Raw genomic sequence first — 57,671 nt, forward strand, 5'->3', positions numbered from 1 at the left:
CTCTGCCGTCTTCTTCCAGAACGGCACGTCACGCTTGAGCTGGAACTCACGGGCCTTCAGATAGTCACAGGGATCAAACTCATAGGAGATAGCCAACGGGACAATATGCAGATCGACGAGACGGTCAATGATCGTGCCTTCACCTCCCATGACCATCATCTTCAGAATGGCCGGCTGTGTGAGGTCATTGCTGTCCTTAGCACGGCCCTGACGCTGGGCAATCCAAATATTCTCCTTCTTCTGCTTGACGGCGAAGTGCATATACTCCGACATACGCTTGCTCGCCCGCAGCATCTCACTGCTGTGGAGGGCACGCTCAACGGTGAAACTCTTGTTGATGCGCACGAGGTCTTTCACCCATGGAATCGTGAGCAGATTATCACCGATGGCAATCTCACACGTCGTGGAGAAGCCGACATCGAGCAACAGCTTGTCGAGGAAAGCTGAGTCGAGAACGATGTCACGGTGGTTGCTGACAAAGGTATAACGATGGGTGATGCTGATGGCAGAGGCATCCATGTCACACCCCAGTGTAGCACGCTGGACAAGGCGCTGCAGGAAAGGATAACAGAATGCCTTCTGGAACTCCAGATTCGTCTTGCAAGCCTTCATCTTGGTGGCAATATCTTCCAACTTCTCTCCGGGATAGAGGTAAGCAAGGGCTTTCTGAAACTGTGGATCAGCAAGCAGCCGGTCATAGACTGTTGCCAACTCCTCCGGCTCGAAAGGCCGGATAGGATCAAACTCTGAGGGAATATTCATTGTCGTTAAGAATTTTAGTCGCTATTTCTTTTTTTATTAATGATCGCTATAGACTTCTATAAGGAGCAATAGATCTCTTATATATAAATAGGTGTAAGCTTTAAATAACCCCCGTCGGCAGGCCTTGATTTTGGGCAATGATCAGTTCAATGCCCATCTCTTCAATACGGGTATGGTCATTATCCTTGATATGGCTGTCGGTGATGATCATGTCTACATCCTCCATATTGCAGATCTTCGCGAACCCTCTGCGATGGAATTTAGAACTGTCGGCAAGAACAATGATCTTCTGCGACACCGACATCATCTTTTGATTCAGATGAGCCTCACGGAGATCCGTCGTTGTCAGACCGAAATCAAGATCTATACCGTCAACACCCATGAAACATTTCGTGAAGGCACAATGGTCAAGGAAGGCTTCGGCGGAAGGACCGACGACACTATGACTGCTGTGGCGGAGCGTACCGCCGAGCTGGACAATATCGATATTCTCCTGATTGGCAAGTACCATACTGGCTTGCAGAGAGGCCGTGATCACCGTAAGGTGATGATCCGTACGGATACAGTGGGCAAAAGCATGGATTGTCGTACCCGATGCCAGACAGATGGAGTCATCGGGGCCTATAAACTTTGCTGCCTCCATGCCGATGGCATATTTCTCCTCGGGATTTAATTTTTCCTTCACATTCACCGAACGGTTGGCTGCAAAAGGATTGATGGCAATGGCCTTGCCATGGCTGCGGTAGAGCAACCCCGCACGCTCCATCTCTGTGAGATCCTTGCGGATCGTCACGAGGGACACGTCGAGTTGTTCAGCCAGTTCCGTCACAGAGACGGACTCCGCCTTCAGCAACTGCTCCTGTATGGCCTGATGTCTTTCTTCTTTCGTCATAGTCCTCTTTATCTAAGGCAAATATACGCTTTTTTCTTCAAACGAGGAGCGCCTATAAGAATATTTTACTTAAAATTAACGAAACATATTTCGTTTCGAAACTGCCATCATTATTATTAGCAAGGAATATCTTTACAAAATCAAAAATACAAGTAGACGAACTTGGTAAACACACGGAAATAGGGGGATTTTTAGTTAACAGAACTTTCAAACGCCAGATATTTATATAATTTACGTTAACAAACAAATAAATACGGCTCATAATTTTGTTTCGAAAGAGATTTTGCCTATCTTTGTTGCGAAAAGAAAATTACTACAATTCAAAACTTCAAACAATATGGACCAGATATTTCAACAGGAATACGATGTGATCATCATCGGCGGCGGTATCACAGGAGCCGGCACAGCCCGCGACTGCGCCCTGAGAGGATTAAAAGTGTTGCTCGTAGAGAAACGGGACTTCACCAATGGAGCTACCGGCCGTAACCACGGTCTTCTCCATAGTGGTGCGCGCTATGCTGTCACCGATCAGGAAAGCGCACGCGAGTGTATCCGTGAGAATCAGATCCTGCGCCATATCGCCAGCCATTGCGTAGACCCCACCGACGGCCTCTTCATCACACTCCCCGAAGACAGTCTCGACTATCAGAAGACCTTCGTAGAGGCTTGTGGCAACGCCGGTATCCGTGCGCAGGTGCTCTCTCCCGAGGAAGCGCGCCATATTGAGCCGGCTGTCAACCCCGATCTCATTGGTGCCGTCCGTGTCCCCGACGCCTCCATTGATCCTTTCCGGCTCACGACAGCCAACATCATCGATGCCAAGCGGCACGGCGCAAAGGTCCTCACCTATGAGGAAGTGATAGGTTTCATCACGGAGAATGGCACCGTCAAGGGTGTCCGTCTGCGCAACAACCACAATGGTGAGGAGCACGAGGTTCACAGCCGTCTCGTCATCAATGCCGCCGGTATCTGGGGACATCTTGTAGCCCAGCTCGCCGGTGTACAGATAAATATGTTCCCGGCCAAAGGCACATTGCTTATCTTCGGTCACCGTGTGAACCACATGGTCATCAACCGTTGCCGTAAACCAGCTAATGGCGATATCCTCGTTCCCGACGATGCCGTCTGTGTCATCGGTACAACAAGTGACCGCGTTCCCTTCGACCAGATTGACAACATGTACGCCACGCCTGAGGAAGTAGATCTGCTCATCCGTGAGGGCATGCACCTCGCGCCTAGCCTCGCTACGACACGTATCATCCGTGCTTACGCAGGTGTCCGTCCCCTCGTTGCCTCCGATAATGACCCGTCGGGCCGCAGCATCAGCCGTGGCATCGTTGTCCTCGACCACGAGAAACGAGATGGTCTGAAAGGTTTCATCACCATTACAGGTGGAAAGATGATGACTTACCGACTGATGGCAGAAAAAGTGACCGACCTCGCTTGTGAGAAACTCGGCGTGAAGAAAGCCTGCACAACTGCCGTCACGCCACTGCCGGGCTCTGAGGAGAGTCAGGATGTCGTGAAACGACAGGTAGAGAGTGAGCATGATCCACTGACAACACTCACGAGCCGCCTCGCCGAGACCGGCCGTCACGGTACCTTCGTCAAGGATATTCCTCATGACAGCATTGAAGACCGCGCCCTCGTCTGCGAATGTGAGGAGGTGAGTGTCGGTGAGGTGAAGTTTGCCATTGACAAACTACACGTACATACCATTAATAATCTCCGGCGCCGCACGCGCATCGGAATGGGTACGTGCCAAGGTGAGCTCTGTGCCTGTCGTGCTGCCGGTGTCCTCTGTCAGCTTGGACATACGAAGCCGCAGGCCGGTCTTGCTGATCTCCGCAGTTTCATGCAGGAGCGCTGGAAAGGCATGCAGCCTGTCGCCTGGGGTGACACGCTGAAAGAGAACCAGCTGACGCAGAAGATCTATCAGGAACTCTGTGGACTGAATGAACAATAACCTTTGACAAAACGCAACTCTTATGAAATACGATACTATTATAATAGGTGGCGGCCTCAGTGGTCTGACCTGTGGCATCAACCTTCAGCAGAAAGGCAAGAAGGTGATGGTCATCAGTGGTGGACAGAGCAGTCTGCATTTCAACAGCGGTTCCTTCGACCTCCTGGGCTATCAGGATGGTGCTGTAGTTGCCAATCCTTTCGATGCCATCAAACGGTTGCCAGAGACGCATCCTTACCACCACGTGAAAGATATGGAGGCTGCCGCAGAAGCAGCAAGGAAACTGCTGACAGAGGCGGGCATCGAGACCGTCGATGCCGACGGCAAGACCTCCGGTGTCTGCACGCGCAACCACTTCCGTCTCTCCCCCATCGGCAAGCTCATTCCCGCCTGGCTGACCCAGAAAGGAATGTTCACCGTCAACGACCCCAAGGAACTCGAAGGCAAGAAGATCTGCGTGATGAATATCACGGGATTCCTTGACCTTCCCGTTGCTTTCGTCGCCGAGAACCTGAAGAGCTATGGTGCTGACATCACCGTCAAGACGTTCACCACGCCGCTCCTCGAGAAAGCACGCCGCAGTCCCTCGGAGATGCGTGCCACGAATATCGCGAAATATCTCTCTGATGATCATCATATTGAGGAAGTAGGGGCAGCGATCAAGGAAGCAGTGCCACAGGCGTGTGACCTGATGCTGCTCCCTGCTGTCCTCGGCATGGGAAATGATCATACGAGCAACCAACTCATACAACAATTGTCTGTACCCACATCCTTTATCGCTACCCTGCCGCCCTCTGTGCCCGGCACGAGGGTACAGACGCTGTTGAGACAGAGGTTCCAGCACCTCGGCGGTGTCCTTCTGCCCAATAACACCGTCAACGAGGCCTCCTGGAATCAGAACCATCTGGAAAGTGTTCGTACGGAAGAGTTGGAAGAGACAACACTGGCAGCTGACGAGTTTATCCTCGCTACAGGTTCCTTCCTCGGCGGTGGACTTCACTCTGACTACGAAGGCGTGTCAGAATCTATTTTCCATCTCGACGTCGATGCTTCCCAGGAGCGCAAGGACTGGACTGCCGGCCAGCTCTTTGACCGGCAGCCCTATCAGTCCTTCGGTGTCCGCACAACGCCGGACCTGAAGGTGCTGAAAGAGAGCAAGCCTATCGACAATGTCCGTGCCATCGGATCCATCCTCAGCGGCAACGACCCACGCCAGCAAGACGCCACGGGTATCGACCTGCTCACGGCCCTGACCCTATAAATCCGCTGTTAGGACGGCCACAAGGGCCGCCCCTACCCATAAAGAAAGTCTATCGCGAGTTATAGAAATCTATTGCGAGCTATCAAAATAAAAAGAAGAAAACTATGCTTGACCATATCCAACTCAAAAATATCAGTGCCCACGCCTACGAGCAGTGCTTGAAGTGCAGCATCTGCACCGTCTACTGCCCCGTGTCGGCTGTAGAGCCCAACTACCCCGGTCCGAAACATGCCGGTCCGGATCTGCTGCGCTATCGTCTGAAGGATCCCGACTATTTCAATGAGACCCTGAAACTCTGTCTGAACTGTAAGCGTTGCGAAGTCGCTTGTCCCCACGGCGTAAAGGTCGGCGATATCATTCAGGAGGCACGCATCCAGTACAGCCACCACAGTCCCAGTCTGCGTGACCGCATGCTCGCCAACACTGATTTCGTCGGTTCCATGGCGACGATGGTAGCCCCACTGACAAACTTCTTCCTCGGTCTGAAGCCTGCGAAATATGTTCTCGACCGTATCATGAAGATCGATGAGCACCGCCAGTTCCCTGCCTACAGCGGACAGAAATTTGAGACCTGGTTCCACCGTCATGCCGAGAATGACCAGCGCAACTTCCATCGCTTCGTCGGTTATTTCCATGGCTGCTATGTCAACTACAACTTCCCGAAACTCGGTCAGGACTTTGTGAAGATCATGAACGCCTGTGGCTATGGTGTTCATCTCCTGGAGAAAGAGAAATGCTGTGGCGTGGCACTCATCGCCAATGGTCTCTCTTCCCAGGCAAAGCGACAAGGAGAGGTCAACATGGCATCCATGCGCAAGTCCATTGATGAAGGCAACGAGGCCGTCCTCACCACGAGTTCCACTTGTACCTTTACGATGCGTGATGAATATAAGGACCTGCTGAAGATCAATAATGACGGTGTGCGCAGCCATCTCATGCTCGCCACGCGTTTCCTCTGTCAGCTCATCGACGAAGGAAAGATCAAACTCGCTTTCCGAAAGGACTTCCATAAGAAAGTGGCCTATCATACCGCCTGCCACATGGAGCGCATGGGCTGGGCCGTCTATTCTATCCGCTTGCTGCAGATGATTCCGGGTCTAGACCTCACTGTCTTAGAGAGTCAGTGCTGCGGCATCGCCGGCACCTATGGATTCAAGAAAGAGAACTACGAGCGGTCACAGAAGATCGGTGCTCCCCTCTTCAAGCAGATCAAGGACGTTAACCCACAGTGTGTCGCCACTGACTGCGAGACCTGTAAATGGCAGATTGAGATGTCCACGGGCTATCCAGTTGAGAACCCTATCTCTCTCATCGCCGATGCCCTTGATGTCGAAAAGACCAAAGAACTCAATAAATAGGGAATCTCTCCCACCCCTCCCCAACAGGGGAGGGCTAACAAAGGGAAATGATCTATCATAAATCGATATACGATCAAAATAAATTAAACAACCAACAACTAAACAAACTTAAACAATGAAAAAGTACATCCTTGCACTCGACCAGGGAACAACGAGTTCCCGCGCCATCGTCTTTGACCACAATGGTCAGATCTGTAGCGTCGCACAGAAAGAGTTCACCCAGTATTTCCCGAAGCCGGGATGGGTAGAGCATAACCCCAATGAGATCTGGTCCTCCGAGGCTTCCGTCATCGCCGAGGCCATCTCCGCCATCGATATCAACGGTCTCGACATCGCTGCCATCGGTATTACCAACCAGCGTGAGACCACTATCGTATGGGATGTTGATACCGAAGAGCCGATCTATAACGCCATCGTCTGGCAGGACCGCCGTACAGCAGAGTTCTGTGACAAGCTGAAAGCTCAGGGCCTCGTCGATAAGATCCGCGAGAAAACGGGTCTAATCATCGATGCCTACTTCAGTGGTACGAAGATCAAATGGATCCTCGACAATGTTCCCGGTGCCCGTGAGCGTGCTGAGAAAGGCAAGCTGCGCTTCGGTAATGTCGACTCCTGGCTCGTCTGGCGTCTGACCCGTGGTGAGGTTCACTGCACCGATGTCACCAATGCCAGCCGTACGATGCTCTTCAACATCCATACCCTGCAGTGGGATGATGATCTGTTGAATCTCCTCGGCATCCCCCGCAGCATGATGCCGGAAGTCAAGTCTTGCTCTGAGGTATACGGTCACACGAAGACCACGATCTTCGCTCACGAAGTACCTATCGCCGGTATTGCCGGTGACCAGCAGAGTGCCCTCTTCGGACAGATGTGCCTCACGCCGGGATCCATCAAGAATACTTACGGCACCGGTTGCTTCGTCATGCTGAATATCGGTGACAAGCCGATTCTCTCCAAGAACAACCTGCTCACCACCGTCGCGTGGAAGATTGGCGATAAGGTGAAATACGCCCTCGAAGGTTCCATCTATGTCGGCGGTAGTGTCGTACAGTGGCTCCGTGACGGCCTCGGCTTCATCAAGAGCAGCAGTGAGGTGGAAGAACTCGCTTCCTCCGTTCCCGACAGTGGCGGTGTATACTTCGTTCCTGCCCTCACCGGTCTTGCCGCTCCTTACTGGGATCAGTATGCCCGCGGCACCATCGTAGGTATCACCCGTGGTACGACACGTGCACATATCGCCCGTGCAGCCCTCGACGGTATTGCTTTCCAGACCTATGATATCGCTCAAGCCATGTCAAAGGATATGGGTGCTCCGCTGACAGAGCTGAAGGTTGACGGCGGTGCTTCCCGCAACAACCTCCTCATGCAGTTCCAGGCTAACATCCTCGGCATCCCCGTTGTCCGTCCGAAGATCACAGAGACGACAGCCCTCGGTGCTGCTTACCTCGCTGGTCTCGCCGTCGGTTTCTGGAAGGATATCGATGAGATCAAGAGTCAGTGGCAGGTAGAGCGTACCTTCGAGCCAGTTCCCGAGAATGAGGAGATCAAGCAGGCCAAGGCCGGCTGGGCTGATGCTATCCAGAGAACGCTGACGCATAAATAAAAAGCCTCACCCCCAACTGTAGGGACATGATCCCGATTAGGGCACCCACAAGGGGTGCCCCTACGGAGGGAGAAATCAAAAGAAACAAGATTATCAACTAAAAACAACTATTATTATGGATCCCGCTTTATTGCATAATTGTGCCCTCGAGTTCATTGGCACACTCGTAATGATTCTTTTAGGTGACGGTGTATGCGCCGGCATGGGTTTGAACAAGTGTAAAGGAAAAGGTGGCGGTTGGATTGTCATCACCATCGCATGGGGTCTCGCTGTCATGGCGGGCGTCTTCATCGCTCACGACTCCGGAGCTCATCTGAACCCCGCAGTATCCTTCGGTCTGGCATGCGCAGGCATGTTCCCCTGGGCTAATGTCATTCCTTACGTTATCGCTCAGATGCTCGGTGCCTTCCTCGGTGCTGTCCTCGTATGGGTCGTTTATAAGGATCACTTCGATGCTACCGATGATCCCGATGGTAAGCTGACGATCTTCTGCACGATGCCAGCTATTGAGAACAAGCCGCTGAACTTCCTCCAGGAGGCTATCTGCGCTTTCGTCCTCGTCCTGCTCATCATCTGCATCGGCACTTATACAGGTGCTGCCAACGTCGGTGGTAACGGCGCATGGCCGATCACCATGGTCATCGTCTCCATCGGTATGTCTCTCGGTGGTGTCACGGGATACGCCATGAACCCTGCCCGTGACCTCGGTCCGCGCATCGCTCACGCTATCCTTCCCATCAAGGGTAAGAGAGACAGTGGCTGGGGCTACAGTTGGGTACCTATCTTTGGCCCGCTCGCCGGTGCTGCCCTTGCTGCCGCCATCGGCTTCGCCTTCGCTTTCTGCTAATTTACGTGGGGACATGATTAATCATGTCCCTACAAATAAGAATCGAGACATGATCAATCATGTCCCTACAAAACCTAAACGATTATGAAAATGATGAAATTATTCGTCCTCGCGGCCCTGGCATTGTTGCCGATGGGCATGCAGGCACAGAAACTGCACGAGAGTGCCAGTCTCGAGACCTCTCACCTCTGGCGTGGTCTGGAGGTTGGTAATGGACTGATCCTCAATAATGATGTATCGGTCAGTGACAACAACAATCACTTCAAGATCGGACTCTGGGGTGGTATGGCCACCGATGGTGATTACAAGGAGGCTGATGTCTATATGAACTATAACAACAGTGGCTTCAACCTCGCCGTATGGGATCTGTGGAACTTCTCCGAGGGTATCCCCGGCAACGGAAAATACTTTACGTGGGCTGCCGACCGCACCTCGCACCTCCTTGACGCCGCCATCAGCTACGACTTCGGCGTAAAATGCAACTTCCCACTGACGCTCTCTTGGGCTACACTCCTCGTGGGTCGTGACCGTGGCGTTACCAATGAGCAGAATGTCTACTCTACATTCGTACAGGCCAGTTATCGTATCTACGACAGTGAGGACTGGGCCGTAGACGCCTCCGTGGGTGGTGCCTTCGCCCTGAACCCGTACGACAAGGACAAATATCCCGGTGAACAGAACAACCTCTATGGCAAGTCAGCCGGTGTCGTCGACTGCCGCCTCGGCGCTACCTATAAGTTGAAGATCGGTAAGTGGAACCTGCCTGTCACGGGCCAGATGATGTGGAACCCCGAAGCCAGCAAGGCTTACTTCAGAGCTTCTGTCAATCTGTTGGATCTCTAGGGACATGATTTATCATGTTCCGCCATAACACGATAAAAACAACGCGCCCTCCCTTCCGATTTGGAAGAGAGGGCACATTTTTTATATAACATGCGGAACATGATAAATCATGTCCCCACTTTAGAACTGATTCTCCACGATATCCGTCAGGACATCCTTCATGTCGAGCTTGGCGGCACGGGCCTGCTGAGGAATGAAACTCGTCTTCGTCATTCCCGGCGTGGTGTTGATCTCGAGCATGTTGATCTCGTCGTTGCCGTCCTTGTCCTTGGAGATGATATAATCGATGCGGATGATACCGTTGGCATGGAGGATATCATAGATCTTGCTTGTCTCCTCAGCCACACGCTTGGCCGTCTCGTCAGAGAGGCGGGCCGGCGTGATCTCCTTCACCTGACCGTTGTATTTGGCGTCATAGTCGTAGAACTCATTCTCAGAGACCACCTCTGTAGCGGGGAAGATAACGGTCTTCTCACGCGTCTTATAGATACCTTGGGAGATCTCCATACCATCGAGGAAGCCCTCTACCATCACCTCATTGCCTTCCATGAAAGCCACACGGAGAGCCGGAGCAAGCTGGTCAGCATTCTTCACCTTGCTCACGCCGAAGCTCGAGCCGTCACTGGCAGGCTTCACGAAGCACGGCATACCGAGGCGCTTGGCAATGGCATCAGCATCATACTTATCCCCACGGCGCAGGAGGATGGAGTCAGCGACACGCACGCCATAGCCACGAAGATAATTGTTGAGGACGAACTTATCGAAGGTCATGGCCTCCACGAGGACACCACTGGTGGAGTACGGCATATGGATGAGGTCGAAATAACCCTGCATCACACCATTCTCTCCCGGCTGGCCATGGATGGTGATATAACAATAGTCGAAATAGACGGGCTTGCCGGCCTCATCCTTGAAGGAGAAGTCGTTCTTGTCAATCTCAGCGATATTCCCATCACCGAGGTCCACATGCCAGTCCGTTCCTTTGACGTCGACGATATACACGTTATACCGTTCCTTGTCGAAGAAAGAATACAGTCCCTGAGCAGAACGCAGGGACACGTCATGTTCAGAAGAATCACCACCACAGACGATGGCGATATTTCTTTTTGTCGTTTCCATTTCTATATAATAGTCTTTAATCAATATTCCCAATTAGGACAGGCCTCCCCTTCCTTCGCCGTACCCTCAATCCTCTGCAGGGGCCGTCCCTTGTGGCGGCCCGATGCCGGTACGGCATTCCGAACTGCATGATGGATCATTCGGCGTTCCGCCGACGGGCCGCCACAAGGGACGGCCCCTGCAAAGGGATCCATTATTCAAACGTGTCGCGCGTGGTGCCTTGGATGAAATGGCGCCAACGGTCGATGAGCTGCCGGAAGTCCTCAGGCCACTCACTCGTAAAGTCCATCTGCTCGCCCGTACGGGGATGCTTGAAACCGAGCGTGCGGGCATGGAGGGCCTGGCGGGGACAGGTCTTGAAGCAGTTCTCCACGAAGGCCTTGTAACTGCAGCTGCGCTGTCCGCGGAGGATCTCACAACCGCCATACGTCTCGTCGCCGAAGAGGGGATGGCCGATACTTTTCATGTGGGCACGGATCTGATGCGTACGACCGGTCTCGAGGACACACTCCACGAGGGTTGTATAACCGAAGCGCTCGAGCACGCGCCAGTGGGTCACGGCCTCCTTGCCAATGCCACTCGACGGCGCAAAGACCTTCATGCGCAGCCGGTCCTTCGGATCCCGTGCGATATTGCCCTCTATGCGTCCCTCGTCCTCCGTGAAGTTGCCCCATACGAGGGCGTTATATTTCCGGTGCGTGGTATGATAGAAGAACTGCTTGCCGAGGGCCGTCTTCGCGTCCGCCGTCTTGGCGATGACGAGGAGACCACTCGTATCCTTGTCAATACGGTGTACGAGGCCCACGTCGGGATCATTGGGATCGAACGTCTTCAGGTCCCGGAGGTAATAGGCCAAGGCGTTGAGGAGTGTCCCCGTGAAATTCCCCGCGCCGGGATGCACGACCATTCCCGCCGGCTTGTTGACAACCATTAGGTCATCATCCTCATAGACGATATCAAGAGGGATATTCTCCGCCACGATACTCGTGTCATGCTTCGGACGGTCGAGCATCAGTTTGATGACATCACCGGGACGAACCTTATAATTACTCTTCACGGGCACGTCATTGACGAAGATACAGCCATTGTCCGCAGCCGTCTGGATACGGTTACGACTCTGGTAGGGATTCTTCTCCGCCAGGAACTTGTCGATTCTCACCGGAGCCTGTCCGGCATCAACGGTGATGCGCCAGTGCTCGTATTTCTCGTTATCTTCTTCCATCATCATTCTATTCCCCCATATCATCACCGCCCGTACCGGGGACAACCTCAAAATTATCCTCGTCATCCGATGATGACGTACCGGGATCGGGGGCACTGTTCTCATCTTCGTCCGCATCCGATGTAGCCGGGTCAATATAATCCACGCTATCAGATGCCGACCGCTGTCCGTTACCGACCTGGATGACCAGTACAGCATCAACACTGACCTTATCACCGGCAACGACATGATGACCGTTGACGAGGATGCCATAAACCCAGTCCTGTTCACCAGGGATATACTGTGGTTGTCCGAGCTTAAAGCCCATGGCTGTCAACTTCGCCATCGCCTCACGCAGCGACGAGTTGTCGATGACATCAGGGATGGTGAGTTTCGGCGTACTCTCCGCATTGATCGTAACATAAATGATATGTCCCGACTTCACGCGCTCGCCGGGCCCCGGCGTCTGCTCGAGGATACAGTCGGGCGGCAGGTTCTTCACATAGCCGGTATCGGCGACGACCATCTGCAGACCGGCATCATCGAGGATATGCTCGGCATCGGCGAAAGACTTATGCACAATATTCGGAACGGCAATCGCCTCGCCATGATGGGTATAGAGGGCGATGCCGAACTTCACGCCGAGACATGCCAAGACCACGACGAGGGCCATGGCGGCCAGGTTTCCCCAGAGGTAACGGCTCGCAAACTTATGTATAAATTCTTTCGCTGTCATACAGTTTCTTTATTTCGTGCAAAAGTAAGGAAAAAAAACGAAACCACAAAATAAAAGTAAAGAAGTAAAAAAGTAAAAAAGTAAAAAACGCAAAAAGCACAACCCTCAGTGAAGGATTGTGCTTTTATGCCGTTGTGGAAACCAATCCCTTTGGGGACTGATTACTTACCGTGATTCTCAGAAGAAACGGTTAACTTCTTACGTCCATGGGCACGACGACTGGCCAGGACACGGCGGCCGTTCTTCGTTGCCATACGAGCACGGAAACCATGCTTGTTGACGCGACGGCGATTGTGGGGCTGAAATGTTCTTTTCATTGCAATGTTTATTTATTATTTTTATTATTGTTCTAACCTATAGGGGCTTTCGAGGGTGCAAAATTACGCATTATTTTTGAAATAACAAAAGGAAAGGAGATTTTTCGCACCTTCTTTTATGATTTTTTGCTATTTTTACTTTGTTATGTCCCGTTTTTGCCGTAACTTTGCAGCGCATTTGGAAAGAGGTAAAAGAAAAGACTCTTCCATACGAGAATTTAAATTCTTTCAAAAATATGATTAATTCACAGGACATTAAAATCGGAACTTGCATCCGTATGGATGGCAAGATTTGGACTTGTATCGACTTCCAGCATCGTAAGCCGGGCAAGGGTAACACCGTTATGAACACGAAGCTGAAGAACGTCGCCGACGGCCGCGTGCTGGAGCGTACCTTCCAGATCGGCTTCAAGCTCGAGGACGTCCGCGTTGAGCGCCGTCCCTACCAGTACCTCTATGAGGACTCCACGGGCATGATCTTCATGAACCAGGAGACCTACGAGCAGATCCCTATCGCCCGTCACCAGATCACCGGTGTCGACTATATGAAAGAGGGTGACGTCGTAGAGGTTGTCACCGATACTTCCGACGGTACGATTCTGCTGGCCGAGATGCCCGTGAAGACAACGCTGAAGGTCACTGAGAGTGAGCCGGGCGTAAAGGGCAACACGGCTACCAACGCCACGAAGCCTGCTAAGCTCGAGACCGGTGCTGAGGTCCGCGTGCCCCTCTTCGTCAACGAGGGTGACACCATTCAGATCGACACCCGTGACGGCAGCTACCTCGGCCGCGTAAACACGGAGAACAAGTAATACAAACGAAGCGATGAAAGAACTGGAAACTTCCCCAAGTAGCGCAAAGAATAACCAGCGCCCCTTCCCTTTGGGGGAGAGGACGGGGGATAGCCTTTCCTATTCTTTCATCGTTCCCGTTTATAACCGTCCCGATGAAGTTCGGGAACTATTGGAATCTCTGACGACGCAGACACTTCAACATTTTGAAGTGATCATCGTCGAGGACGGTTCCTCCATCCCTTGCAAGACGGTCTGCGACGAATACCAGTACCGACTTGACATCCATTATTATAATAAGGAAAACTCAGGCCCCGGACAGACACGCAACTATGGCGCTGAAAGGGCAAAGGGTGACTATCTCCTGATCCTCGACTCCGATGTCGTACTGCCGGAAGGCTATCTCAAGGCTGTCGACGATGAACTGCGCCGTGAGCCTGCTGACGCTTTCGGTGGTCCCGACCGTGCCCACAGCTCGTTCACCGACACGCAGAAAGCCATCTCCTACTCCATGACGTCCTTCTTCACCACGGGAGGTATCCGTGGCGGCAAGAAGAAGCTCGACAAGTTCTATCCCCGTTCGTTCAACATGGGCATCCGCCGGGATGTCTATCAGAAACTCGGTGGCTTCTCGCGCATGCGCTTCGGTGAGGATATCGACTTCTCCATCCGCATCTTCAAAGCCGGCTATCGCTGCCGCCTCTTCCCCGAGGCATGGGTATGGCACAAGCGACGTACGGACTTCCGGAAGTTCTACCGTCAGGTATACAACAGTGGCATCGCCCGCATCAATCTCTACAAGAAATATCCCGAGAGTCTGAAAATCGTACACCTTCTTCCCATGGTCTTCACCGTCGGTGTATTCTTCCTCCTGTTCCTCTTCCTCGCTGGCATCGCTCATACCTGCTATTACAGTGACCCGATCCAGAAGAGCATCGGTGAGGCCATCAGCCTCTTCAGTCTTCTGCCCCTCGTCCTCTACAGTGGCATCATCTGCATCGACGCTGCCATGCAGAACCACAGTCTGAAGATCGGAGTCCTCGCCATCCGCGCCGCCTTCACCCAGCTCATGGGTTACGGTCTCGGTTTCATCAATGCCTGGTGGAGACGTTGCGTCCGTGGTCAGGATGAGTTCTCTGCCTTCCAGAAGAACTTCTATAAATAATGAAAGCATAAAAGGCTGCGGATTTGCCTTACCATGCAAAAGCACACATCGGCGCGTTATTCGGCATTTCGCGGATTACGCCCATTAAAGGGGGAAAAAGTCCTACGAAAGCCTCAATAGGGCAAGAAAAAAAATTACAAAATTACAAATTACAAATTACAAATTACCACATTGTATGGTTATATACCATCCGAGCGTATATTTTCCCAAAAATCTGTAAGGACTTCATCTATATGTTATATTATTATATATTATATTATAATATATAATAATATAACATATACCCATAGGTGACGGTGGCTGATGGGTCAAATTGTAATTTGTAATTTTGTAATTTTTTGGCGGACGGATCATGAAAAATCATGTCCCTACATGACGTAGATAATTTTCTAAACACGAGAGATAGAAAATTATCTCCGAAAGATATGATCCATTCTCCGTTCTCCATTGTCCATTATTTATAGTCTTCCTTTCTCCCGATAGCTGTAATACTGTCCGTCGGTGATGATGATATGGTCGAGGAAATAGATGCGCATGATGTCGCAGGCCTTCTTCACACGATCCGTCAGACGGTCATCCTCACGGCTTGGGGAGGCATGGTTACTCGGATGATTATGACAGAGGGCAAGGATCGTGGCATTACAGAGCAGAGCCTCTTTCAGGATCACACGAACATCGACGGCCGTCTCGGAGATACCGCCATGACTGATCTTCATCGATTTGATGAGTTTGAAATTCTGATTCATCAACAGGATCCACGCCTCCTCCACATCGAGGTCCTGCATGCGCGGATGCATGTAGTTATAAATTGCCGTGGCACTGCCGAGGTCCTGCCGTTCCTCCGCCTTCTCCATGGCACGTCGCTTCCCGAGCTCGCAGGCGGCAAGGATGGTGATGGCTTTCGCCGGTCCGATGCCCTCATAGCGCTCCAGGTCCGTGACAGACAGTTTACCGAGCGTATTCAGATTATTATGACAGTCGTTGAGTACGGTCTTCATCAGGTCCACGGCACTCTGCTTTCTCGTGCCCGATCCGATGAGGATAGCCAACAGTTCAGCATTGGAAAGCGCCGAAGCCCCTAATGCCTCCAGCCGCTCCCGTGGACGGTCTTCTGCCGCCCAGTCAGTAATAGATAGTTTCTCCATAGGTCATTCAATTTGTTAGTTACGAGGATCACTGCTGCAAAGATACCAAAAAATTTGTCATATTCAAAATATATTGTTAACTTTGCAGAAACCAAAGAAGGCTAAACGATGACACAAGAAGAAAAGACCAAGATTGAAGAGCGGATCGTGGACGTACTGAAGACTGTTTACGACCCTGAGATTCCCGTGGATATCTGGAACCTCGGCATGATCTATAAGATTGACGTGAAGGACGACGGGACGGTGGATGTCGACATGACGTTCACGGCTCCCTCCTGCCCTGCCGCCGACTTCATCCTCGAGGACGTACGTACGAAGATCGAGGGCGTGGAGGGCGTGAAGAGTGCCAATGTCAACCTCGTTTTCGAGCCGGCATGGGACCAGAGCATGATGTCCGACGAGGCACGTGTGGAGTTGGGCTTTGAATAGCGCTCCCGGCGGCCTCAAAAAGAAAGGGCTGTAAAATGAACAAGAATATCTATTTTCTCTCCGATGCCCATCTCGGCTCCCTCGCCATCCCACATCCCCGGATGCAGGAGCGCCGTCTCGTGCGCTTCCTCGATTCCATCAAGGATAAGGCAGCTGCCGTTTATCTCCTCGGGGATATTTTCGATTTCTGGAACGAGTACAAGTATGTCGTCCCCAAGGGATTCACGCGTCTGCTGGGGAAAATCTCAGAGTTGACGGACAATGGCGTGGAGGTGCATTTCTTCACAGGTAACCATGATCTGTGGACCTATGGCTACTTGGAGGAAGAATGCGGGATGATCGTACACCACCAGCCGCTGACGACGGAGCTCTATGGAAAAGTGTTTTTCCTGGCCCATGGTGATGGTCTCGGTGACCCCGATGTGAAATACCGCATCCTCCGCCGGATCTTCCATAACAAGGGCTGTCAGCGCCTCCTCAACGCCATCCATCCGCGCTGGGGCATGGCCCTGGGACTCAACTGGGCGAAGCACAGCCGCCTGAAGCGCGCCGACGGCAAGGAAGAGCCGTATATGGGTGAGGATAAGGAATGGCTCGTACAGTTCACGAAACACTATATGAGTACGCATCCGAACATCGATTACTTCCTCTACGGTCACCGACATATCGAACTCGACCTGACGCTGAGCGACGAGACGCACAAAGCGCGCATGCTCATCCTCGGTGACTGGATCTGGCAGTTCTCCTATGCCGTCTGGGATGGTGAACATCTCAACATGGAGGAATACGTGGAGGGAGAGAGTGAGTTTTAAACGCTTCGCGTTTAAAACTAATGGAGAATGGCGGTAGGGACATGATCAGTCATGTCCCTACATCAACGTTGTATCCGTCCGCCGGTGGCATGGATATTGGCGATGATCTCGTCCTCCGTCACGAGATTCTGGTCGCCGGAAACCGTATTTTTGATTGCGCTGGCGGAAAGGGAGAAATCGAGACAGTGCTGATTGTCATCGGGCCATTTCTGCCAGGCATGGATAAGGGCAGCACAGAAGGCATCACCGACACCCATGGGGTCAATAATCGGCATGATATCGTAGATGCGTGTCGTATAGAGGCAGTGCTCCTCAGTGTCATAGAGGACACCCGTGAGCGTGTGATGACTGCTGGCGATCTGGTTGCGCACGGCCATCACCATCTTCTTACATTTCGGGAAATAATGATGCATCTGCTCGAAATAATGCTGATAAGCATCACGATCCAACTCATAACTGCTGTCCTGAGCCTCAAAGGGGATGTGGGGGACGCCACTGGCCACCTCCCACTCGTTCTGATCACCGAAGAGGACATCGGCATGCTGCATCATACGGAAGAGAACATCGTGAGGCTCCAGTCCGAAGCCCCAGAGGTTCTTGCGGAAGTTGATATCGCAGGAGATGAGCAGGCCTTGTCGCTCCGCCTCCTCAAGGGCATCGAAGGTCGTATCCATAGCGTCTCGGCTGATGGCACAGGTGATGCCCGAGCAATGGAAAAGGGAGGCATGGCCGAAAATACGATCCCAGTGAATCATACCACGCTTTAAGGAATAGAAACAACTGTTCTTCCGGTCGTAGACCACGGCGGAGTTGCGCATGGCAGCCGCTGACTCGAAATAATACGTGCCGAGACGGTCACCCCCACGGATCACAGCCGACGTATCAACACCATACTCACGAAGATGCATCAACGCGGCATCACCGATGGCACCGACGGCCACACGACTGACAAAGGAGACGGGATTGCCCAGACAGGCCAGTGATACAGCGACATTGGCCTCACTGCCTCCATAGTTACCACAGAACGTACGGCCCTGCGAGAGTCGTTGCATGCCGGGTTTCGACAGCCGCAGCATAATTTCGCCGAATGTAATGATTTGTTTCATAGTTAGTTTTTTTAGGTAGAAACATGATTGATCATGTTCCGGTATTCGTAGAGACATGATTTATCATGTTCCGCCACCATTGCGTTATGTAGGTGACGGAACATAATAAATTATATCCCTACTTCTTCTCTACCAATGCCTTGGTATCACGGGCGATGACGATCTCCTCATCGGTAGGAACGACGACGACCTTCACCTTAGAATCCGGCGTAGAGATGATGGCCTCCTCACCATGGATCTTGGCATTCTTCTCCTTGTCGATCTTCACGCCGAGGAACTCCAGGCCCTCACAAGCCTGCTCACGCGTAGACGTCTGGTTCTCACCGACTCCGGCCGTCCATACGATGATGTCGACGCCACCCATAGCAGCAGCATAGGAACCGATATATTTTTTGATACGATAGTCGTACATCTTCAAGGCGAGGATGGCACGCTCGTTGCCTTCCTGGGCTGCATTCTCGACATCACGCATATCACTGCTGACACCACTGATACCGAGGACACCACTCTCCTTATTGAGGAAGTCGGCCATTTCCTGCGGTTTCTTGCCGAGTTTCTCCATGAGATAGGTGACGGCAGAAGGATCGATATCACCACTGCGGGAGCCCATCATCAGGCCGGCCAGCGGTGTCAGACCCATAGAGGTATCAATGACCTTACCACCCTTGATGGCAGCGACACTGGCACCATTACCGATATGGCAGGTGATGATCTTCTGGTCCTTGATATCTACGCCGAGCATCTCACAGACCCGGTGGGAGACATAGCGGTGAGATGTTCCGTGGAAGCCGTAACGGCGTACGTGATATTTCTTATACAGTTCGTAAGGAACGGCATAGAGATAAGCATAGTCGGGCATCGTGCTGTGGAACGCATTGTCGAAGACCGTTACCTGCGGCGTCGTCGGCATCAGCTCATCAACGGCACGGATACCTTTCAGGTGACCGGCATTGTGTACCGGTGCGAGGTCACAGAGGCTCTCGATACCTTTCTCCACCTCGGGCGTGACGATACAGCTCTTCTCGAAGAGGTCACCACCCTGCACGATACGGTGGCCGACAGCGTCGATCTCGTCGAGGCTCTTGATGGCACCGATCTCCTTGTCTAGGAGACATTTGAACACAAGGGCGACACCCTCCTTATGCGTAGGCAGGTCAGCGAAGATCTGCTTCTTCTCGCCATTGGGGAGTTTCACTTTGATAAAGGCTTTGTCGAGGCCGATGCGCTCCACGCCTCCCTGAGCCAATACGGACTCGTCGTCCATATTATACAACTTATATTTGATGCTTGAACTTCCGCAGTTCAATACAAGAATCTTCATCGGATTTTACTTTTTTAATTCTTTACTTTTTTACCTTTTTATGCCTTCTTGGCGTCCTGAGCCTGACAAGAGGTGATGGCGACCATATAGTAGATATCATCCACGGAGCAGCCACGGCTGAGGTCGTTGACCGGACGGGCGATACCCTGGAGGATAGGACCAATGGCGATGGCACCACCGAGGCGCTGAACGAGCTTATAACCGATATTACCGACTTCAAGGTTCGGAACGACGAGGACATTGGCCTTACCGGCGATATCAGAACCCGGAGCCTTCTTAGCGGCAACCGTAGGAACGAGGGCAGCATCAGCCTGCAGCTCACCGTCGAGCTTCAGCTCGGGATAGTTCTCGTGAGCGATCTTCACGGCATCCTTAACCTTGTCGATGATATAGACGCTCTTGCCCGTAGCCTTATTGATGGCATCCTTGGCAGAGCCCTTCGTAGAGAAGCTCAGCATAGCCACACGGGGCTCAGCGAAACCGGCGACGCTATGTGCCGTCTGTGCCGTAGTATAGGCGATCTGAGCCAACTGGTCAGCAGAAGGATTCGGTGTCACGGCGACATCACCCATGACGACGATACCATTCTCACCATATTCCTTCTGATTCGTGATGAGCAGCATAGCACCGGAGACACAGGTGATACCGGGAGCACACTTGATGATCTGCAGGGCAGGACGCAGCGTGTCACCCGTCGTGCTCAGGGCTCCTGAGATCTGACCGTCAGCGCCCTCGGTCTTGATGATCATACAGCCGAGATAGAGGTTGTTCTTCATCACGAGTTCACGGGCCTGTTCAATGGTCATGCCCTTCTTCTTACGGAGCTCTGCGAGTTTCTCTGCATACTCCTCAGCCTTCGGATTGTTGAGAGGATCGACGATGGTGGCCTTGTCAATATTCTTCAAGCCCCACTCACCGGCAAGTTTCTTGATGTTGGCAGGATTACCAATCAGAATCAGATCAGCGATATCATCTGCGAGTACTTTATCGGCAGCTCTCAGTGTACGCTCCTCTTCTGCCTCGGGGAGCACGATGCGTTGCTTGTCAGCCTTCGCACGTTCAACAATTTTCTCTAATAAACTCATTGTTCTGTAGTTATATTGTTATATTCTTAGTTTGCTATTTCCACTTTGCAAAAGTACAAAATTATTTTCGGAGTAATCAAGATAATAGATAAAATTTTTGTAAAAATAGCGTTATCGTTTACATTCTCCATTGTCCATTATCCATTCTCCATTCTCCATTGTCCATTCTTAGAAGGGTCACATTTCTTTGGTCAGGATGCTCTCCAGTTCCTCAGCCGACAGTCTCAGACGGAACTCACCATGCATGGCCACGGAGATACGCCCCGTCTCCTCACTGACGACGATGGCGATGGCATCACTGTTCTGTGAGATCCCCATGGCGGCACGATGACGCAGGCCGAGTTCCTTAGGGATATTCAGATTATGGCTCACGGGGAGGATACAACCGGCGGCAACAATACGCTTATTCTCAATGATCATGGCACCATCATGAAGCGGCGAATTCTTGAAGAAGATATTCTCGATGAGCCGCTGACTGATACGGGCATCGATGACCTCACCGGTATCGATGATATCCTTCAACGGCACAGCCCGCTCGATGACGATGAGCGCACCGACATATTTCTTCGACATACTCATGCAGGCAAGGACGATAGGCATGATGGTCTCCTTGTCGACTTCTTTCTTGTCGTCCTTCCGTGCCGGCTTGATCCAGCGCACGAGGCGCCGGAAGCCTTTCTGACCACCGAGCTCATAGAGGAACTTCCGGATATCCTCCTGGAAGATGACGATGAGGGCGATGACACCCACACTCACCAGTTTGTCGAGAATAGCGCCGAGGAGGCGCATCTCGAAGACTTGTGAGACGAAGAGCCACACGATGATAAAGATCATGATGCCCACAAAGACATTCAGTGACCGGCTCTGCTTCATCAACCGGTAGATATAGTAGAGCATCAGCGCTACCGAGAAGATATCAATGATATCCTTAATTCCTATTGTAAACGGCACGGCAGTTTTACTTTTTTACTCTTTTAATTTTTTAATGATCTTCACAGCTTGTACGGCGGGAAGGACATCATGGACACGGAGGATATTGGCGCCACGCATCAGAGCGATGGTGTTGAGAACCGTCGTACCATTGAGACTCTCATCGACAGTGATACCGAGGAGCTGGTGAATCATACGCTTACGGGATATACCGACGAGGAGAGGAAGTTCAAATACTTCGAGCTTATCCATCTCGTCCATCAGCCGGTAGTTGCCCTCGAGGGTCTTGCCGAAGCCGAAGCCGGGATCGAGAATGATATCTTTCGCTCCGAGGTCACGCAACTGCTGGATCTCCCGGGCGAAGTTCAGCATCATCGTCTTCAGGTCTGCCTGTACGGACATGAGGATATACGGCACCTTCAACTCGCCGACGAGACGGAACATCTCGGGAACGGTGTCCCCGCTCTGCTGTTCCAACGGCGTATCAACGATTCCTGTGATCCCTCCCTCGGAGACATCATTAATGATATCGACGCCCCACTCCTCGATACAACGACGGGCGACTTCGGGACGATAGGTATCAACAGAGACCGGCACATCGGGCTGCTCACGGCGAACGATACCCAACGCAAATTTAAGACGGCGCGCCTCCTCCTCGGCACTCACCTCCTGAGCACCGGGACGCGTGGAGAAACCACCCACATCGATGATCGTACCGCCTTCGCGAACGATCTGGTTGGCACGGTCGGCAATCTCTGCCTCCGTCTGTTTCCGGCTCCCGGCAAAGAAACTGTCGGGCGTGACATTGAGAATGCCCATCACCTGTGGCTCTGAGAGGTCCACGAGGTGCCCACGGACATTGATGGTATAGGATATTCGCTTCATATTCTGCAAAATTAAGAATATAAATTGAAAAATCCCACGCTTTTTGTTTTTTTTGCGTTACCTTTGCAATAAATTTCATCAGTTATGGATATTTTTGAGTTATACCAGCGGCATCCACAGATCACTACCGACAGCCGCAACTGTCCGAAGGACAGCATCTTCATTGCTCTCAAAGGAGCAACATTCGATGGAAATAAGTTTGCCAGCTCTGCCTTAGAGAAAGGCTGCAGCTACGCTATCATCGACAACCCCGACTATGCCAAGGCCGGTGACGACCGGTACATCGTCGTCGACGATACGCTGACGGCTTTCAAGGAGCTCGCCCGGGAACACCGCCGCCAGTTCCACATCCCCGTCATCGGTATCACGGGCACAAACGGTAAGACGACGACGAAGGAGCTCATCTCCACCGTCCTTGCCAAGCGTTACCGCGTGATGCATACGGAAGGTAACTTCAACAACGATGTTGGCGTGCCGAAGACGCTGATGCGCCTCACGGCAGACGATGACATTGCTGTCGTAGAGATGGGAGCCAGCCATCCCGACGATATCAAGCGCCTTGTGGAGTATGTCGAGCCGACCTGCGGTCTCATCACGAATGTCGGACACGCCCATATCCTCGGTTTCGGCTCCTTCGACGGCGTAAAGAAGACGAAGGGGGAACTCTATGACTTCCTCGCCGACCATGACGGTCTTCTCTTCCTCAACTCCAGCAATGAGGACCTGATGGATATGGCCGAGAAGCGTAATTTCAACCGCATCATCACCTATGGCGAGGATGAAGGTGCACAGATCAAAGGTCGTGTGCTCAGTTGCGCGCCCTTCCTCCGCTTCGAGTGGACGGATACCCATGATGCCCTCCACGACACCTATGAGGTACAGACGAAACTTATCGGCTCCTATAACCTCGACAACCTCCTCGCCGCCATCACCGTCGGCCGCCATTTCGGCGTCATCCCCGGTGAGATCAACGCCGCTCTGGAGGAGTATACACCAAGCAACAACCGCAGTCAGTTGGAGACTACGAAATATAACCACCTCGTCGTCGATGCCTATAATGCCAACCCGTCGAGCATGAAAGCGGCCCTGGACAACTTCAAGCTCATGGAGGTAGACAACAAGATGCTTATCCTTGGTGATATGCGCGAGCTCGGCAACACCTCTGCCGAGGAACACCAGAAGATCGTAGACCATCTGCAGGCTGATGGTATGAAACCCGAACAGGTATGGCTCGTCGGTGAAGAATTCGGTAAGACCGACTGTGACTTCCGAAAGTTCCCCGATGTCGAGGCCGTAAAGGCGGAGATCAAGCGCCAGCGCCCCGAAGGCCATTATATCCTCATCAAGGGCAGCAACGGCATTAAGCTCTTCGAGCTGCCGGAACTGCTGTAAGGACATGATTCATCATGTTCCGCCCGCCTCAATGTTGGGTTCCATCGGAATGACGGATCATGGCGGGACATGATAAATCATGCCCCTACGAAAATATTTTTTCCTCTTTTTCTTTGGTCATTCCAAAAAAAAGATGTAACTTTGCACCCGCAAATCGGGATGTAGCGCAGTTGGTAGCGCACTACGTTCGGGACGTAGGGGTCGCCAGTTCGAGTCCGGTCATCCCGACTAAGCCATAGCCGAGGGAGAACAGCAATGTTTTCCCTCGGCTTTTTTCGTAGTCGTTCCTCATCCCTCTCCTCCAAAAGAATGGGACTAAGGGGAGCTTTACTCATAATCCAGATACGGTGCCAGCCGACGAAGTTCCTCCGGCGGGAAATCGGGATCATGAGCAAGGACACGAATATCATGAAGAGGACCATGAAGCCGACGGTAGTCGAAAATTGTACGCGCCTGATAAAAGTTGATATACGGATGTCGGCGAAGTTGGTTGACCGTAAGATGGTTGATTTTGATTTTCTTTACTTCCCCTGCATTCACAAAGAGATAGGGCACGGCCGTCTCGGGAACACCTCCGATATCAAGAATCTGCTGGGGAGAATAGAATCCACCGAGCCGGTTTCGGTAGTTGATGATGGCATGGGCATATCCTATACCAATACCAGGCACACGCATGAGTGCCGCCGTATCGGCATCATTGAGTGACAGTCGCTGACCCTCATGAAGCTTCGTAGAATGGGGAGCGCCCACCAGCGCCGTATTTTTCTCCTCGTACGATCGGGAAGGATACCTCCCTTGATTATACGCTGTAGACGGATAGAGAGTTGATGCCGGCGCATAATCCGAAGAGATACGGATATAGGGTTGCAGCATGCGGTATTGTTTCACCGTCAGGCCATAGAGGTGTGAGAAATCCTCCGGACGACGATAGACACCACCTTTCGCCCGATAATGATAAATGGCTTTTACCTGCCATGGCGCAAGACCGAGACCAAGAAGGGTCGTGCTGTCGGCAGTATTCGGATCAAAAGGAACGAGCGTGATCTTTCTCTCCGTTCCATCAGCATAGATATAGCCTCCTCTTACCGCGGAAGATGCCAGTGCCTGCTGCCGCGTACTGTCCTTCGTGAGTTTATCAGTATGATTGAAATAGCTGCCGCCGAAGAAAATAATAAACATCGCCAGTATGATCGTTGCCAGCACGCCCAATAGTGCCATCCGGTCATTCTTTTGCAGATACAAAAGTTCACGCCATCGCATAAGCTATAGATTTTTGAATTCAACGATTCAGGTTGATGATACGAAGATACAGAAAATAATGACGCGCAGCAAGAGTATCAGAAGTTATTTATAAAAGATTAATCCTTAGAAAAGGTAATTTATCTTTGTACAGACCAACGGGTGGTGGACTTTGAAAGCCCCTCCCTTTAGGGAGTGATTGGGGCGAGGCTTCAAATCACCCCAAGCTGATGCAGGAACACGATGGCAATACAGACGGGGCAGACAAAGCGGACCATGAAGAGGAAGAGGCCATAGGCGGTATGGCGCAGGGTGCCCCAGTTTGTGATCTCGTCTTTAACGATCTGCTTCGGGATAAACCAGCCTAGGAAGATACACGTCAGGAAACTACCCAACGGCAGGAGGATATTTGCCGTGAGCATGTCACAGAAGTTCATCACCGACATGCCGAAAAGTTTCAATGCCGGGACGGCGCCACAGGAGAGGGAGCAGAAGATGCCAATGATCACGCACACCGTTGTCTCTATCCATGCACCTTTCTTCCGTGAGATATGCAGTTCCTCATAAAAGAAGGCCGTACCGATCTCATGCATGGAGATCGTAGAGGTCAGTGCCGCCAGGGCCAGCAGGGCGTAGAAGGCGATACTGATGACATATCCGATGAGTGGCGCGGATCCGAAGGCCTGCTGGAACACGTTCGGCAGCGTGATAAAGATCAGTGACGGACCACTGTCGGGATTCACCCCCACGGCAAAGGCGGCGGGGAAGATCATCAGTCCGGCAAGAATAGCGATGAGGGTATCGATAGACGCGATCTGCAAAGCCGATCCCACAAGATTCGTCTGCCTGCTGAAATAAGAGGCATAGGTACACAGACATGCCGTGCCGAGACTCAGAGAGAAGAACCCTTGTCCAAGAGCCTCGTAGAACACCTTTTGGTTCACTTTACTGAAATCGGGATGAAAAAGGAACTCCACCCCCTTCATAGCCCCCGGCAACGAACAAGAAGCGACGACGACGATGAGCAGAAGGATAAAGAGCATAGGCATGAGGATCTTGCTCGCCTTCTCAATCCCCTTACGCACGCCCTTGACGACGACGGCATGGGTGACAAGGATGAACACGACCGTCCAAATCAACGGTCGGAACGGATCCGACGAGAAAGTCGTGAAATAGTTCTTCACGAACGTGGCATCGCCATGGATCTGCCCCACGAGGGAAGCAAAGAGATACTGCAGGCACCAACCGGCGACAACGGCATAGAAACCGAGGATGATCATCGACGTGAACACGCCCATATACCCAATCACGCCCCATGGTCCTCGTCCCGCGAGGTTCTTATACGCCCGTGCCGCATTAGCCGCGGAATGGCGACCGATAACGAACTCCGCCACCATTCCCGGCAGACCGAGGAGGAAAATACAGCCGATATAGACGAGGATGAAGGCGGCGCCACCGTTCTGTCCCGTCATATAAGGGAACCGCCAGATATTTCCCAGTCCTACCGCCGATCCTGCCGTGGCGAGGATGACGCCTAACTTCGATCCGAAATTTCCACGTGAATTCTCCATAAACGTATACCTATTAGATGACGTTAAACTGATGCAGGAAGATGGCCAGGATCAATAACGGACAGATGAAACGGACGGAGAATAAATAGAAGCCATAGAACGTACCTTTCAGCGTGCCCCAATTGGTGAACTCATCCTTCACGATATTCTTCGGGACATACCAGCCTACAAAGAGGCACATCAACAGCCCCGTAATCGGCAGGAAGATCTGCCCCGTGACAAAGTCAAAGATATCGAAGAGCGACTTTCCGAAAAAGACTAAGCCACTATGCTTCGACAGTGACAACGAACAGATTGCACCGATAATGCCACAGCTGACCGTCACGATCCATGCGCCTTTCTTCCGGGAGATATGCAACTCCTCGTAGAAGAATGCCGTGTTCACCTCATGCAGACTCATCAACGAAGTCAAGGCAGCGAGACTAAGGAGGGCATAGAACATCAGACTCACAAGCCAGCCGAGCCACGGTATGGAGGCGAAAGCCTCATTGAAGACATTCGGAAGGGTGATAAAGATCAATTTCGGTCCACTGTCGGGACTGATCCCCACGGAGAACGCCGCGGGAAAGATAACGAGTCCGGCGAGGATGGCCACGAGGGTATCGATAAGGGAGATCTGTACGGCGGAGTTAACGATATTCGTACGACGGCTGAAATACGATGCATAAGTACAGAGACAGCCCATGGCGATACTCAGGGAATAGAAACACTGCCCGACGGCACCGAGGAACACATCCTTATCCACCTTCGTGAAGTCCGGCTTGAGCAGGAACTCCACACCCTTCGAGGATCCCGGCAACAGGTTAGCGGCGACAACGATGACGAGGAGTAATATAAATAAGGTGGGCATCATCCATTTCGAGGCCTTCTCTATACCGTTGCGGACGCCATGGACAATGACAAAATGCGTAATGAGGAAGATCACGACCGTCCAAAAAACGGGACGGACAGGATCGGAACAGAAATTCTCGAAATACTGACTCACATAAGTGGGATCGCCCTTCAGCTCTCCGGCAATGGACGCGTAGATATAGTTACAGCACCATCCGGAGACAACAGCATAATAGCCCGTGATGAGATAGCCCGTCAGCACCTCCATATAACCCACGACCTTCCACGCCGTGCCATTGGCAAGTTTTGAGTAGGCCCGTGCCGTATTCGAAGCACCATGACGACCGATGATAAACTCGCTCACCATACACGGGATACCGAGGATGAGCACACAAGCGAGATAGATGATGATAAAGACGGCACCGCCATTCTGGCCCGCCATATACGGGAAACGCCAGATGTTACCCAACCCGACGGCAGAACCTGCCGTGGCAAGGATAACACCTAGTTTACTTCCGAAATTTCCTCTTGATAATTCAGCCATACTAACGAATTAATCTTATTATGGCTGCAAAATTACAAAATTATTTTTAATTGTGCCAATTTTTATACGGATATAATAGCAAATGGCTATTATAATATCGTCGATCCCCCGTCACCTCCTCACCGATAAAGTCCGGCTTCTCGTAAGGCTCATCCTCGGAGGCCAGTTCCACTTCCGCCATGACGAGGCCGGCATTGTCGCCGAAGAACTCATCAACCTCCCACGTATGGCGTCCGTCAGGACTCGGCACCAGCCAGCGGCGCTTATCGATGACACCGCCCTGACAGAGTTTCAGCAGATGGCGGGCCTCATCGAGGGTGATCTCTTTTTCAAACTCATAACGGCTGAGCCCAGCGGCATCAGAGTGACTCTTGATCGTCAGATAAGCTCTGTCGTCACGCACGCGGATACGTACCGTGACGCCCTCAGCAGGGATATAACCTTGTTGGATATGACTGCTCGAAGAGGCGGCACGCTTATAGGCGTCACCACCCCTGACGAGGAATTTCCGTTCTATCTCGAGTCCGCTCATATCAATCGAAGATTCCGAAGGAGACAATCATAAAGATGATGGCCAGGATAATCAACGCACCAAAGATGATATACACCACCTTCTTACCTTTTTCTTCCTCTTTCTTTTCATAGGCCGCATGTTTGGCCCGTCTTAGATCTTTGTTACTGCTCATAGTTCTGATTAGTTATTAGTTCTTATTATTTTAGGCACTATAGGCTATTCCTTTGCCTCCGCATCAGCAGCAGCGAACTCCATGAGGTAGGCCTTGATGAAACCATCAATCTTACCGTCCATGACACCATCGACATCGGAAGTCTGATAGCCTGTGCGGTGATCTTTCACGCGACGGTCATCGAAGACATAAGAGCGGATCTGACTACCCCACTCGATCTTCTTCTTTCCGGCCTCAATCTTCGCCTGTTCGGCCATACGCTTCTTCATCGCACGGTCATAGAGCTGGCTCTTCAAGAGGAGCATGGCCTTGGCGCGGTTCTTCGGCTGATCGCGTGTCTCCGTATTCTCAATCAGGATCTCCTCCTTCTCACCGGTATCTGGATCTTCATACTGATAGCGCAGGCGGACACCCGACTCCACCTTATTGACATTCTGACCACCGGCACCACTGGAACGGAACGTATCCCAACTGACCTTGGCGGGATCGACATACACCTCAATGGTATCATCGACAAGGGGGGAGACGAAAACGGAGGCGAAACTCGTCATACGCTTACCCTGGGCATTATACGGGCTGACACGGACAAGACGGTGAACACCATTCTCACTCTTCAAGAAGCCATAGGCATACTCGCCACCTTCAATGGTCATCTCAACACTCTTGATACCAGCCTCGTCACCTTCCTGGAGATTCGTGATCTTCACCTTATAGCCATGGGCATCACACCAACGCATATACATACGCATAAGCATCTGCGCCCAGTCCTGACTCTCCGTACCGCCGGCACCGGAGTTGATCTTCATGACGGCATCCATGGGGTCTTCCTCCTGACGCAGCATATTCTTCAACTCCAGGTCCTCGATATCCTTCAAGGCCTTGACATAGTCGGCATCGACCTCTTCCTCGGTGACGATCTCCTCTTTATAATAATCAAAGGCAAGGGCAAGCTCATCAGCTTCCTGTTTGACAAGATCATAGCCTTTCAGCCATTTTTCAATACCCTTAACTTTCTTCATCTGAGCCTCAGCACGCTTAGGGTCATCCCAGAAATCGGGCGCCTGCGTGTGCAGCTGCTCTTCTTCAAACTCTATCTCCTTCTGGTCGATATTCAGATATCTATGCAAGGCAGCGACGCGGTCCTGGACATCCTTCAATTGATCACTTGTTATCATATCTGTGTTATTTTTTTACTTTCTCGTACATGGCGTCGATGACGGCCTTGTAGTTCTTGTTAATGATACCGCGACGGAGCTTCAACGTGTTCGTCAACTCTCCCGATTCCATCGAGAAATGGTGTGGCAGAAGTGTAAAATGCTTGATCTGCTCATAAGGAGCCAGTGTCTGCTGCAGGGTCTGCACACGTTCGAAGATCATCTTGTTGACTTCCTCATTCTGACAGAGGTCAACACGGTTCTCGAACTTGATATCATGGTCCTTCGCCCATTGCTCGACAACCCGGAACTCAGGGACGATGAGGGCGGAAACAAACTTCCGCTGGTCTGCGATGACGGCGATCTGATCGATGAACTTGTCAACAAGCATCATCGCCTCCACTTTCTGCGGTGCGATATACTTACCATTAGAGGTCTTGAAGAGGTCCTTGATACGCTCTTTCAGATAGAGCTCTCCATCCTTCATATATCCGGCATCACCGGTATGGAAGAAGCCATCCGCATCAAAGGCCTGAGCATTGATCTCATCACGGTGGTAGTAACCCTTCGTAATCGTGGGACCCTTCAACAGAATCTCGTCATTCTCGCCAATCTTGATCTCAATGCCTTGGATCGGTCTGCCGACACTGCCAATGGTATACGGCTCACCTTTATGGTCGCAAGAGACCGTGGCGAGACTCTCCGTCAGACCGTAGCCGACGATCATACCGATACCGATGGAATGGACAAATTCTTCCACTTCAGGAGAGACATAGGCACCGGCCGTCGGGAAGAGATTCGGATGTTCGAGGCCGAGTTGCTTACGGACGAGACTCAGCAGTGTCTTGTTGACGAGCTGATATTCCATCTCCAGTGTCAGCGGCACCCGTTTACCATGCGACTTATAATCAATATTGCGTTTTTTTCCGACAGCAAGGGCATGATACATGATCTTCCGCTGCATCGGAGCAGCGGCATCCATCTTGGCCTTCACGGCAACGAATACCTTCTCCCAGAAACGCGGCACGGCACTCATACTCGTAGGATGCGTCTCACGCATACTCTCCTGGATCTCCTTCGGATAAGTATTGATGATCAGTTGAGCACCTTCCGTAAGCGCCAGATAGGCCCAGCCCCGCTCAAAGATATGGGTGAATGGCAGAAAGTCGATGACACGGTCATTCTCCGTCAGCGGCACACAGACATCATTAGCCTTGAGAGCAGCATGATACTGGGAATAACTCAGCATAACGCCCTTACTGTCTCCTGTCGTACCACTCGTGTAAAGGATATTACAGAGATCATCCTCGCGGGCATCCTTCCACAACTGCTCCACCTCGCTCTGGCGTGGGAAGCCCTCACCGAGTTTCAGAAAGTCCTCGAAATAGAGAGCGTTGGGGTCATGGGTGGAGATACGCACACTACGGTCGAAGATGATGATACGCTCAAGGCTGTGACAGAGGGCGAAGATACGGTGGGCCTTGTCATACTGCTCCTGTTCGCCTACGAAAAGGAAGCGTACCTGGGCATCATTGACCATATATTGAATCTGCTGTTCACTACTCGTGGCATAAAACGGGATCGAGCAGGCACGAACGCCATAGGCACCGAAGTCGGTATAGAGATACTGCACGCAGTTCTGTGAGAACACGGCGATATTCTCCTGCGGCTTCACGCCGAGGTTCAGCAGAGCATTACTGACCTGCTTGACACGCATGGAAAACTGTTTCCAAGATACTGTTCTCCATTTCGTACTACCGAAGAGACGGAACGTCAGTGCCGGCTTGTTCCCATATTTCTTGGCTTGCTCATGAATGAGAACCGAGAGATGACATCTGGTTTGCATAAGCTTACGGATAGAATTTTATGCAAAGATAAGGGAAAAAGTGAAAAATACAAAATTTTTTTTCGTATATTTGTGCCCGAATATGGAAACAAGCGAATATTTTTCTGATGCGGTAGCACTCCTCCAGCATCTCATCCACATTTCTTCCGTCAGCAAGGAGGAAAAAGAGGCAGCGGACTTCATGGAAGCCACGATCCGCAGTTACGGCTTCAGGCCCCATCGTGTCGGCAATAATATCTGGACCAGCACAGCCGATGCCATCAATCATCCTTTTTGGTCTGCCAATAAGCCCACCGTCCTTCTCAATGCCCATATCGATACGGTGAAGGCCGTGAGCAGTTGGACGCGTGATCCGCTGTCACCGTCAATAGAAGGCGATCAGCTCTTCGGTCTCGGTTCCAACGACTGCGGCGGTGGCCTCGTGACCCTTCTGCAAACCCTCCGTCGTTTCCATGCCGCCGGTTCCGAGGCCTGTCCTTACAATCTCGTCTATCTCGCTTCCTGCGAGGAGGAGATAGGCGGTAAGAATGGTATCGTCATCGCTTTACCGGAGATAGAAGAGGAGGTTGCCCAACTGTCGGGGACAGAAAAGGAGAAAGCCATCGATGTCGCCATCGTCGGAGAGCCCACGGGACTCCGTACGGCAGTGGCGGAGAAAGGACTGATGGTTCTTGACCTCATCGCCCATGGCAAGAGCGGACATGCCGCCCGCAACGAGGGAGTCAATGCCATCTACGAGATGCTTGACGACCTTGTATGGATCCGCAACTATCATTTCAAGAAAGAGAGTGATTTCTTAGGTCCTACGAAGATGACCGCCACCGTCATCCATGCCGGTACCCAACATAATGTCATCCCTGACCTTTGTACGGCGCTCATTGATGTCCGCACCAATGAGTTATATACCAACGAGGAAGTCTTCGACATCATCAACGAACACACGAAGAGTGAGCTTCATGCCCATAGCTTCCGCCTCCATTCAAGTCATATCCGTCTTGACCATCCGCTCATCCGCCGCTGCGGCCAACTGGGGCTGACATTCTTCGGCAGTCCCACCCTCAGCGACCAGGCCCTCATGCCTTTTCCAAGTTTCAAACTCGGTCCCGGCGAGAGCAGTCGCAGTCACAGTGCCGACGAGTTCATCCGCCTTTCGGAAATACGAAAGGCGCTGGAGATCTATTGGAACCTCCTCTCTATGTAGTCCAACCAGTATCATTCATAGATCCTATTGTAGGTGGCCGTCATGTTGCGGCCACGCAAGGAAATTGGGGAATACATAGGGGCATGATTCATCATGCCCTACATTATCTTCCCAGCCATGCCTCCGGATTCAGTTTCGCCGTTTCTCGGCGAAGCTGGAATTGGAGGATGTTGTCTGCGCCTACTGTACCGAGGGCCTGCCGTGTACCGACATGCTGTCCACGGTGTACGGCAACATTTCGAAGGTTTGCATAAACAGAGATGTAAGCGCCATGGCGAACCATGACAACCCATGAACCAGCATAGCCGAAGACAGCACTCACCTCGCCGTCATAGATGCTTCGGGCTTGGGCGCCATTACTACCCAAGATATTGATACCCTTATTGTCGAGGGTGACCCCCTTCAGACCAGCCACCGTGTGTTGTCCGAAATGACTGACGATACGATAGCCGCCGGTGATTGGCATTGGCAAACGCCCCTTGTTGGCGGCAAAGCCATTGCTCATCATACGGTCAGCCGTAGAGAGGGAGGAAGCCTCATTTACACTTTCCTGCGTCTTAGCGATATCTTTTGCAGCACGAGCACGGTCAGCAGCAGCCTTCCGCTCGGCAGCCTCACGGGCTGCCTCCGCCTCACGGGCTGCCTGATCGGCACGAGCCTGGCGTTCGGCGGCAGCTTTAGCGGCAGCTTCTGCGGCGGCACGTCGCTGAGCCTCAGCACGGGCAGTAGCGGCGGCAACAGCTTTCTGTCGGGCCTCCTCAGCAGCTTTCCGGGCTGCTTCGGCAGCAGCTTTCATCTGTGCCTCACGGGCTTTGGCAGCGGCGATACGTTCTGCGGCGGCCTTACGGGCAGCCTCTGCGGCAGCCTTCTTCCGGGCCAACTCGGCAGCACGGGCGCGGGCGGCAGCCTGAGCGGCGGCACGACGGCGGGCAGCCTCAGCGGCAGCACGGGCGCGGGCCTTCGCCACCTCCTGAGCCACGAGTTTATCGATCTCGGAGTTCAGCACGGCATCTTTCTTCCGCTGTTCAGCGATGATAGCCTGGATAGTCTTCTGCTGACTCTGCAGGCCTTCAACGACCTTCTGTTGTTCAGCATGTTTGTTCTGCAACTGGGTCTGGGCAACCCTACCTTTATAAAGAAGATTGTTTTTATGTCCCTTGACTTGTTCGAGTTGGGCATACTTGTCGTTAACCTCGAGTTGTTTGGCCTGTACGAGTTCTCCCTGTGCTTTCTGATAATCAGAATATTCACGAATGAAACGGATACGCCGGAACATTTCTGCGAAATTCTTCGCACTGAAGATGAACATCAGCTTATCCTGCACGCTATGGTGACGCGTGAGGTAATGCATGGAGTTGATGTATTTCTGTTTCCGCTCCTGAAGTTGCTGCTCGAGCGTTCTCAACTGACCTTTCAAGATACCGATGTTTCCCTCGATATGATGGATATCCTTTTGGATACCCTCAATATTCTTCTGTCCGGCATCGATCTCACTGTTGATGACGAGGAGGTTGTTTAACCGATTCTTCACGTCTTCCTGGTTCGCCCGCAGGGCAGCCTCCTGTTCGCGGATCTTCTTCTGGATAGCGGCGCGCTGTCCCTGAAGGCCACGGATATTGGCATTGGTATAAGCAGGCTGCTTACGGTTGTTACGTGTACGACGGGAAGGGCGCTGGGGCTGGGCAGCCTTACCACGGGAATTACGGGACTGAGCTTTCTGCGCCTGTGCCGGCTGTCGTTTCGTACGAGCCGTCTGCGTCTTCTGTGTACGTGACGATTTCTGTTTAACAGTCTGTTCCGTCCGGTTCTGTCGCTTCTGACTGCTCTTCTGAGCTGAGAGAGGCATCACACAGAGGAGGACGGTGATGAGAGAAAGGGAATATTTCGAGAATGGGTTCATTACAACATGGTTATTTTACTCAATATATCTTTCGGATCCACTTTTGTATAACGGTCGGAGATCGTGCTCCGGGTTTCCCAGTCACTGTCGGTAGTGACACGGTGCATATTAATACCCATCAAGACAGCCTTGACATGCTTCGTGGCATCCGTCTTCAAGTTCAGAACGATATTGGCGGGAAACTGCTTCACGCCAACAGCGGTGAAACCGGCATAATCGACGGTCAGGGAAGACCGGCCCTGCTTGTCATTATATGTGACATCAGCCTTCTTGATCTGTCCGCTGGCGGGATCACAGGTCCAAAGATAGCTCATATTTCCATCATTCAAGCTTACCTGTCCCTTACTGGCGTCAGCCGTGAATTTCTCCAGATCACTCTCCTTGACCGTCTTATTACCGGGCAGGAGAAGCTGGTTCCAGAACAGAGCCTGAAGGGAATAGAACGTGATGCCATGCTGCTGGAGGAAATCGACCTGACGGTAGTCGGCCTTGACATACTGCTTATGCATACGGTCGATGATCAACACGTAGGTCGGTGTGAACTCCAGGCGGCCGATCTCCGATCCGAGGAGCGGGATAAAGAGCTGGATGCGGATGACACTATCCCGGCGCATGCGCAACTGTCCGGGAACGGTGATATCCTTGTCACCGGCCTGGATGCGGAAGTCCATCTTCCCACTGATATTCTTCGTATAGACACGGGTGTCATAGACTTTCTGTACATACTGCAGGCTACCGAGATCGTTCTTCGACACGGTCTTGGTAGAGGCAGCACGCTCAAGATGCTTCGTCGCTCCGCAAGAGGAGAAGGAGAAGAGGAGGGAGAGAAGGCAACAGAGGATCAGTGCCGTCTGCGACGGAGCTGTCCCTGTGGCTTTCTGATACTTTTTACTGTTGCTCTGACACATAATTTCTTATAATCTGTTGGTGAGATATATTTTCTGTTTTTGATCTTATAATCTATTGTGGAGGAGACGACACCACTGTCTTTGGCCAGTTGCCAGTATTTCAACGCGGTAGAGTCGATATGATTCATCGCGTAGATATCACCGATATGCTCAAAGATGGTAGCGTTGTTTTCGGTGGAATCGATATTTTCCCGTGCCAAATCGATATAGCGCTTGGCCTCCGGATAACGGTGCTGCATAAAGAGGATCCAGGCATAGGTATCGAGGAAGGTCGCATTATTCGGCTCTGCCTTAATGGACTTATAGCTCATCTGCTCAGCACGCTTGAGGTCACTGCTATCCTCACTGAGGTAGTAGGCATAATTATTGAGGGCGGCGGTATTATCATCCTTCCACTGCAAGCAACTGTCGTAAGCGGCATAAGCCTCCTTACGCAGGCCTTTCTTTACGAGGATATCTCCCATGATGGCATAGAAGTCGGAGACAATATCGGGATTACTCTGGTCGTTGATCTGCGTAACGCCCTGCCGGAAAGCTTCCAGAGCGGAGTCCTCCTCATTCTTCTGATAATAGGCCAGTCCTGAGAAATAATAAAAGGCCATTTCATCGGGATTATATTCCTTTGCCGGCTTACACATCTCAATAACTTCATCGTATTTCTTCTCACGCCAGAGAGACTGCAGGAGGCTGACACGTGTGGCAGCATCATCAGGCCACAGGTCGAGGATCTGACGGTAGACAGCATTGACAGAATCCTCAGGCATCTTCTTGATGGACATATAAGCCGCTTTCATCGCATAGACCGTCTGATCAGCCTGGGGAACAGATAGAACATCATCGAAGAATTTCAATACCTTCGTAGAATCGCCACCGGCCTGTTCATTCCGCTGTACATATGAGCGGACGAGGAGACTCTTCGTCGTCGACGGCGTATCCTTACTCTTCATGAGTTGCATGAGGAGGGCATCGGCCTTATCCTCTTCATGGACAGCCTGGTAATAGTCGTACATCGATGACAGGGCCGACGTATTATTGGGGTAATCCTTCAGCACGCCTGCGAAATAATGGTATGCCTCTTTCGTACGGCCATGCTGTACGAGCCAATTGCCGAGCATGAGCTGGTAGCTATAGTCATTGGGGTGTTGCTTGGCTAAAGAGGCCAGAGCCCGATAGGCCGCCTTCTTGTCACCCATCATCTCGTAGACCTGCATCTTCATGAGCGTGAGGCGCTCGCTGAGTCCTTCCTCCGTCTCCATACGGTCGATGACATTGATCATCTTCTTGAAGTCCTTCTTCTGCTGATAGAGCTGAAGGAGAACGTGGAGGGCGTCGGTATTATCGTGACTATGCTGCCACAAAGCCTCAAAAGCGTCGATGGAACGGTCGAGGTCATTATTCTTTACATACCATTCGGCAAGTTGTTCGAGATAGTATGCATTGTTCGGATCAAGGGCAATAGCGTGCTTCAGATCTTTCAGTGCCAGGGAATCTCTCTGCAAGGCCGCATCGAAGGTGGCGAGGGCGAAATAGGTCTCCGGCGCCTGCGGGTTGATGCGCTGGGCATAGCGCAGGAGGTCATAGGCTGCCGTATAATTACCGGCAGCCTGCTGGCGGGCTCCCTCGAGGTAAAAATAATCATAGCGTTGCCGCGTGTTCTTATCCATCGCGACACTGCCGAGGGCGATACCTGCGGAAAGGGTCAGAAGGAGAAATCTTACCGGTGTCTTCATTGTATTCCTGTATGTCCGTAACCACCTTCACCGCGCTCCGTCTCATCAAGAACAGCGACGGGTTCAAAGACGCCCTGCTCATGACGGGCGATAACCATTTGAGCGATACGCTCACCGTCATGGATCGTGAATGGCTCATGGGAGAAATTGACCAGGAGGACTTTCACCTCCCCACGATAGTCAGCATCAATGGTCCCCGGAGTATTCAGCACGGTGATGCCATGCTTCAGAGCCAGGCCGGAGCGTGGCCGTACCTGTGCCTCATAGCCTTCAGGCAGAGCAATATGCAGTCCTGTGGGGATGAGCTGTCGCTCCAAGGGCTGGAGGACTACCGGTGCCTCGAGATTGGCACGAAGATCCATGCCGGCACTCTGCGGTGTGGCATACTCGGGGAGGGGCTGGTGGCCCGCATTGACAACTTTTATCTGAATCATAATGCAAAAATACGACTTTTCAAGCATATAACCATATTTTTCTCGTGATTTTTCGTTATCTTTGCAAAAAACAAGATTTTATGGACTGGAAACGACTCATCTCCAACAAGCGCTTCGGGCAGGAGCACCGCCATGCTCTCCGCCATGACGACCGGTCAGAGTTCAAGCGCGACTATGACCGACTGATCTATTCTGCACCTTTCCGTCGAATGCAGAACAAGACACAGGTATTTCCGCTACCGGGGTCCGTCTTTGTACATAACCGTCTGACACACAGCCTGGAGGTGTCGTCTCTCGGACAGTCGCTGGGCAATGATGTGGCACGGGCATTGAAGCAGCGACATCCAGAGTTGACGAATACCCTTTTCGAAGAGATCGGCACGATTGTCTCCGCAGCCTGTCTGGCCCACGACATGGGCAATCCACCATTCGGCCACAGTGGGGAGAAAGCCATCCAAACCTTTTTCACAGAAGGGAAAGGAATGGTTCTGGAGGGTATGGTCGGTAACCAGTTTTGGAATGACCTCATTCATTTCGAAGGTAACGCTAATGCGTTCCGTATCCTCACCCATCAGTTTCTCGGTCGTCGTCCCGGAGGGTTTGTCATGACCTATTCGATGTTGGCAAGTATCGTGAAATATCCTTTCTCATCCCTTCTTGCCGGCAGTCACGGAAAATTCGGGTTCTTCGTCTCAGAGGAAGAGAGCTATCGGAAAATTGCCGATGAACTCGGTATTATTCGTAAGTCCGCGCCTGGTGAGCCAACCTGTTATGCGCGTCACCCGCTGGTCTATCTCGTCGAGGCTGCCGACGATATCTGTTATGAGATCATGGATATCGAAGACAGTCACAAACTGAAGATTCTCAGTTATGAGGAGACACGGGAGCTGCTACTCGGTTTCTTTGATGAAGAGACCCAACGGCATATCCTCGATAACATCCGGGAACAGGGCGTCACTGATCCCAATGAAGAGGTGGTCTATTTCCGTGCCTGTGTCATCGGCAAACTCGAGGCAGAATGTGTGAAAGCTTTCGTGGATCATGAGGACGAGATTCTGCAGGGAACCTTCCAAGGCAGCCTCATCGAACATATCAGCGAAGGCCCCCGGGAGGCCTACTGTCGCTGTCAGAAAGTGAGTTATGATAAGATCTATGACAGCAAGCCCGTATTGGAGGTGGAGCTGAGCGGTTTCAAAATCATGAATACCCTGATGGAAGTCTTTATCGGCGCCGCTATCAATCCCTCTCATTTCTACAGTCAACAACTCATCCGGCGCGTCAGCAGCCAGTATGATATCCATAGTGATCAGTTGGAGACCCGTGTTCAGGCGGTATTGGATTATATCAGTGGTATGACGGATGTCTATGCCCTCGATATCTATCAGAAAATCAATGGTATCAACCTGGTAAAGGCATAGATCTGTCCCTGCAGGGGCCGTCCCTTGTGGCGGCCCGCCGATCAAGGTCGGATTAATGGGAAATGTGGTACATCCGTCGTTCTGACGGCGGGCCGCCACAAGGGACGGCCCCTGCATTAGGATATTACATTAGCTTATTAAGCTTAACGCGATAATCTTCCCAATAGTCTATTTTCGACTGAACTTTGTCCTTATCGACAAAACGGTTCAGACGGATGTCAGAGAGTTGCTGACGCAGCAAGGCGACATAAGCATCAACAGCAGCAGCCTTGGCCTTGACGGTTTTCTTCTTCGGATAACCGCGCTTAGCCTTCTCAGCATCCCACTGGGCAGAGATGGTATTGATCTCATCACCAGCTTTCTGCAGTTGGATATTGAAACTGTCCACATACGCCTTATCTTCAGGTGTGAGACTCGTAAGTTCATCAAGACTGATGGAATTCTGTGCCGGCTGCTCTGAGGTTGACGTGGAATCGATGGCCTCATAAGACGACTGGGCACTGGCGGCTACCGGCATGACTGCTGCCACGCAAAAGGTGAACAATAATTTTTTCATTTTTCCTTCTCCTTTTCTTTGTAAACGATCGGGTTGGCACTGCTCGTGATATGCAGTGCCTCCGGATGTTCCTTGATAAATGAATTGATATGGCGCACACGCTTCTCCTCCAAGATCTCGTTGACAGCGATGAGGATACCCGTTTCCTCGACATTTCCGAAGCCATAGTTGATGGCTGTACCGAAGAGCTTCATCGTCGGACTGAGGTTCATGTAAGCGTTTACGAGTGGCGGAATATTATAGCCGAGCTTACGGATCTCATGATTGAGGATACGGTAGTCGTCCTTGAAATTATCAGCCGTGAAGATTGTCTTCAGCTTCTCTTCCGGTGTCTCGATCTTCAAGGGATGGATGGGAATGACAAGATTCTCCTTATCGTCGAAATGCTTCTTCAGGAAATAGAGGATCATGTCACGGCCCTCACGGATATATGACGGATACATCGTCATCTTTCCGAAGAAATATTTCAAGTCGGGATAGATCACGGTGAGGGCGCCGAGGCCGTCCCAGAGGTTGTCGAGGGCGAAGATACTCTTCGTATTCTTCCGCACGTTCTGGTATTCGAGAGAGACGAAGCTACGTCCGAGTTCTACCGTATAAGGCATATAGTCCTTGAGGAACTTATCGGAGAAATGGAACATGTGACTGGTGGCCAAATGGGGCTGTCCCTCCGCATTCAACTTCCAGTCGCGGCCGAGAAGATAACGGTAGCCGCCAATAATTTCCTTGGCCTCCGGATTCCATACGATGAGTTGTTTATAGCAGTTATCACCAACATCAAACTCATCAATGTCCATGCTCTTACCCGTACCACCGCCAGCCGTGCGGAAAGCGATCTCACGGAGCCTGCCTATCTCCTTCATGACATTCGGAGAGTCATTGGCAGTGACGATATAGATCTCATTATGACTTTTGTTGGTCATACGCAACTGTTTCTCGGGCGTAAGCTCACGCTCGAGGATGTCTCTGCTGATCGGTTGGATAATCTCTTCTTCCATAACTTATAATTGATAAACTTTTTCTTCTACCCATTGTGCCCACTCCTTCGGTGTCTTACTCTTGTCGAAGGTCTGCCAGGGAATGGGCTTTCCGATGGCTACACGGAAGGACTTATGAACATTCCGGTACATCTCGTCGACGAGAAAGAGCTGGGCGATATTCACCCTCAGATGGAGCGCCTTACAGATATTGGCGATACGGTAGAACCGTTCACTGTTGGAGCCACTGAAATGGATCGGCACGACATCCCGCTTATATTCCACACTCTTCGAGACAAAGGTCTTCGTCCATGGGATATCATGGATCACGCCATTCGTCTTCCGACTGCACAATCCGGCTGGAAACATCAGCATGTGGTTATCGCTCTGGAAACCCGCCTCAACGAGTTCCGGGAAACGGCGACTCTGGTGGCCATGTTTGTTGATACCAATGCTCACGGGCTCAAGTCCCGGCAGCCACAGCAGTTCACTACGCACGAGATAGCGGAAATGACCGTCATAATGGCGGCCGATGAGCGCTCCCAGAGCCACGCCGTCGGCGCCACCGAGAGGATGATTAGAGACAAACGTATAGAGCTTTCCGTCATGAGGATCGGGGAGGTTCTCCCGCCCCTCGATGTCAAGCGTCATGTCGAGGTAGCGCACGCACTCCTCCAGCCATTCCACACCCTTCTGCTCGCGGTGTTCCCAAAGGAAGGCGTTGACCTGATCCTCATGGAGGATCTTCCGCAGCCAGGAGAGGATGCATTGTGGGAAGAAGCGGTATTTCCCGCCCATTTTATCCTTTAAAAGCTTTTCTATATCTATCGTTTTCTCTATTTCTGAACTCATGCCTACTTTTGGTTGCAATATATATTACCTTGCAAATTTAATACAACTTTTTGGTTTATCAGCGTAAGAAAGAAAAAAAATCAAAAAAAATATACTTTTTTGACATTTTAAAGGGCTGATAAAAAAAATTGCGCCGAAAAAGGAACGTATGTGAAGAAAAATATGTACCTTTGACCCTCGGTTTTAATTATAAAGAGGTACACGCATGATTTATCACATACCTGTTCTGCTCCAGGAGAGCATTGACGGACTGCAGATCCATGACGGCGGCATCTACGTTGATGTCACCTTCGGAGGTGGTGGCCATAGCCGTGAGATTCTACGTCGACTTCCCGCCAACGGTCATCTCTACAGTTTCGATCAAGACGAGGATGCCGCAAGAAACATCCTCTCCACGGAGGCAGACGGCAGTGAGCGTCGTTTTGTCGATGATGAGCGATTCACCTTTGTCAGATCTAATTTCCGGTACCTCCACAATTGGATGCATTACTACGGCGTTGAGCATATCGATGGCCTCCTCGCCGATCTCGGCGTCTCCTCCCATCACCTCGATGACGAGCAGCGCGGGTTTTCCTTCCGGTTCGACGCCCCTCTCGACATGCGCATGAACCAACGGGCTCATGAGACCGCCGCAGACATTGTCAACGGCTATGCCGAGGAGCAGCTGGCCGACATTTTCTTCCTCTACGGTGAGATGAAAAATAGCCGCCGCCTCGCCGCTGCCCTTGTGAAAGCCCGTCAACAAAAGCCTATCGTGACAACACAAGACTTTGTGACCATCATGGAGCCCCTTGTCAAGCGCGGACGGGAAAAGAAAGAGATGGCGCGACTCTTCCAAGCCCTACGCATTGAGGTTAATCATGAAACGGACGCGCTGAAAGAGATGCTCACGGCTGCCACAGCCCTGCTGGCTCCCGGCGGTCGTCTGAGTGTCATAACTTATCATAGTCTTGAGGATCGCATCGTGAAGAATATGATGAAGACGGGCAATGTTGAGGGAAAGGTCATCCAAGACTTCTACGGCCGCATCGATAGCCCTTACAAGCTCGTCAACAACCGTGTCATCACCCCTGAAGAGACCGAGCAGGAACGCAACCCACGCTCCCGGAGTGCCAAACTCAGAATTGCTGAAAAGAAAGAACCCCATGAACGAGAATAAAGAAAATAACGAACATAACATGACAGCAGATCAGGCTGCCACCAAGCAAGAACCCGTCAACGGCAAAGGAGACGCTACCAGTGAGGAGCAGAGCTCCACCGACGATGGCGAGAAGATCTCATCGGCAGAGCGTGACCTCAAGGCGATGGAGAATCTCAAGGAAGTCATTGCCCAGACCGTGTCGGAAGGTGAGCATATCAACCTATCGAAAGTCACCCTCTCGAAAATCCTCGGCGCAGACATCTTCAACACGCAGTTTATGAAGAATCAGATCTATCTGTTTCTTCTCATCGCCGCCTTTGTCATCGTCTATATCTCCAACCGTTATACCGTACAGAAAGATCTCATCGAGATCGACAAACTCCATGAGGAGTTGCAGGATGCCAAATACCGAGCCCTCTCGAGCAGTAGTGACATCACGGAGAAGAGCCGTGAGAGCAATGTACTGGAAGTTTTGAAGAATAATAAGGACAGTGTGCTGAAAATTGCCAGTCAGCCGCCTTACATCATCAATGTACCCGACGAACAATGAAGAAGTTTGATCCGAAGAAAATCATGCCGCGCTATAACCTCATCGCCGTACTGTTGACCCTTGTGGCCCTGGCGGTGGTGGCAAAGGCGCTCTATACGATGACGGCGAAGCGCCAGTACTGGATGACGGTCGCCGATCGTGTCAAGCGGGACTCTGTCAGTGTCCGTCCGAACCGTGGCAATATCCTCAGCTGCGATGGTCAACTCATGGCCTCCAGTCTGCCGGAATATAAATGCTACCTCGACTTCAAGACGATGAAGGACACCCATACTGACTCCCTGTGGCACGTAAAGATAGATTCTATCTGTGAGGGTCTCCATCAGCTCTTCCCCGAGCAGAGTGCCGCTCAGTTCAAAGCTCACTTGGAAGAGGGTATGAAGAAGCAAAGCCGTTACTGGGCTATTTGGAACAAGCGTATCGACTATAACACCTTCTGTCAGCTCCGTAGTCTCCCCGTGTTCCGTCTGCCGAGTCTTCGCAGCGGTTTCACCTATGAGGAGTATGACGCACGCAAGCGCAGCTATGGTTCCCTCGCCGGTCGTACCATCGGTGCCATGTATGGTGCCAAAGACACAGCCCGTTTCGGTCTGGAACTGTCTTACGACTCTATCCTCCGTGGTACGAATGGTATCGTCCACCGCCGGAAGGTCCGTAACAAGTTCCTCGATATCACCGACACGCCGCCTGTCGACGGCGCGGATATCGTTACAACGATCGACGTGAACATCCAGGACCTCGCCGAGCGTGCCGTTATCAATGAGCTGAAAGAGATCAATGGTAATGTCGGGGTCGCCATCGTCATGGATGTCCCCACGGGTGACGTGAAGGCCATCGTGAACATGGAGAAATGCTTTGACGGAGAATACCGGGAGATCCACAACCATGCCGTCAGCGATCTTCTCGAGCCCGGTTCTGTCTTCAAACCCATCAGTCTGATGGTGGCTCTCGACGACGGAGTCGTCGATACCACCTACAGGGTGGAGACCTTCGGCGGTATTTTCAACATGTACGGCCGTGACATGAAGGACTGGAACTGGCGTAAAGGCGGCTACGGCACGCTGACGCTGCCTCAGACGCTGTGGTACAGTAGTAATATCGGCGTGAGTCGTATCATCGACGACCATTATCATAACGATCCCGAAAAATTCGTCCGGGGGCTCTACCGTACGGGTATCGCCGACGACCTCGGACTAGAAGATGTCATCCCGGGCTATACACCACCTGTCATCCGTATGCCTCACAAGAACAAGCATGGGCAATGGACGAACTGGAGCAAGACAGCCCTACCCTGGATGAGTATCGGTTATGAGACACAGGTGCCACCAATCAGTACGCTGACCTTCTACAATGCCGTCGCCAACGGCGGTAGGATGATGCGTCCGCGCTTCGTACAACGGGTAGAGAAGAACGGCCAGACGATCATGGAGTTCCCGCCGGAGGTGATGCGTGAGCATATCTGCGGCAAGAAGGCACTCGGAGAGATCCAGGCTATCTTGGAGCAGGTCGTCAGTGTCGGTCTGGGCAAGAAAGCCGGTTCGAAATCTTTCCATGTATCGGGAAAGACGGGAACGGCACAGATCTCCAAGGGCGCAGGAGGATATAAGGCCGGAGGCACAAACTATCTGTTGAGTTTCGCTGGCTATTTCCCCTCTGAACATCCACGGTATAGCTGTATCGTCTGTATCCAGAAGTCCGGTCTCCCGGCTTCCGGTGGTGGCATGAGTGGTGTCGTCTTCCATAATATCGCCGAGGGCATCATGGCCCAGGACATCAAACTCAGTGTGTCGGAAGCCCGGGACAGCGCCTCTGTCTTCGTTCCGCAAGTCTTCAACGGTAACATCCTTGCCGCCGACTATGTCCTCTCACACATCGGCATCCCCGTCAACAAGAGTTGGACGGGCTCCTATGCCAACGGTAATCCGATCTGGGGTGGTGGCGATATCAAGGGGCGTTCGAAAGTCAACCTTTTCCAGCGCAAACAGTATAGCGACAAATATATGCCTGATGTCACGGGTATGGGTGCCCGGGATGCCGTATTCCTTATTGAGCACCGTGGTGTCCGTTGTACGCTCATCGGCCGTGGCCGCGTCGTCAAGCAGAGCCTTGAGCCCGGTCATTTCATCAAGCGTGGTGACCGTTGTCAATTAACATTGGAAAATTAAAAAACAACTATAGAAATGAAACTGAAAGAATTGCTCAAGAACATCCAACCGGAACAGATTCTCGGTAGTGATGACATTGAAATCACAGGTGTCAATATCGATTCCCGCAAGATCCAGGACGGACATCTGTTCGTAGCGATGAAAGGAACGCAGGTCGACGGCCATAAGTTTATCCCGAAGGCCATCGCCCAGGGTGCCCAAGCCGTCCTCTGTGAGGACATGCCCGAAGAGAAGGCAGACGGTGTCACTTATGTCCAGGTAAAATCCACGGAGGATGCCGTCGGAAAGGTCGCCACACTCTTCTATGGTGATCCCTCCCGTCACCTCATCCTCGTCGGTGTCACAGGAACGAATGGCAAGACGACAATCGCCACCTTATTATATAATATGTTCCGGAAATTCGGTTACAAGTGTGGTCTTCTCTCCACAGTCTGCAACTATATTGATGACAAAGCAGTCCCTGCGGACCATACGACACCGGATCCCATCGAGCTCAACGAACTCCTCGGTGAGATGGTGAAGGCCGGCTGTCAGTATGCCTTCATGGAGTGCTCTTCCCATGCCATCCATCAGAAGCGCATCGGCGGACTGAAGTTTAAGGGAGGTATCTTCACAAACCTCACCCGTGACCACCTCGATTACCATAAGACGTTCGAGAACTACCGCAACGCCAAGAAAGCCTTCTTCGACGGACTGCCGAAGGATGCTTTTGCCATCACAAACGCCGATGACAAGAACGGTATGATCATGGTACAGAACACGAAGGCCACGGTGAAGACCTACTCCATCAAGCAGATGGCTGACTTCCGTGCGAAGATCATCGAGTGCCACTTTGAGGGGATGTACCTCGACATCGACGGTCATGAGGTCGGCGTTCAGTTCATTGGCAAGTTCAATGTCAGCAACCTCCTCGCCGTCTATGGCGCCGCCGTCATGCTCGGCAAGAAGCCCGAGGATATCCTCGTTGTCCTGAGTACCCTCCACAGCGTCAGTGGCCGTCTGGAGCCCCTCCACTCTCCGAAGGGGTATACTGCCGTCGTCGACTATGCGCATACCCCCGATGCCTTGGAGAATGTCCTCAACGCTATTCATGAGGTTCTCAATGGTAAGGGCCATGTCATTACCGTCTGTGGTGCCGGTGGCAATCGTGACAAGGGCAAACGGCCATTGATGGCCCAGGAAGCCGTGAAACAGAGCGACAAAGTCATCATCACGAGTGATAACCCCCGTTTTGAGGAGCCACAGGACATCATCAACGATATGCTCGCCGGCCTCAACACCCAGCAGATGCGTAAGGTCGTCTCTATCGTGGACCGTAAAGAGGCTATCCGCACGGCCTGCATGATGGCCCAAAAGGGTGATGTCATCCTCGTTGCCGGTAAGGGTCATGAGAACTACCAGGATATCAAGGGTGTGAAGCACCACTTCGATGACAAGGAAGTGCTGCGTGCCATTTTCGAAGAGGAAAAGGAATAATCATATATATAAAGGAGAAAGAAAATGTTATACTATCTTTTCCGGTTCCTCGAACAGTTCGGCATCTCCGGATCCCATATCTGGGGCTATATCTCGTTCCGTGCCTTGCTGGCACTGATCCTGTCGCTGACCATCTCTGCATGGTTCGGAGAACATTTCATCAAATATCTCAAGAAGAAACAGATCACAGAGACGCAACGTGACGCAAGTATCGATCCCTTTGGTGTGAAAAAGATCGGTGTGCCGTCGATGGGTGGCGTGATCATCATCGTCGCCATCCTCATCCCTGTCCTCCTGCTCGGTCGTCTACGTAATATCTACCTCATCCTGATGATGGTCACGACGCTGTGGCTTGGCTTCCTTGGCGGTATGGACGACTATATCAAGATCTTCAAGCGAAACAAAGATGGCCTGAAAGGAAAATACAAGATCATCGGACAGGTTGGCATTGGTCTCATCGTCGGAATCACCCTTTGGGCTTCTCCCGACGTAAAGATCAACGAGAACCTCGCCATTGAACAGCAGAACGGCCAGGAGGTGGTCATCAAGCACCGTCCGGAGGCCCGGAAATCCCTGAAGACGACGATTCCGTTTGTCAAGGGCCATAACTTCGACTATTCGTGGTTTACCAAATGGATGGGCCCCTACCGCAGCGCTGCCGCCTGGGTGCTCTTCGTCATCATCACCATCTTCATCGTCACAGCCGTAAGCAATGGTGCGAACCTCAACGACGGTATGGATGGCATGTGTGCCGGCAACTCAGCCATCATCGGTGTAGCCCTGGGCATTCTGGCCTATGTGAGTTCCCATATCAACTTCGCGGCCTATCTGAACATCATGTTCATCCCCGGCTCCCAGGAACTCGTGGTCTTCTTCTGTGCCTTTGTCGGTGCCCTTATCGGTTTCCTATGGTACAACGCCTATCCTGCACAGATTTTCATGGGCGACACGGGTAGCCTCACGATTGGTGGCATCATCGGTGTCGGTGCCATCATTATCCATAAGGAGTTGTTACTGCCGATACTTTGTGGAATCTTCTTTGTAGAGAGCCTCAGTGTCATCATGCAGGTATATTACTATAAACTCGGTAAGCACAGAGGGGTGAAACAACGTATCTTCAAGCGCACGCCGATCCATGATGCCTTCCGCACGCAGGACAGCCAGCTGGATCCCGACTGCAAATATCTCATCAAGGCGCCTCACACCCCCAAGCATGAGAGCAAGATCACCATCCGTTTCTGGATCATCACGATCATCCTTGCCGCGCTGACGATCATCACACTGAAAATTAGATAGAAAAATGAAAAGAATAGTTGTTTTAGGAGCCGGAGAGAGCGGTGCTGGAGCCGCCGTCCTGGCCAAGAAAGAAGGATTCGACGTGTTCGTCTCCGACACGTCCATGATCAAGGACAAATACAAGAAGCTCCTTGACGACCACCATATTGAATGGGAGGAAGGGCATCATACAGAAGAGAAGATCCTCAATGCCGATGAGGTCATCAAGAGTCCGGGCATTCCGAAGGAGGCCCCGATGATTCAGAAACTCATGGCACAAAAGACCCCGATCATCAGTGAGATCGAGTTTGCCGGTCGCTACACCCATTCCAAAATGATCTGCATCACGGGCAGCAACGGTAAGACAACGACGACGTCGCTCATCTACCATATTTTCAAGTCTGCCGGATACGATGTCGGCCTGGCCGGAAATATCGGTCGCTCCCTGGCTCTTCAGGTGGCTGAAGATCCTCATCATTACTATGTCATCGAGCTCAGTTCTTTCCAGCTCGACAACATGTATCAGTTCCGCGCCAACATCGCTATTTTACTGAATATCACGCCCGACCACCTCGACCGATACGACTTCAAGTTCGAGAACTATGCCGACGCGAAGATGCGTATCACGCAGAACCAGACGCCCGACGACTGCTTCATCTACTGGAATGACGACCCCGTCATCAAGAAGGAGATGGAGAAATTCGACATCCATGCCGTCCGTTGTCCCTTCTCTGAGTTAAAAGAGAAAGGCAGTATTGCCTATATAGAAGATGGCAAGTATAAGCTCGAATACCCCACCCCGTTCAATATGGAGCAGGAGGAACTCTCGCTCTCAGGCAAACATAACCTTTACAACAGCCTTGCTGCCGGTCTGGCCAGCAATATTGCTGGTATCAAAAAAGATGTCATCCGCAAGAGTCTCAGCGACTTCCCCGGCGTTGAGCACCGTCTGGAGAAAGTCTGTAAAGTTGGCGGCGTGATGTACATCAACGACTCCAAGGCAACGAATGTCGATGCCTGTTGGTATGCCCTCGAGAGTATGAAAACCCCAACGATCCTCATCCTCGGAGGAAAGGATAAGGGTAATGACTACAGTCATATCATGGACCTCGTGAAACAGAAATGTGTCGGTCTCGTATACCTCGGTGCTGACAATAAAAAGCTCCATGACAACTTCGACCAGCTCGGGCTCCCCGTCCGTGACACCCATAATATGGTCGACTGCGTGAAGGCCTGCTATGAAATGGCCAAGCCCGGTGATACAGTCCTGCTGAGTCCGTGCTGTGCCAGTTTCGACCTCTTTAAGAATATGGAAGACCGCGGAGACCAATTCAAGGCTGCCGTGAGAAAGCTATAAGATGAGCAAAACGATCATACATAATCTCTTCAAGGGCGACAAGACGATCTGGATGGTCTTCTTCTTCCTTTGTCTGATCAGTATCACGGAGGTATATTCTGCCTCCAGTTCACTGACCTACAAGGGAGGGGCTTTCTGGGCCCCTGTGCTCGGACATGTGGGGACGATCATCGTGGGAGTCATATTCATGGTATGCACACTGAACATCCCATGTAAATATTTCAAACTTGCCACACCCTTTCTGATCATCCTCTCCATTATCATGCTCCTCTGGGTCCTCGCCTTTGGGCAGAGCACCAATGGGGCGGCACGATGGGTGAGTATTCTCGGCTTCCATTTCCAACCCTCGGAATTGGCTAAGGGTACTGTCGTTCTGGCAACGGCACAGATTCTCAGTGGGCTTCAGACAGAGCATGGCGCTGACAAGCGTGCCTTTCAGTGGATCCTGCTTCTGACTGGTTTCTTCGCTGTCTTGATCATGATGGAGAACCTGAGTACGGCCATGCTGCTATGTATCACCGTCGTAGGCATGATGTTCTTCGGACGGATACCCAAGCGCCAACTACTCCGCCTCTTCGCAGGTGTAGGAGCCGTCGCTGCTTTCGTACTTGTCATGATCTTTGCCATCGGCGATGAGACGAAGGCCGAAGACCCCGTCAAGGGAAAAACGGAACAAGTCGTGAAGGAGAAACCCAACTTCTTTGCCCGATTGTTCCATCGTGCAGACACGTGGAAAGCCAGAATAGAGGACTTCGGATCAAAAGATGTTCCTCCGCAGGATGTAGACCTTGACAAGGACGGACAGAAAGCCCATGCCGCCATAGCCATCGCCTCGAGTAATATCATTGGCGTCGGCCCAGGCAACAGCGTAGAACGAGACTTCCTGTCACAGGCATTCTCTGACTTCATCTACGCTATCATCATTGAAGAGATGGGCATTGAAGGAGCCATCTTTGTAGCGGCATTATATATCATCCTCCTCTTCCGTACAGGTCATATCGCCGGTCAGTGCGAGAACAACTTTCCGGCCTTCCTGGCCATGGGACTCGCCATCCTTCTCGTGACACAGGCCTTATTCAACATGCTCGTTGCCGTAGGCCTTGTCCCTGTGACGGGTCAGCCGCTGCCCCTCATCAGTCGAGGCGGCTCATCCATGTTCTTCAACTGTCTCTACCTCGGTGCCATCCTCTCCGTCAGCCGTACGGCGAAAAAACGCGGTACAGAGACTGAAAAAGCAGTGAATACGGACCAATAAAAAAATAAATTACCGCAAATATTACCGAATGACAAAAAAAATAAGTAATTTTGCGAAAAAAACAAGATAGACATGGATCAAGCACTAAGAATCATTGTCAGCGGTGGTGGAACGGGAGGACATATCTTCCCGGCCGTCTCCATTGCCAACGCCATCAAGGCAAAGCGCCCGGATGCTCACATTCTCTTTGTCGGCGCCCTCGGCCGTATGGAGATGCAACGTGTCCCCGCCGCAGGATATGAGATCAAAGGACTCCCTGTAAGGGGCCTCATACGTCCCCTGTATAGTCTGAAGAATATCGGTGTCATCATCGACTTCCTGCGCAGCAAGCACATGGCGAAACAGATCATCAAGAACTTCAAGCCGATGGCTGCCGTCGGTGTCGGGGGATATGCCAGTGGTGCCGCCCTTGATGCTGCCCATAGCATGGGGATTCCCTGTCTGATCCAGGAGCAGAACTCCTATGCCGGCAAGACCAACAAGATGCTGAGTCAGAAGGTGCAGAAGATCTGTGTCGCCTACGACGGCATGGAGCGTTTCTTCCCGGCTGAGAAGATCATCAAGACCGGCAATCCCGTCCGTCAGAATGTCGTCCATACGACGATCACGCCTGAAGAGGCCCGTCAGCAGTTCGGTCTCCGCGCTGACCGTAAGACGATTCTCCTTGTCGGCGGCAGCCTCGGTGCCCGTACGATCAACGAGAGCATGCGCCAGCACCTCGACATGGTAAAGGCCGCTGCGGACGTACAGTTCATCTGGCAGACCGGCAAATACTATTTCGAGGAGATGAAGCAGGCCGTCGAGGCCTTCGGCAAGCCGGAGAACCTCGTTGTCACCGATTTCGTCTCCGACATGGGAGCCGCCTATCGTGCCGCTGATCTCGTCATCAGCCGTGCCGGTGCCAGCAGCATCTCCGAATTCTGCCTCATCGGCAAGGCCGTCATCCTTGTGCCGAGTCCGAATGTCGCCGAAGACCACCAGACGAAGAATGCCATGGCCCTGGTGAAGAAGGATGCCGCCATCTACGTGAAAGATGCCGACGCCCCCCAAGTACTGTTGAAACAGGCCCTTGACCTCGTCCACAACGATGACAAGCTGGCCTCCCTTCGCAAGAACATCCTCACACTTGGCGAGGCCAACAGTGCCGACATCATTGCCGACGAGGTCATCAAGATGGCCGAGGCCTATGCCCAAAAATAAGAAAGTAATACAATCATGGAACTGAAAGATATCAAATCCGTTTATTTCATCGGCGCCGGTGGCATCGGAATGAGTGCCATCGCCCGTTTCTTCATCCGTCGTGGCCTCGTCGTGGCAGGATATGACAAGACACCTTCCGACCTCACCCATCAGTTGGAGAAGGAAGGCATGCTCATCCATTATGAAGAGAACCTCGACGAGATTCCCCATGCCTGCCGCGATCCGAAGAGCTGCCTCGTGGTCTACACCCCGGCCATCCCCGCGGAACACCAGGAGCTGCAGTATTTCCGTCAGAACGGATTCGAAGTTCAGAAGCGCGCCCAGGTTCTGGGCATGCTCACACGCAGCCATAAGGGTCTGTGTTTTGCCGGCACCCACGGCAAGACGACGACATCCACGATGTGTGCCCATATCATGCATCAGAGTCATGTGGACTGCAACGCCTTCCTCGGCGGCATCTCCAAGAACTATGGCACCAATTATATCCTCTCCGACAAGAGCGATTATGTCGTCATAGAAGCCGATGAGTTCGACCGCTCCTTCCATTGGCTCCGCCCGTGGATGAGTGTCATCACAGCCACCGATCCCGACCATCTCGATATTTACGGCACGAAGGAAGCCTATCTTGAGTCCTTCCGCCACTACACCGAACTTATCCAGCCCGGCGGCGCCCTCATTATCCATACCGGTCTTGAGGTAAAGCCTAACGTTCAGGAAGGAGTGAAGACCTATACCTACAGCCGTAACGAGGGTGACTTCCACGCTGAGAATATCAAGATCGAGAATGGCGAGATCTCCTTTGACTTCATCTCGCCCATCGAGAGTATCAAAGGCATCGAGCTCGGCCAGCCCATCCCCATCAATATCGATAACGGTATCGCTGCCATGGCCATGGCACAGCTCAACGGCTGTACGGCAGAGGAGATCAAATATGGTATGAAGACCTATCATGGTGTAGACCGCCGTTTTGACTTCAAGATCAAGAACAACCGCCATGTCTTCCTCTCCGACTACGGACATCATCCGAAGGAGATCGAACAGAGTGCCAAGAGCCTCCGGGAGCTCTTCAAAGGCCGTAAGATCACGGCGATCTTCCAGCCGCACCTGTATACCCGCACACGTGATTTCTACAAGGATTTCGCCAAGGCTCTGAGCCATTTCGATGAAGTCATTCTCACCGAAATCTATCCGGCCCGCGAGGCCCCCATACCCGGCGTGACGAGCCAGCTCATCTATGACAATCTCGATCCGAAGGTAGAGAAGAGCATGATCCGGAAAGATGAGGTGCTCAACCTCGTCAAGAGCCGTGACTTCGATGTCCTCGTGGTCCTTGGTGCCGGTAATCTCGACAACTATGTGCCACAGATGACCAAGCTCATTGAGGCCAAAGAGAAATAGCATCAGAATACAAACGAACCAAGAGAAGTAAAGCCATATTCTATGCGTGTCTGCTGGAAAAAAGTCATCATCGTATGCCTCGATGTACTGCTGGCCGTATACATCGTCATCGCGTTCACCTCATTCGGGCAGCCGAGTGAGGCGAATGTCGTTTGTCGAAAACCGTATATCCTCATTGAAGACTCTACGACGAATGGCTTCCTTGATGTCCACGAGATACAGACACGCCTGGAGAAAGCTCACCTCGATCCCGACGGCGTTCCTTTCAACAAGGTTGACTGTCGTCGTATCGAAGACATGCTCAAGCAGAGTGCCTTCGTCAAGACGGCACAGTGTTACAAGACCCAAAACGGCAATGTCTTTATTGAACTCACGCAACGGCTCCCCGTAGTGCGTATCAAGAATATCACAGGGGATGACTACTATGTGGATGATCACAATCAAGTGATGCCCAACAGTCATTATACCAGTGATATGATCATCGCCACGGGTTATATCAGTCGTTGGTATGCGGAGCGCTATATTGCGCCGATGACAAAGGTCATCATGGCCAATGCCTTATGGCGGAACCTCATTGAGCAGATCAATGTGCTGCCAGACCGCGGCATAGAGATCGTGCCACGCATCGGCGATCATATCGTCTACCTCGGCTATCTCCCGGAGAGCAAATACTTCAAAGAACGGGATGAAGAAATCCGTAACTTCGTAACACGGAAGCTGGACCGTCTGATCAAATTCTACCGATACGGACTCTCCCAGGCGGGATGGAACAAATATTCCTATATCTCCCTGGAATTCGATAACCAGATTATCTGTAAGAGACGTCATACAGAAAATGAAGTCGCCTCCGCCGAGTCACAACCTGTCGCGACGCCACAACAGAAGAATCCCCTGCAGCGTCAACAAGAAGCGGAGAAAACAGAGAAACAGCTAGAGAACACAGAACCAACAGAATAAAAAATAGAACAGATATGCCTAATATGCCAAAAGAATTTATCGTAGCGATCGAGCTGGGCTCATCTAAGATCACCGGTATCGCCGGGCAGAAGAACCTCGACGGCAGCCTTTCCGTGCTGGCCCTCGTCGAAGAGGACTCCTCCGCCTGCATCCGCAAGGGTATGGTCTACAACATTGAGAAGACCGGGCAGTGCCTGACCAATATCATTACGAAGTTGAAGAACCTCCTGAAACAGGACATTAAGCAGGTCTATGTCGGTTTCTGCGGTCAGAGTGTACACAGTGTCAAGAATAATATCAACCAGGACTTCATGACGCCGACGATCGTCACCGACGAACTCATCGACCGTCTGAAGGATGCCAACAATGACATGGTCTACCCGGAGATGAAGATCTTCGAGCCGATCAACCTCGAATATAAGGTCGACAACCAGCTGCAGATCGATCCTGTAGGCATCCAGTGCAACCATCTCGAGGGTAACTTCCTGAATATCATCCTGCGTAAGAATTTTCATCAGAATCTCGTGACCTGTTTCGACAATGCGAACATCATCATTGCCGACATGTATCTCAGTCCTCTGAAACTCGCAGATGCCGTACTGACCGATACGGAGAAACGATCGGGCTGCGTCCTCGTAGACCTCGGCGCGGAGACGACTACTGTTTCCGTCTATTACCGCAATATCCTGCGCCATCTCGCCGTGATCCCCCTGGGTGGCAATAATATCACGAAGGACATCGCCTCCCTGCAGATGGAGGAGAGTGATGCCGAGAAGATGAAGCTGAAATATGCCAGTGCCTTTACACCCATCGACAAGATCGATGACTCCATCAATTACCCCATCGACTCCGACCGTAATGTCAAGAGCAGTGATTTCATCGCCCTTGTTGAGGACCGTATGGAGGAGATCATCGAGAACGTATGGTACCAGGTTCCCGGCGAATATGCAGACAAGATCCTTGGCGGTATCATCCTCACCGGAGGAGGCAGCAATATGCCGAATATCGTACAGGCTTTTCATAACTATACCAACGTGGAGAAGATCCGTGTGGCCCGTTTTGTCAACTTCACTGTCAAGAGCAAGGATCCGCGCATCACGGCCCATGACGGTACGCTGAACACGGCTCTGGCCATTCTCGCCTCCGGAGATATGAACTGTGCCGGCGACGAGATCACCCATGACCTCTTCAGCAGTAAGCCGCAGAACACGGCAGCTCCACTACGTCAGGAGACAGGAACACCCACCGGCGGCATGACCCCCTTGGAGAAAGCACGTTTGGCAGAGGAAGAAGAGCGCAAGAAACGTCAGGCAGAGGCCGAGAAAGCCGAGGAAGAGCGTGCACGGTTGGCTGCCGAGAAAGCACAGGAGCGCAAAGAGAACTCCTTCTGGCATAAGTTCGGTAATAAGTTAAAGGATTTCGGCAGTAAGATCATCGGTCCGGAAGAGGAATAAGGTAAACGAAAAAAGCAAACGACTATGGCAGACAATAATCATCATGATGTGACGAAGGACCTTGACTTCGGCGCACCACAGAAAAAACATAATATTATCAAGGTCATCGGTGTTGGTGGTGGTGGCGGTAATGCCGTCAACCACATGTACCGCGAAGGTATCCACGACGTGAGCTTCGTGCTCTGTAACACGGACAACCAGGCCCTCAACGACTCTCCTGTTCCTATCCATCTGCAGCTCGGCAAGGAAGGTCTCGGTGCCGGCAACAAGCCCGAGAAAGCCCGTCAGGCTGCTGAGGAGACAGAACCGGAGATCCGCGCCATGCTCAACGACGGTACGAAGATGGCCTTCATCACCGCCGGTATGGGTGGTGGTACGGGAACGGGTGCCGCTCCTGTCATCGCCCGTGTGAGCAAAGACCTCGGCATCCTCACCGTAGGTATCGTCACGATCCCCTTCCAGTTTGAGGGAGCCAAGAAGATTGACCAGGCCCTTGACGGTGTCGATGAGATGAGTAAGCATGTCGATGCCCTCCTCGTCATCAACAACGAGCGCCTCCTCGATATCTATCCCGACCTCAGCCTCCTCAATGCCTTCGCCAAGGCCGACGACACGCTGAGTGTGGCAGCCAAGAGTATCGCCGAGATCATCACGACGCACGGACTCATCAACCTCGACTTCAATGACGTGAAGACGGTGCTGAAAGACGGTGGCGTCGCCATCATGAGTACGGGTTACGGCGAAGGCGAGGGCCGTGTGAAGCAGGCTATCCAGGATGCCCTCAACTCTCCGCTGCTCAATGATAATGATGTCTTCCACTCCAAGAAGATCCTCCTCTCTATCAACTTCAGTGATGAGAAGAAGGAAGGTAGTGGTCTGACGATGGATGAGATGAATGATGTCCGTGATTTCATGGCGAAATTCGACAACAACTTCGAATTGAAATGGGGTGTCGCCATCGATCCGGAACTGGGTAAGAAAGTGAAGGTGACGATCCTCGCCACAGGCTTCGGTCTGAAGGATGTTGACGGCATGAGCAAGCACCTCGGCAAGATCCATACCCAGGAAGAGGCGACACGCCGTGCAGAACAAGAGGAGAAAGAGGCAGAGAATGAGCGCCGCCGTGACCGCTACTATGGCCGCAACGGCAAGAGCAAGGTTGCCAAGCGTCACCCTCATATTTTCATCTTCGGTCCCAAAGATCTCGACAATGAGGATGTTATCCTCCAAGTAGAGAATACGCCGACGAGCAAGCGCACCCGTCAGATCCTCGACAATATCAAACATATCGGTCACGATAATGACCAGCCGGAGCCCGAAGAGAAGAAGTCCGGCGAGAAGCCCGTACAGACCAAGATTTCGTTTGCAGAATAAAAAAACATATTATGGATTTATTCGATCAAGTCAGTGAGGATATCAAAAAGGCGATGAAGGCCCGCGACAAGGTCCGCCTGGAAACCCTCCGAAACATCAAGAAAGTATTCCTTGAGGCCAAGACGGCCCCGGGTAATGACGGCGAACTCAGTGATGCCGCCGCATTGAAGATCATTCAGAAACTCGCCAAGGAAGGCCGTGAGTCGGCCAAGACGTATACCGACAACAACCGTCAGGACCTTGCCGATGAGGAGCTGGC

53 protein-coding genes and 1 tRNA gene (2 of these 54 running past the window's edge) are annotated in these 57,671 nt (G+C 51.9%); 27 read left to right on the forward strand and 27 right to left on the reverse strand.

The window, feature by feature from the left end; translation table 11 throughout:
- Together G604_RS0103325 and G604_RS0103330 are read right to left on the reverse strand one after the other, a co-directional pair.
- Window positions 1–762: the 5' portion of a 1-acyl-sn-glycerol-3-phosphate acyltransferase gene (locus G604_RS0103325; RefSeq protein WP_028909316.1), read on the reverse strand. 441 nt of this gene lie to the left of the window's left edge; 762 of the gene's 1,203 nt are visible here — the first part of the coding sequence; its start codon is at window positions 760–762; its stop codon lies off the left edge, out of view.
- 100 nt (window positions 763–862) lie between these two features.
- On the reverse strand, window positions 863–1,654 hold the full coding sequence (locus G604_RS0103330; RefSeq protein WP_028909317.1) for a DeoR/GlpR family DNA-binding transcription regulator: 792 nt from the start codon (window positions 1,652–1,654) through the stop codon (window positions 863–865).
- Between the two features lie 337 nt (window positions 1,655–1,991).
- On the opposite strand from G604_RS0103330, the gene glpA reads away from it, so the two are divergent.
- The 6 genes from glpA (at window position 1,992) to G604_RS0103360 (ending at window position 9,532) form a co-directional block, all read left to right on the forward strand.
- On the forward strand, window positions 1,992–3,620 hold the full coding sequence (gene glpA, locus G604_RS0103335) for an anaerobic glycerol-3-phosphate dehydrogenase subunit A (protein ID WP_028909318.1): 1,629 nt from the start codon (window positions 1,992–1,994) through the stop codon (window positions 3,618–3,620).
- A gap of 22 nt (window positions 3,621–3,642) precedes the next feature.
- A complete protein-coding gene (gene glpB / locus G604_RS0103340; RefSeq protein ID WP_028909319.1) occupies window positions 3,643–4,881 on the forward strand; it encodes an anaerobic glycerol-3-phosphate dehydrogenase subunit GlpB in 1,239 nt (412 codons plus the stop codon).
- A 104-nt stretch (window positions 4,882–4,985) separates the two neighbouring features.
- The gene (glpC, locus tag G604_RS0103345) at window positions 4,986–6,239 is read left to right on the forward strand and encodes an anaerobic glycerol-3-phosphate dehydrogenase subunit GlpC (protein WP_028909320.1); all 1,254 of its coding nucleotides are present in this window, start codon (window positions 4,986–4,988) and stop codon (window positions 6,237–6,239) included.
- A gap of 115 nt (window positions 6,240–6,354) precedes the next feature.
- Window positions 6,355–7,842 (forward strand): glycerol kinase GlpK, encoded by a 1,488-nt coding sequence (glpK, locus tag G604_RS0103350; RefSeq protein WP_028909321.1) that lies wholly within the window; start codon window positions 6,355–6,357, stop codon window positions 7,840–7,842.
- Between the two features lie 115 nt (window positions 7,843–7,957).
- Window positions 7,958–8,689, forward strand: coding sequence for an MIP/aquaporin family protein (locus G604_RS0103355; RefSeq protein ID WP_028909322.1), 732 nt, complete (start codon window positions 7,958–7,960; stop codon window positions 8,687–8,689).
- 90 nt (window positions 8,690–8,779) lie between these two features.
- Window positions 8,780–9,532: a hypothetical protein gene (locus tag G604_RS0103360; protein WP_028909323.1), complete on the forward strand. Its 753-nt coding sequence runs from the start codon at window positions 8,780–8,782 to the stop codon at window positions 9,530–9,532.
- A 120-nt stretch (window positions 9,533–9,652) separates the two neighbouring features.
- Here the strand turns inward: G604_RS0103360 and G604_RS0103365 are convergent, their stop codons facing one another.
- The 5 genes from G604_RS0103365 to rpmH all read right to left on the reverse strand — a co-directional run bounded on the left by G604_RS0103365 (window position 9,653) and on the right by rpmH (window position 12,905).
- Window positions 9,653–10,651, reverse strand: coding sequence for a D-alanine--D-alanine ligase (locus G604_RS0103365; protein ID WP_028909324.1), 999 nt, complete (start codon window positions 10,649–10,651; stop codon window positions 9,653–9,655).
- 20 nt (window positions 10,652–10,671) lie between these two features.
- Window positions 10,672–10,845: a hypothetical protein gene (locus G604_RS15150; protein WP_155941843.1), complete on the reverse strand. Its 174-nt coding sequence runs from the start codon at window positions 10,843–10,845 to the stop codon at window positions 10,672–10,674.
- Entirely contained in the window at window positions 10,845–11,873 is a 1,029-nt protein-coding gene (locus G604_RS0103370) for an RluA family pseudouridine synthase (protein WP_231376025.1), read from the reverse strand. The genes G604_RS15150 and G604_RS0103370 overlap by 1 nt, the downstream gene beginning before the upstream one ends.
- 7 nt (window positions 11,874–11,880) lie before the next feature.
- Window positions 11,881–12,588 carry a PASTA domain-containing protein gene (locus G604_RS0103375; RefSeq protein WP_028909326.1) on the reverse strand — a complete coding sequence of 236 codons (708 nt, stop codon included), beginning with the start codon at window positions 12,586–12,588 and terminating at the stop codon, window positions 11,881–11,883.
- Window positions 12,589–12,749: 161 nt separating this feature from the next.
- Window positions 12,750–12,905: a 50S ribosomal protein L34 gene (gene rpmH / locus G604_RS14970; protein WP_081657630.1), complete on the reverse strand. Its 156-nt coding sequence runs from the start codon at window positions 12,903–12,905 to the stop codon at window positions 12,750–12,752.
- Between the two features lie 236 nt (window positions 12,906–13,141).
- On the opposite strand from rpmH, the gene efp reads away from it, so the two are divergent.
- Window positions 13,142–13,717 carry an elongation factor P gene (efp, locus tag G604_RS0103380; protein ID WP_028909327.1) on the forward strand — a complete coding sequence of 192 codons (576 nt, stop codon included), beginning with the start codon at window positions 13,142–13,144 and terminating at the stop codon, window positions 13,715–13,717.
- A 13-nt stretch (window positions 13,718–13,730) separates the two neighbouring features.
- Window positions 13,731–14,861, forward strand: a complete 1,131-nt coding sequence (locus G604_RS0103385; RefSeq protein ID WP_081657631.1) for a glycosyltransferase — start codon at window positions 13,731–13,733, stop codon at window positions 14,859–14,861.
- A 458-nt stretch (window positions 14,862–15,319) separates the two neighbouring features.
- On the opposite strand, the gene radC is transcribed toward G604_RS0103385, so the two are convergent.
- Window positions 15,320–16,006 carry a RadC family protein gene (radC, locus tag G604_RS0103390; RefSeq protein WP_028909329.1) on the reverse strand — a complete coding sequence of 229 codons (687 nt, stop codon included), beginning with the start codon at window positions 16,004–16,006 and terminating at the stop codon, window positions 15,320–15,322.
- 108 nt (window positions 16,007–16,114) lie between these two features.
- Here radC and G604_RS0103395 point away from each other — a divergent pair, with 108 nt between their 5' ends.
- Both G604_RS0103395 and G604_RS0103400 read left to right on the forward strand, forming a co-directional pair.
- A complete protein-coding gene (locus G604_RS0103395; RefSeq protein ID WP_028909330.1) occupies window positions 16,115–16,435 on the forward strand; it encodes a metal-sulfur cluster assembly factor in 321 nt (106 codons plus the stop codon).
- 35 nt (window positions 16,436–16,470) lie between these two features.
- A complete protein-coding gene (locus tag G604_RS0103400; protein WP_028909331.1) occupies window positions 16,471–17,247 on the forward strand; it encodes a UDP-2,3-diacylglucosamine diphosphatase in 777 nt (258 codons plus the stop codon).
- Window positions 17,248–17,309: 62 nt separating this feature from the next.
- Here G604_RS0103400 and G604_RS0103405 read toward each other — a convergent pair whose 3' ends face one another.
- From G604_RS0103405 to folP, 5 genes are all read right to left on the reverse strand, one after another.
- On the reverse strand, window positions 17,310–18,353 hold the full coding sequence (locus G604_RS0103405) for a sugar kinase (protein ID WP_028909332.1): 1,044 nt from the start codon (window positions 18,351–18,353) through the stop codon (window positions 17,310–17,312).
- Between the two features lie 118 nt (window positions 18,354–18,471).
- Window positions 18,472–19,674, reverse strand: a complete 1,203-nt coding sequence (locus G604_RS0103410) for an acetate kinase (RefSeq protein ID WP_028909333.1) — start codon at window positions 19,672–19,674, stop codon at window positions 18,472–18,474.
- A 38-nt stretch (window positions 19,675–19,712) separates the two neighbouring features.
- The gene (gene pta / locus G604_RS0103415; protein WP_028909334.1) at window positions 19,713–20,759 is read right to left on the reverse strand and encodes a phosphate acetyltransferase; all 1,047 of its coding nucleotides are present in this window, start codon (window positions 20,757–20,759) and stop codon (window positions 19,713–19,715) included.
- Window positions 20,760–20,936: 177 nt separating this feature from the next.
- A complete protein-coding gene (gene cdaA, locus G604_RS0103420; protein WP_028909335.1) occupies window positions 20,937–21,710 on the reverse strand; it encodes a diadenylate cyclase CdaA in 774 nt (257 codons plus the stop codon).
- Between the two features lie 15 nt (window positions 21,711–21,725).
- Complete coding sequence (gene folP, locus G604_RS0103425) at window positions 21,726–22,574, reverse strand: dihydropteroate synthase (RefSeq protein ID WP_028909336.1); 849 nt, start codon at window positions 22,572–22,574, stop codon at window positions 21,726–21,728.
- A gap of 84 nt (window positions 22,575–22,658) precedes the next feature.
- Between folP and G604_RS0103430 the strand changes: the two genes are divergently transcribed.
- Both G604_RS0103430 and G604_RS0103435 read left to right on the forward strand, forming a co-directional pair.
- A complete protein-coding gene (locus G604_RS0103430) occupies window positions 22,659–23,966 on the forward strand; it encodes a UDP-N-acetylmuramoyl-tripeptide--D-alanyl-D-alanine ligase (protein ID WP_036904516.1) in 1,308 nt (435 codons plus the stop codon).
- 155 nt (window positions 23,967–24,121) lie between these two features.
- Window positions 24,122–24,194 (forward strand) — tRNA-Pro (locus tag G604_RS0103435).
- Window positions 24,195–24,293: 99 nt separating this feature from the next.
- Here G604_RS0103435 and G604_RS0103440 read toward each other — a convergent pair.
- The 7 genes from G604_RS0103440 to G604_RS0103470 form a co-directional block, all read right to left on the reverse strand.
- On the reverse strand, window positions 24,294–25,184 hold the full coding sequence (locus G604_RS0103440) for a ComEA family DNA-binding protein (RefSeq protein ID WP_231376026.1): 891 nt from the start codon (window positions 25,182–25,184) through the stop codon (window positions 24,294–24,296).
- A gap of 233 nt (window positions 25,185–25,417) precedes the next feature.
- The gene (locus tag G604_RS0103445; RefSeq protein WP_028909339.1) at window positions 25,418–26,776 is read right to left on the reverse strand and encodes a sodium-dependent transporter; all 1,359 of its coding nucleotides are present in this window, start codon (window positions 26,774–26,776) and stop codon (window positions 25,418–25,420) included.
- Between the two features lie 13 nt (window positions 26,777–26,789).
- The gene (locus tag G604_RS0103450) at window positions 26,790–28,151 is read right to left on the reverse strand and encodes a sodium-dependent transporter (protein WP_028909340.1); all 1,362 of its coding nucleotides are present in this window, start codon (window positions 28,149–28,151) and stop codon (window positions 26,790–26,792) included.
- 46 nt (window positions 28,152–28,197) lie between these two features.
- A complete protein-coding gene (locus tag G604_RS0103455; RefSeq protein ID WP_028909341.1) occupies window positions 28,198–28,683 on the reverse strand; it encodes a CYTH domain-containing protein in 486 nt (161 codons plus the stop codon).
- A gap of 1 nt (window position 28,684) precedes the next feature.
- Window positions 28,685–28,837 carry a hypothetical protein gene (locus tag G604_RS15375; protein ID WP_028909342.1) on the reverse strand — a complete coding sequence of 51 codons (153 nt, stop codon included), beginning with the start codon at window positions 28,835–28,837 and terminating at the stop codon, window positions 28,685–28,687.
- A 44-nt stretch (window positions 28,838–28,881) separates the two neighbouring features.
- Window positions 28,882–30,012 carry a peptide chain release factor 2 gene (prfB, locus tag G604_RS0103465; RefSeq protein WP_028909343.1) on the reverse strand — a complete coding sequence of 377 codons (1,131 nt, stop codon included), beginning with the start codon at window positions 30,010–30,012 and terminating at the stop codon, window positions 28,882–28,884.
- 7 nt (window positions 30,013–30,019) lie between these two features.
- Entirely contained in the window at window positions 30,020–31,837 is a 1,818-nt protein-coding gene (locus G604_RS0103470) for an AMP-dependent synthetase/ligase (protein WP_028909344.1), read from the reverse strand.
- Between the two features lie 82 nt (window positions 31,838–31,919).
- On the opposite strand from G604_RS0103470, the gene G604_RS0103475 reads away from it, so the two are divergent.
- Window positions 31,920–33,038, forward strand: coding sequence for a M20/M25/M40 family metallo-hydrolase (locus tag G604_RS0103475; protein WP_028909345.1), 1,119 nt, complete (start codon window positions 31,920–31,922; stop codon window positions 33,036–33,038).
- A 103-nt stretch (window positions 33,039–33,141) separates the two neighbouring features.
- Here G604_RS0103475 and G604_RS0103480 read toward each other — a convergent pair whose 3' ends face one another.
- From G604_RS0103480 to dut, 4 genes are read right to left on the reverse strand one after another with little or no spacing between them, the layout of a single operon-like run.
- Window positions 33,142–34,938, reverse strand: coding sequence for a murein hydrolase activator EnvC family protein (locus tag G604_RS0103480; protein ID WP_028909346.1), 1,797 nt, complete (start codon window positions 34,936–34,938; stop codon window positions 33,142–33,144).
- Entirely contained in the window at window positions 34,938–35,846 is a 909-nt protein-coding gene (locus G604_RS0103485) for a DUF4292 domain-containing protein (RefSeq protein WP_081657632.1), read from the reverse strand. The genes G604_RS0103480 and G604_RS0103485 overlap by 1 nt, the downstream gene beginning before the upstream one ends.
- Entirely contained in the window at window positions 35,780–37,576 is a 1,797-nt protein-coding gene (locus G604_RS13390) for a tetratricopeptide repeat protein (RefSeq protein WP_196801082.1), read from the reverse strand. The genes G604_RS0103485 and G604_RS13390 overlap by 67 nt, the downstream gene beginning before the upstream one ends.
- Window positions 37,573–38,010 (reverse strand): dUTP diphosphatase, encoded by a 438-nt coding sequence (dut, locus tag G604_RS0103495; RefSeq protein ID WP_028909348.1) that lies wholly within the window; start codon window positions 38,008–38,010, stop codon window positions 37,573–37,575. Before dut ends, G604_RS13390 begins: the two co-directional genes overlap by 4 nt.
- Window positions 38,011–38,090: 80 nt before the next feature.
- Here dut and dgt point away from each other — a divergent pair, with 80 nt between their 5' ends.
- Complete coding sequence (dgt, locus tag G604_RS0103500; protein ID WP_028909349.1) at window positions 38,091–39,428, forward strand: dGTP triphosphohydrolase; 1,338 nt, start codon at window positions 38,091–38,093, stop codon at window positions 39,426–39,428.
- Between the two features lie 124 nt (window positions 39,429–39,552).
- On the opposite strand, the gene G604_RS0103505 is transcribed toward dgt, so the two are convergent.
- The 3 genes from G604_RS0103505 to G604_RS0103515 are packed head-to-tail and all read right to left on the reverse strand — an operon-like array spanning window position 39,553 to window position 41,813.
- Window positions 39,553–39,984: a hypothetical protein gene (locus G604_RS0103505; protein WP_028909350.1), complete on the reverse strand. Its 432-nt coding sequence runs from the start codon at window positions 39,982–39,984 to the stop codon at window positions 39,553–39,555.
- A complete protein-coding gene (locus G604_RS0103510) occupies window positions 39,981–40,982 on the reverse strand; it encodes a GNAT family N-acetyltransferase (RefSeq protein WP_028909351.1) in 1,002 nt (333 codons plus the stop codon). The genes G604_RS0103505 and G604_RS0103510 overlap by 4 nt, the downstream gene beginning before the upstream one ends.
- Window positions 40,983–40,985: 3 nt before the next feature.
- Window positions 40,986–41,813, reverse strand: coding sequence for a glycerol acyltransferase (locus G604_RS0103515; RefSeq protein WP_028909352.1), 828 nt, complete (start codon window positions 41,811–41,813; stop codon window positions 40,986–40,988).
- Window positions 41,814–42,018: 205 nt separating this feature from the next.
- Between G604_RS0103515 and rsmH the strand changes: the two genes are divergently transcribed.
- The 13 genes from rsmH to G604_RS0103580 all read left to right on the forward strand — a co-directional run.
- Window positions 42,019–42,972, forward strand: a complete 954-nt coding sequence (gene rsmH / locus G604_RS0103520; protein ID WP_028909353.1) for a 16S rRNA (cytosine(1402)-N(4))-methyltransferase RsmH — start codon at window positions 42,019–42,021, stop codon at window positions 42,970–42,972.
- Window positions 42,959–43,504 carry an FtsL-like putative cell division protein gene (locus tag G604_RS13395; RefSeq protein WP_028909354.1) on the forward strand — a complete coding sequence of 182 codons (546 nt, stop codon included), beginning with the start codon at window positions 42,959–42,961 and terminating at the stop codon, window positions 43,502–43,504. Before rsmH ends, G604_RS13395 begins: the two co-directional genes overlap by 14 nt.
- Entirely contained in the window at window positions 43,501–45,666 is a 2,166-nt protein-coding gene (locus G604_RS0103530; RefSeq protein WP_028909355.1) for a penicillin-binding protein, read from the forward strand. The genes G604_RS13395 and G604_RS0103530 overlap by 4 nt, the downstream gene beginning before the upstream one ends.
- A gap of 15 nt (window positions 45,667–45,681) precedes the next feature.
- A complete protein-coding gene (locus tag G604_RS0103535) occupies window positions 45,682–47,142 on the forward strand; it encodes a UDP-N-acetylmuramoyl-L-alanyl-D-glutamate--2,6-diaminopimelate ligase (RefSeq protein WP_028909356.1) in 1,461 nt (486 codons plus the stop codon).
- A 24-nt stretch (window positions 47,143–47,166) separates the two neighbouring features.
- Complete coding sequence (locus G604_RS0103540) at window positions 47,167–48,438, forward strand: phospho-N-acetylmuramoyl-pentapeptide-transferase (RefSeq protein ID WP_028909357.1); 1,272 nt, start codon at window positions 47,167–47,169, stop codon at window positions 48,436–48,438.
- Window positions 48,439–48,442: 4 nt separating this feature from the next.
- Window positions 48,443–49,774: a UDP-N-acetylmuramoyl-L-alanine--D-glutamate ligase gene (murD, locus tag G604_RS0103545; protein ID WP_028909358.1), complete on the forward strand. Its 1,332-nt coding sequence runs from the start codon at window positions 48,443–48,445 to the stop codon at window positions 49,772–49,774.
- A gap of 1 nt (window position 49,775) precedes the next feature.
- The gene (locus tag G604_RS0103550; RefSeq protein WP_028909359.1) at window positions 49,776–51,029 is read left to right on the forward strand and encodes an FtsW/RodA/SpoVE family cell cycle protein; all 1,254 of its coding nucleotides are present in this window, start codon (window positions 49,776–49,778) and stop codon (window positions 51,027–51,029) included.
- Window positions 51,030–51,101: 72 nt separating this feature from the next.
- Window positions 51,102–52,229: an undecaprenyldiphospho-muramoylpentapeptide beta-N-acetylglucosaminyltransferase gene (gene murG, locus G604_RS0103555; protein ID WP_028909360.1), complete on the forward strand. Its 1,128-nt coding sequence runs from the start codon at window positions 51,102–51,104 to the stop codon at window positions 52,227–52,229.
- A gap of 15 nt (window positions 52,230–52,244) precedes the next feature.
- The gene (gene murC / locus G604_RS0103560) at window positions 52,245–53,627 is read left to right on the forward strand and encodes a UDP-N-acetylmuramate--L-alanine ligase (RefSeq protein ID WP_028909361.1); all 1,383 of its coding nucleotides are present in this window, start codon (window positions 52,245–52,247) and stop codon (window positions 53,625–53,627) included.
- Window positions 53,628–53,669: 42 nt separating this feature from the next.
- Entirely contained in the window at window positions 53,670–54,584 is a 915-nt protein-coding gene (locus G604_RS13400; RefSeq protein ID WP_081657633.1) for a cell division protein FtsQ, read from the forward strand.
- 23 nt (window positions 54,585–54,607) lie between these two features.
- Complete coding sequence (ftsA, locus tag G604_RS0103570; protein ID WP_028909362.1) at window positions 54,608–56,038, forward strand: cell division protein FtsA; 1,431 nt, start codon at window positions 54,608–54,610, stop codon at window positions 56,036–56,038.
- 24 nt (window positions 56,039–56,062) lie between these two features.
- Window positions 56,063–57,412 (forward strand): cell division protein FtsZ, encoded by a 1,350-nt coding sequence (ftsZ, locus tag G604_RS0103575; RefSeq protein WP_028909363.1) that lies wholly within the window; start codon window positions 56,063–56,065, stop codon window positions 57,410–57,412.
- 11 nt (window positions 57,413–57,423) lie between these two features.
- Window positions 57,424–57,671, forward strand: the 5' portion of a protein-coding gene (locus tag G604_RS0103580) for a GatB/YqeY domain-containing protein (protein WP_028909364.1). Its footprint extends 205 nt past the window's final position; the window shows 248 of its 453 coding nt (coding positions 1–248); the start codon lies at window positions 57,424–57,426; the stop codon falls past the right edge of the window.

Origin of the sequence: Prevotella sp. AGR2160 (assembly GCF_000424185.1) — a bacterium.
Taxonomy (GTDB): domain Bacteria; phylum Bacteroidota; class Bacteroidia; order Bacteroidales; family Bacteroidaceae; genus Prevotella.

Bases quoted from the DNA above. Each gene is read 5' to 3' on its own strand.
- G604_RS0103330 (WP_028909317.1), bottom strand. From the start codon at position 1,654: ATGACGAAAGAAGAAAGACATCAGGCCATACAGGAGCAGTTGCTGAAG.
- glpA (WP_028909318.1), top strand. From the start codon at position 1,992: ATGGACCAGATATTTCAACAGGAATACGATGTGATCATCATCGGCGGC.
- glpB (WP_028909319.1), top strand. From the start codon at position 3,643: ATGAAATACGATACTATTATAATAGGTGGCGGCCTCAGTGGTCTGACC.
- glpC (WP_028909320.1), top strand. From the start codon at position 4,986: ATGCTTGACCATATCCAACTCAAAAATATCAGTGCCCACGCCTACGAG.
- glpK (WP_028909321.1), top strand. From the start codon at position 6,355: ATGAAAAAGTACATCCTTGCACTCGACCAGGGAACAACGAGTTCCCGC.
- G604_RS0103355 (WP_028909322.1), top strand. From the start codon at position 7,958: ATGGATCCCGCTTTATTGCATAATTGTGCCCTCGAGTTCATTGGCACA.
- G604_RS0103360 (WP_028909323.1), top strand. From the start codon at position 8,780: ATGATGAAATTATTCGTCCTCGCGGCCCTGGCATTGTTGCCGATGGGC.
- G604_RS0103365 (WP_028909324.1), bottom strand. From the start codon at position 10,651: ATGGAAACGACAAAAAGAAATATCGCCATCGTCTGTGGTGGTGATTCT.
- G604_RS15150 (WP_155941843.1), bottom strand. From the start codon at position 10,845: ATGGATCCCTTTGCAGGGGCCGTCCCTTGTGGCGGCCCGTCGGCGGAA.
- G604_RS0103370 (WP_231376025.1), bottom strand. From the start codon at position 11,873: ATGGAAGAAGATAACGAGAAATACGAGCACTGGCGCATCACCGTTGAT.
- G604_RS0103375 (WP_028909326.1), bottom strand. From the start codon at position 12,588: ATGACAGCGAAAGAATTTATACATAAGTTTGCGAGCCGTTACCTCTGG.
- rpmH (WP_081657630.1), bottom strand. From the start codon at position 12,905: ATGAAAAGAACATTTCAGCCCCACAATCGCCGTCGCGTCAACAAGCAT.
- efp (WP_028909327.1), top strand. From the start codon at position 13,142: ATGATTAATTCACAGGACATTAAAATCGGAACTTGCATCCGTATGGAT.
- G604_RS0103385 (WP_081657631.1), top strand. From the start codon at position 13,731: ATGAAAGAACTGGAAACTTCCCCAAGTAGCGCAAAGAATAACCAGCGC.
- radC (WP_028909329.1), bottom strand. From the start codon at position 16,006: ATGGAGAAACTATCTATTACTGACTGGGCGGCAGAAGACCGTCCACGG.
- G604_RS0103395 (WP_028909330.1), top strand. From the start codon at position 16,115: ATGACACAAGAAGAAAAGACCAAGATTGAAGAGCGGATCGTGGACGTA.
- G604_RS0103400 (WP_028909331.1), top strand. From the start codon at position 16,471: ATGAACAAGAATATCTATTTTCTCTCCGATGCCCATCTCGGCTCCCTC.
- G604_RS0103405 (WP_028909332.1), bottom strand. From the start codon at position 18,353: ATGAAACAAATCATTACATTCGGCGAAATTATGCTGCGGCTGTCGAAA.
- G604_RS0103410 (WP_028909333.1), bottom strand. From the start codon at position 19,674: ATGAAGATTCTTGTATTGAACTGCGGAAGTTCAAGCATCAAATATAAG.
- pta (WP_028909334.1), bottom strand. From the start codon at position 20,759: ATGAGTTTATTAGAGAAAATTGTTGAACGTGCGAAGGCTGACAAGCAA.
- folP (WP_028909336.1), bottom strand. From the start codon at position 22,574: ATGAAGCGAATATCCTATACCATCAATGTCCGTGGGCACCTCGTGGAC.
- G604_RS0103430 (WP_036904516.1), top strand. From the start codon at position 22,659: ATGGATATTTTTGAGTTATACCAGCGGCATCCACAGATCACTACCGAC.
- G604_RS0103440 (WP_231376026.1), bottom strand. From the start codon at position 25,184: ATGGCACTATTGGGCGTGCTGGCAACGATCATACTGGCGATGTTTATT.
- G604_RS0103445 (WP_028909339.1), bottom strand. From the start codon at position 26,776: ATGGAGAATTCACGTGGAAATTTCGGATCGAAGTTAGGCGTCATCCTC.
- G604_RS0103450 (WP_028909340.1), bottom strand. From the start codon at position 28,151: ATGGCTGAATTATCAAGAGGAAATTTCGGAAGTAAACTAGGTGTTATC.
- G604_RS0103455 (WP_028909341.1), bottom strand. From the start codon at position 28,683: ATGAGCGGACTCGAGATAGAACGGAAATTCCTCGTCAGGGGTGGTGAC.
- G604_RS15375 (WP_028909342.1), bottom strand. From the start codon at position 28,837: ATGAGCAGTAACAAAGATCTAAGACGGGCCAAACATGCGGCCTATGAA.
- prfB (WP_028909343.1), bottom strand. From the start codon at position 30,012: ATGATAACAAGTGATCAATTGAAGGATGTCCAGGACCGCGTCGCTGCC.
- G604_RS0103470 (WP_028909344.1), bottom strand. From the start codon at position 31,837: ATGCAAACCAGATGTCATCTCTCGGTTCTCATTCATGAGCAAGCCAAG.
- G604_RS0103475 (WP_028909345.1), top strand. From the start codon at position 31,920: ATGGAAACAAGCGAATATTTTTCTGATGCGGTAGCACTCCTCCAGCAT.
- G604_RS0103480 (WP_028909346.1), bottom strand. From the start codon at position 34,938: ATGAACCCATTCTCGAAATATTCCCTTTCTCTCATCACCGTCCTCCTC.
- G604_RS0103485 (WP_081657632.1), bottom strand. From the start codon at position 35,846: ATGTGTCAGAGCAACAGTAAAAAGTATCAGAAAGCCACAGGGACAGCT.
- G604_RS13390 (WP_196801082.1), bottom strand. From the start codon at position 37,576: ATGAAGACACCGGTAAGATTTCTCCTTCTGACCCTTTCCGCAGGTATC.
- dut (WP_028909348.1), bottom strand. From the start codon at position 38,010: ATGATTCAGATAAAAGTTGTCAATGCGGGCCACCAGCCCCTCCCCGAG.
- dgt (WP_028909349.1), top strand. From the start codon at position 38,091: ATGGACTGGAAACGACTCATCTCCAACAAGCGCTTCGGGCAGGAGCAC.
- G604_RS0103505 (WP_028909350.1), bottom strand. From the start codon at position 39,984: ATGAAAAAATTATTGTTCACCTTTTGCGTGGCAGCAGTCATGCCGGTA.
- G604_RS0103510 (WP_028909351.1), bottom strand. From the start codon at position 40,982: ATGGAAGAAGAGATTATCCAACCGATCAGCAGAGACATCCTCGAGCGT.
- G604_RS0103515 (WP_028909352.1), bottom strand. From the start codon at position 41,813: ATGAGTTCAGAAATAGAGAAAACGATAGATATAGAAAAGCTTTTAAAG.
- rsmH (WP_028909353.1), top strand. From the start codon at position 42,019: ATGATTTATCACATACCTGTTCTGCTCCAGGAGAGCATTGACGGACTG.
- G604_RS13395 (WP_028909354.1), top strand. From the start codon at position 42,959: ATGAACGAGAATAAAGAAAATAACGAACATAACATGACAGCAGATCAG.
- G604_RS0103530 (WP_028909355.1), top strand. From the start codon at position 43,501: ATGAAGAAGTTTGATCCGAAGAAAATCATGCCGCGCTATAACCTCATC.
- G604_RS0103535 (WP_028909356.1), top strand. From the start codon at position 45,682: ATGAAACTGAAAGAATTGCTCAAGAACATCCAACCGGAACAGATTCTC.
- G604_RS0103540 (WP_028909357.1), top strand. From the start codon at position 47,167: ATGTTATACTATCTTTTCCGGTTCCTCGAACAGTTCGGCATCTCCGGA.
- murD (WP_028909358.1), top strand. From the start codon at position 48,443: ATGAAAAGAATAGTTGTTTTAGGAGCCGGAGAGAGCGGTGCTGGAGCC.
- G604_RS0103550 (WP_028909359.1), top strand. From the start codon at position 49,776: ATGAGCAAAACGATCATACATAATCTCTTCAAGGGCGACAAGACGATC.
- murG (WP_028909360.1), top strand. From the start codon at position 51,102: ATGGATCAAGCACTAAGAATCATTGTCAGCGGTGGTGGAACGGGAGGA.
- murC (WP_028909361.1), top strand. From the start codon at position 52,245: ATGGAACTGAAAGATATCAAATCCGTTTATTTCATCGGCGCCGGTGGC.
- G604_RS13400 (WP_081657633.1), top strand. From the start codon at position 53,670: ATGCGTGTCTGCTGGAAAAAAGTCATCATCGTATGCCTCGATGTACTG.
- ftsA (WP_028909362.1), top strand. From the start codon at position 54,608: ATGCCAAAAGAATTTATCGTAGCGATCGAGCTGGGCTCATCTAAGATC.
- ftsZ (WP_028909363.1), top strand. From the start codon at position 56,063: ATGGCAGACAATAATCATCATGATGTGACGAAGGACCTTGACTTCGGC.